The sequence below is a fragment of the Caproiciproducens puteiluti genome (assembly GCF_052442865.1).
Taxonomy (GTDB): domain Bacteria; phylum Bacillota; class Clostridia; order Oscillospirales; family Acutalibacteraceae; genus Caproiciproducens.
This window is the reverse complement of the sequence record NZ_CP194790.1, coordinates 229366-287036: the sequence shown is the minus strand read 5'-3', so window position 1 is coordinate 287036 and position 57671 is coordinate 229366. Positions and strand designations below refer to the sequence as shown.

The following is a 57671-nucleotide window of genomic DNA, read 5'->3' as shown; positions in this document are numbered from 1 at the left end:
CCTTTCCACCAAAATCACCGCCCGTTTATCAACTCCCGCAGCTCCTTTATCAAACTGTCAAGGTTGCGGTCGTACTGGGGCAGAAATGATTTTTCTAAATCGTAATTTGAATAGAGGTAGTACAAAATCGGGAATAGAGCCTGACTCAGCCGGCTGCTGCTGAGCTGACGCAGGCAACGTCCGATATCCCGGGCAAAATCGTACTCCCGCTTTACAAATTCTTTATCTTCCCGCTTAAAGTTCTGATACATCCAGTCGTTGACCAGGACCCGGCCATCGGCAAAATGGTGCGGCGCCTCGGTGCAGAGCAGATATTCAAAATCCCTGCCTTTTGTTCCGGGGCTCACAGTAAACGGATAAAGCCTGCACACGCGCGGCCGGGCTTCATACACGCTACACCCGCCATCCTTTAGAAAAATGCAGGCGTCTTCCGAACCGGCGACCTGCAGCACGAAGATCGGATATCCCTCCGCCAGCGGAACAGGCGTTGCATATCGGTCGAGCACGTCGTCCATGCCAGTGACATCATCCCCGCGCTTTTTCAAAAATTTTGCCAGCCGGAAAGCATCCAGGCTTTCCAGCATGACCTTTTGTTCCAAGTGGCGGCAGCACGCGCCGCATCTTTGGCAGTGGAACGTAACCCAGTCCTTTGTGCGGACGGGTCGGACCTGATATCCTTCAAAATTCATCTTAATCCCTCTTTTGCTTCCGATTCCGAGTCAGGCTTTCTTTCTACATTTTTCAGCAAAGCTTCATAACGCTTTCCGTTATCACAGCAGATTACCACAACGCCACGGGATTTTACGGTCTTTATCACAGTCCCACACACATTGCGAAACCCGGGGTGAAGCACTTTTTCCGTGAGGCGAACCCTATCACCCGTACTAAAAATTATCATGACATTCACTCCCTTTTAAGTTTTGCGATAAAAGGCCATGACAAGCATATCTCCTGCCATGGCCTTCCAACTCGTAGAGCTCCAGGTCCTTTCGGCACCTGTTTTACCGACTCACTTTAAGGTCTCTACGCGGCCGTTTCCAAAGCGAGCGGATTCATACCCGCCAACGGAAAAGGGCCCAGCGTCAGAGTGTAGTGGGTATGCAGCGTCTCAAAGCTGATTTGCTTTATCGTTTGTTCATGGACAGCTACTACCCTGGACGTATGGATCACCTGACCACCCGAGAACACGACGGCCCCTCTGCCTACTGTGATCGGATACAACAGCGTTCCGGTCAGATGGACATTCTTTTTTTCTTCCTTCATTCGTTACAGCCTCCAATTCAATTGTTGTTTTAAGGCATCCACCTCAATGTCAAGGATCTCTATCTTGCTTTTCATTTCAAATTGTGCGTCTTCGTGCCTAAATAGACAGTATCTTTAACACCATCTCCAGTTTATTCACAGCATAGCTCCAGTAAGGCACTATGAGCATTTTCCAGCAGCTCACGCACCTGCTTGATGGTAGTCTTTTGGCTGCGCGCAATGTCCCGCACGCCGTAGCCATTGGACTTCATTCGCACATCCATCTGTTGAAGGGAAACACGTTTGGCAAGGTCGTGCAGAAGCAGTTCGGTTTCAAATTGCTGCATCAGCGTATCCGGGGCAGAGATTGTCTGTTCCAGCGGCAGATCGCCATCGTACAGGCTGACATGAATGCTCACGATCTCCGCATTGCGCTTTTGGCAGTTCTGCGTTTTGTAGTAGTTCATCAGATCACATCTCATGCAACTCCAAGCAATGGTTGTAAAGGAAAATGACTTAAGATTGTCCTCGGCAAAATATCTTCTTACAGCCCGTAGATACCCAAAAACGACCACGTCGTAATACTCATCTTCTGGAAGATGGTTTTCATTGAGAAAAGAATAGATCAGGTTGTGATGTTTCGTTGCAAACTTCCTTTGTTCCGAAGTTAATGGCACTTCTTTTAACATTTTGATTCCTCCTAAAAAAATAGGACACCCCGGCCTGAACCGGAGTGTCCTGATGAACATGGTATACGGCGAAAGGGCCGTATCAAAAACAGTTAGGCCGGAAGATCTTCCCGGTCGCCGTCAATCTGCTGTGCAATGCTGAAATGATCGTCCGTTTCCTGGGCTGGCTGGTCATAGCCGCTGTAGTCACAACCATCGTCAAACTGGTCTTCGGTGGCGGCAGCACGCTGCTGCAAAGCCAGCTTGACCTGTTCCCTGAAGCTGTCCGCATAAGCTTTGATTTGCGCCAGTTGCTCACCGGTGAAATCGTAAAGCTTGCGGAAAGTGGCGACGCTGTAATCGTTGCTGCCGTTGTTTGCCCGTTTGAGACCGATCTGAATCACACTCCCGCAGGTCCCGCGGTGGCGCGACACAAAAGCAGCATTGAAAAATTCACGAAACGGCTTGATACTAGTGGGCGGGAGCGTTACCTGCAGCGGCATATACTCACCGTCACGGAGAAAATACAATATCCGCATGTTCTTGCAGGCTTTTCCACCCTTACCGTCCGGAGCAGTGCCAAAGCGATTGAGGGAACAGGATACGCAGGTGCCGCCAGGCTCACCAATTCCCAGCTTGCCATCTACGGAAGAGCACAGAGGGGCGGTATTCTCATCAAATTCGCTGCCTTCCGGCCAATAAGCGCAGGAGGCATGATTGTAGAGGATAACTCCTTCCAGGGCCTTCGTGTAGTCCGGATTCTCCGGATCGTCTCCCGGAATTTCAAACTGCAGGGCACCGCCGGCCGGAATTTTTACACGCTGAAAGCTGAGCTGGAGACCATCCATATCCTCGGCCAACTCCTCGTTCGAGAATTCCCCCTTGATCATCGCGGGAAGGACGAAACGGTCCGTCTCCATCATGGCGTTTTCATTCTGGTTACTCATAGCAATTCCTCCTAATAATTTAGTAAAATGGCCGATCTATCAGGCGGCCACTTGATTGATTCTGTTCCACTGCTGATGGGGCATGGTCAGAATGTTGTACCCGATTCCTTCCAGATCGGTTGCTCGGTCATAATCATCGATATCTTGGCTGTGTCGTGTTACCGCATTGGAAAGGCCATAAAGGGTTAGGTCATTCCCTTCGATGAGGTACTGCAACACGCCTTCGCTCTCATGATCGGAGATGCCGAATTCACGGCTTGCAAGCTTTACCACACCGGGCACATCCGCAGTATTGAGCCGCGCACCTGTCGCTTCCCGCATCTGATTCACAACGGTAGCAAACTTTGCTTCCTCAACAACGGCCTTTACCGTATCCTGAATTTTCAGGAAAAAAGCCCGGTCGTCGGCCTCCAGCGTCTTATCCGAGTAGAGCAGGAAATTTTCATCGTTGGAGTTGACCCTTCCCACATGGTTGCGGCGGGTCTGAGCGTCGTTTATTACCATTCCATTGCTGCAGATCAGACGAAACACCAGAGGCTGTATGCAGACCGCGCCGAGACCAGTCTCGCTGTTACTGATAATCATCCCGGCTTGCACAATGTCGCCTGGGGTGACCTCCGCTTCCAGCCGTGTGTTGACCACTTTAATGTACATCCTGCTCTCTGTAATCTGGCAGGACTCAAACCGAGCGTCCTGCATTTCTCCGATGATGGGCAGGATCGCCTCCGCTATTTCCAGATTGTCAAGCCGGCGATAGCGATTGCTGAGAAATGCCCGGGCGGATCCGTCCAGTGTTCGAAGCATCCGAGTGGAGGGTTCGCGTTGGAACCAGGCGTTGACATTCTGGGACAACAACTCCGGGTAGGATTCCAGCATCCTGTCATAATATTTGGCTGGAATGCTCAAATGCGTTCCTATCTGCCGATGGGCAGTCTGCTTGATATCCAGCGGTTCAATTCGGTCAATGCCATCATCGCCGACGACCCGCATCAGAAGCTGGTCGCCGCAGGGCTCGAAGGAAAGATTTTTGGTATTCACAATGTAATCTTCCTTCGCTTTGCTCTGGCGCATAATCTCTGCTGCCATCTGTTCAATGTTCAGGCCACTTTTCATTCGGGTTTTCTACTCCTTTCTTTCGTACATTTGACACTTCCTTACCATGACACCTCGATTCCGGATGCAGTGACGGAAGCTGCCAGCCCTTCTTTTTCAAAAACCTGTACCAGCCGGGGCCAATAGACTTTGGCCGGAAAACTTTTGAAAGATTCCTGCGAGACTTCCTGATCGTCCTCCCGGACGCAGATTTCGCCGTCCTCTTTCAGCGTCAGGCTGCTGTGTCCCCGGGAGTGCAGGTCTGCGATCAGGTCCTCCAGAACCTGGCGTCCCTGGACTTCATACCAGATCTGCGGATCAACCGGTTGCTGGTTGGGAGGCAGTTCAGCCCCGTCCACCGTACCGCTCTGTAGTTCTGAAAGCGGTACGATTTTCACCATGGTGCAACTGATATGCGCCTGCTGGTCGAGCTTGACTTCCGCGTAGTTGAAGTCTGGAATCCCAAAGACACGGATTCTACCGGTACCGCCATGCGTTGCCAGCTTTTCAGGATCTTTTTCACACCATTCCCATTTTGCGTCAGGATAAGCCGCCCGCAGATAAGCGGAAATGCGGTGATTGACATGTCGCAGAAGAATCAGGTTTATCGGATCGTTGATCTCAGGGATCTGATAAGTGTTTCCTATAATTCCTTGTTCCAGTCTCTTCTGCTTTTGCTTTCGGCGGAGCTTGTAGCGTTTTGCCTTCTTCAGATAGGGCAGGAGCAAAATACCCACTACCCAGAGTCCCCATAAGGAAATGACCCCAAGAAGAAGCCAGACCTGCCACAAACCGCGAACCAAAGCCAGAATCGCAATGACCGCGCCCAGAAGAATGGAAATACTGCCCCAAAGGGCTTTGTATTGCTTCATTTGTTTTACCGTCCTTTCTTTGAAGTTTTGCCTGAAAACAAAAAAAGAGGAACTGCACCATGTCTTCAGTGTTCTTTCTGAAAAACATGATACAGTTCCTCTTCGGGAGAGCCGGATCGCAGAATCAATCCGGCAGGGCTTCCCTGTCCCCGTCAATTTTGCCAACGTGCGGTAGGCTATCGGTGGGAGAGGGTGAAGCCACGGGGTCATCTTCGAAATTTTGTGCCGTTGAAACGGGTTTGCCAACCGGCACATAACCCCAGTTGTCCAAAGTGAGTTTCAGGCGCTTGTCCTTGGTGGTACCGTCCTTTTTGACGTAGGTTTCCAGTATTAGAGAGCCGGAAGCCCAAATCAGGCTGCCTTTTTTCACTCTTTGCCTGAGGAGATGCATGGCATCCCCGGCCCATGCCCACACCTGATAATATTGCGGGTGCCTTGTTTCACCATAGCCGATATTTTCGGCCAGATCAAACCGGACATAGGCGGTCTTGTTTGTGCTTTCCTGAAGCTCCAGGTCCGCCGTCACACGACCGATTACAAATAGCTGAGACATAACGCTCCTTTCTGCCAGATCGGCCTTGATATCTATATAAAAAAGTACCAGCAATCAACCGGACGCCAAAGGGCGCGGTTATACTACTGGCACTCATACAAACTTAACAGCGTGTGCAATGCGAACTTCTGTCGCCATACAAACCATAAGGTTTGCAATCCCAAAAGGGAAACGCACAAGAATCAATTACAAATATAGTATACAACTATATATTGCGATTGTCAAGCCGTTAAATAACAATATATAGTATCAGGTCCTTGAACAATGCAACGATTTCCCTCTATTCATAAAACGGAAATAGTCGTCCGTCACATAAAAAACAAATTCTTCCGCGTTGGGCAGCTTGTACCGAAAGGTCAGGCCGTAGAGATTGCCTGTTCCGTCAACACCCAGAGGGCCGAGCCAGCAATGCGGTGAATTTTCATTGCGGTACCAGAGGCGGATGCCGAGGTATTCTTCTTCTGTCACATATTTCTTTGCTATGATTTGGCGCACCGTTTCTTCGGAATAAAGCGGGTGTGTCAGAAAATGACGATACAGGTCGTCCGGCAAACTCAGGGCTTGCTGATAGCGCAGCGGATTGGGCGTTTTGTGCCACCATTGGGTGATCTCTTCCAGGTTCCGAAGACGGGGTCGGGCAGGGTCGGCCCGGAATTTCCGGATGAAGGCCAGCACCTCGTTTGGATCAGGCGGCACCGGTACGGGGATTTCCGTTACGCTGCCCTGAAAATATGAGAAGGCAAGCTGTGCCCTTGTGCGGTCTTCCAACAGCAGCGACGAGCGGGATAAGGGGGAAAGTATAAAATGATCCATGACAAAGTGCTGATCTTCCTTGAGGTATTGGACAATTTTGTATTGTTCGACGGTATGCGGCTTATACATAAAATTCCTCCTTCCTGTGTCCTCTGCTACGTAAACAGGGGATGGTGGCCTTTTATTCTGCAAAACATAAAACTTATTTCTCAGCTTTTTCTTTTGCCACAGAAAAGTCGTCAGAATCCTTTTCCGGATATCTCCCTATTTCCTCATATCCAAGGAAGGAATCTGTGGACAGAACCGTGTCAAAATATTCGCTTCCCAGATAGGATGGAACATTTTTTTTGAAGAAAAAGCGATACTGATACCCGATTTTGATTTTGGCTTGCTTTGCCAGCAATAAAGTATTCACGATCCCTTGGTCATCCATGACTTTGATTCGGCGGCATTTCCGCAAGGGCAGTGTAGTAATGGCAACACAGGTTCCCACCACCGTTTCATAGTCCTGACGGAAAATCGTCCGGTAAAGGAGAATGCTTCGCACCAAACTAAGTCCAAAGACCAGACTGCTTAGCATTAGCAAAACACCGTCGTCGGTAACAAGATAATAAGCAACACCAACGCCAAGGCAGCCCATTCCCACAGCTAAAGTGTATAGCCACTTGTGAACCAAGACCGGAGGAAAGTTTTTCATAGAGTCAAATCCTTTCAAAAAAGATAATCTGCTTGCGAAGATACAGATTGGCAACCGCCAGCGTTACCGGTTCTTTGCTGCGGCTGACCTGCATCAGGCTCCCAATATTGTCGCTGGTGGTGTCATCGTCATCATAAAGCGCGGCGAGTATCTTTTTTTCAGTGGACAGGTCCTGTACGCCTTGCTCTACACACTTAATGAGCTCTGCGGTAGAGAGCATTGCCTGTTTTGAAAGGCGCATGATCCGTTCCTCTTCGGCGTTTCTGCTGTCCTTTTGCAGTAGCTGCCTTGTGGAGGAAAACGAAATCCCATCCCAAAACGTCAGCTTCAGAAAAGATAACAGTCGAAGCCCAAAGCGTCCGGTGGCGGGGACAATGTAAAGATTGTTCAGGAGATCATACAGGGCTTCAAATCCAGTATTGCCCGAACCGGAGACAATCAAGCCACGAACCAACAGACGATCTATACACTCCGGGCAGGAGCGATTTTCAGAAAATCCGGTTTTTAAAAGGGATTTTTCATAAAACCGTTCAATTTCCTCTCGTTTCAGAATCCGCCAGTTTAGCGAAGCCCATATGACCATCTCCTGAATGTCCACGGAATATTCTTTTTTATGGATGATAATAACCGGGTGGGAAAGTTTATGGCCATCGGAACGTTTCTCAAAACGACCGACGGCAGTATAAAGCATTGTGTCCATGGAAAAACCTCCTTTTCTATCCTTTATGGTCGTTACTGACTTCTTTTCCAAAATTCCCGATCCAGTGCCGTGAGAAAGGACGGATTGTCGCGCAACTTCTGGGCGGCGCGCGAAATCCATGCGCCGACATGGGAAGGCTTTACACCATAATGACAGGCAATCTCTGAAACGCTCAAACCTTGGACTTTCAATTGCAGTGCTTCGATGCCCAATCGGGCAACACCCTTGTATACTCTTTTCAAAGGCTCCAATAGGGAAATGACCTCAAGATAGGAGAACGTTGCATCGAAATCATTTTCTTGGGTAGCCAGCTTTTGTCCATCCAACAGAAGCCAGCCCTGTTCGCAGGTAAGAAAGAGCATCCGCTTTTGCTTTTTGCACATAGTACGACAATAGGAGATCAGACCGTTTCGGATAACAGTTTTGGCGTAAGTCTTAAACTTGGCGACGGATGCGTCATAAGAGACTGCAGCCCGGCAAAGCCAGATACAGCCCTCCTGATACAGATCATCGTATGAAAAGCCATAGATGGTTTCGTTTACCTTAATATAATGGAAGATAACCCAGCCAACAACGGATAGATGGTCTTCAACCAGAATCCGCTGGGAGGGAGTAAGCGGAACGTCTTTTTTCATGGTGGATACCTCGTTTTGTAATAAGCAAAGTGTGAACTCATGATTCAACCCTTCTGATTGGATTCGTTCAGGCGGCCGGCCGCTGTGACCGCGCTGCCTCTGAACATACGGCAATCACCTGATCGCACATAAACTCTGAAAATTTTGCAATATGGGTCTGTTGGCTGTTCAGCCCCAGCTTTGCTTGCAGCCAGACATACGCCTGCCGCTTTTCCATTCGGCTGCTTTTCCACAGAGATTCAAGCGCTTTGTGCGCCAAAATTCTTTTATGGCGAAGATCACCATTTGCCAGCGTTCCCATCGGACTGAGGTCCTTCCTGTGAGCGCCGACATAAGCGTCACATTGAGGCCACCTGGAGCAGACATATAAATAAGATTCCTTTGACTTTGTCTCCTTGCCATATACCACACTGGCCGGGCGAAGCACCGCCTGAGCTCCGCAATAAGGACATTTTATTTGAATTCGTTTCAAAATTATCACCTCCAATACAAGCCGATTACAGTTCGTTTGCGTATTAGCAGCAATCGTCACGATCGTTTGCAGCGATACAGCACTGCATGCTTTCATTGCAGAGTTGCCAAAGCGGACATTTTTCTGTGCTTGCCGTATACCATTCCAGGTATAGGGAAAAGGCATCCTCAAAAACCTGCCGGCTTAAGGAACCGTGACACTCCTCCGGTTCAATCTTCTGCCCGGTTATTTCCTGAAGTGCACCTACAGGCACGATGAGAGGCTTTCCCTCCGCATCGGCGGCCAGGAAAAAGCCAGGACAGGGCTGCTGCCGATAAGGACAGTTGGAGCAATTGATGAACAAAGCGTTTCTCCAATTGCCTCGAACCGCCTGCAGAAAGGGATACCATTTACATTTGCTTTGACACAAGGATCTCACCTCCATTACCGCACATTTAAAAACCTAAAAACAGAAACAGAGGGGCGACTGACTTTTTCGTATCAGCCGCCCCAAAGGTTTAATTGCCAAACAAATCCGTAATTGCCTTGGTGATCTTGGGAATAATGGTGTCGTTAAAGAGCATCGTCATAGCACCCAGAAGCAGCGCACCCAAAACAACGGCAATAATAACCTTGACTCCGTCTGAGATGTAAAAATCTCCGCGCTGATTGCAAAGCGCCAGTTTGGCCTTACTGGAAAGGTTTTTGATCGTCTGTTCCATGAAATTATCCTCCTAAAAATAATTTGATATTTTAAATGCCTGCTTGAAGCGGATAGTGATAAAAGTGGTTACGCTCGATGGATCGGTCGCAGAAACTTATTTTTATTGCTCAGAGGACATTCCGGATATGCGGCCAGCTTACTCTGTTGGTATTCAAAGGTCACGAAGGGAAGGCGGCGAAATCTGCGCCGCCCCTGCCTGCGCCTATGTTCCGGCTTTTTCATAGGGCTCTCCTTATCGTTGGGGTTAGACAAAAAGAATGGCCCCGCCTGGCGATACCGGCAAGAGCCATTTCACGACGTTCCAGATCGGGGCTGAACTAAGAAAATCCGGTCGGATACAAGGTAGTCACCATCCTTTTTCAAAAGCTTATGTAAAAACGCCGGTCCGGCGTTATCCAAAGAAAGCGCCCATGGAGCCGATGACCTCGGTACTCAAAACCACGGCGTAAATGATGATGATGCAAAAAAGCATCATCATGGAGTACTTCTGGATCTGCTTCGGGCGTTTGGCGGCTTCTTTTTTCAGGTTGGATTGTTGGATTTGCCGCATGTCGAAGCAAACCATTTTGAAGTACATATGCTGGTCGTCACCGCGCAGGGTGCCGATCAATCCTCTTACCACATCAGAAAGCAGTGTGCTGCCCACTCTGGCCTCCAGATGGAGCAGCGCATTTTCGTAATTTCCGGTTCGCATGTCGGCGATGGTCTGATCCAGCTCATAGCCCAGTTCCTTTCCAGCGATGCGGCGGTATGATGTCAGAATTTTAAGTACGTCGCGGTCATTCTCCAGGTTCTGCGCAATGGTCAGCGCAAGCCGTGGAATCTCCGCCTCCAGTATCTTTTTGCGTTTTTTCACATAATCAAAAGCCGCGTAATAAGTGGAGAACCACAGCGTCACCGCCAGCCCGATTACAACCATGGCAAAGAGGGGCTGGATGAAAAACAGTGGTACGGAACAAAGGGCGGTCAGTACAGCGGTCACATAGGCTTTGAGAACATAAACCTCAGGGCTCAGATTCACACTGGCAATATTTAGGACCGATTGCAGCTTGGCCCTTTTGAGGCGGTCCAGCTTTATAAACGGCTCGAAGTAAGACGCAATGCGGGTGATATAGACCTCCAGCAACTTCTCGTTTTTCACCCCGTGTTGCTTGCGGGTCATAAGCATCGCCTTGGAGGTCTTTCCGGTGGGAACGTCCACAAAGGCGCAGCTCAGGTTATAAGCCGCCACGCCAAAGAAGGTGCAGGCCAGAATAACAAGCATGATCATTTTTTCGTCACCCCCTATACTCAATTGGCTTCGAAAGCTTCATGATCCTTGTGATGGCGAAGAGGATAATGCCAGCACAAAGTGCCAGGGCAATCTTACCCGGCGTGGAGAACATGAGCGCGTGAAACCAATCTTTGTTCAAAAAATACAATAGCGGTATATTGGCCACCACCAGGAACATCATGGTAATGGCTTCCCGGCGCGGGCCATCCATCATGGCCTCCAGCTCTGACTGCACCACCCGAATGTCGGAAAATTTCTGAATGGTTACAGGCAGCGTATTTTTCATGGTGCGGTCGGACTGGCACTGGATAAGTGTGTTACACCATTCGTGGAAAACCTGGTTGGGCACCTTCATTTTCAGAGAATTGATTGCCGAAATCAGGCTTGCGTTAATCATTTCTGCTTCGTACACAAAGCTTTCAAACCCAGATTTAACTGGCGGGTTGATGAAGGGCAGGTTCTCCTTGACCGCGCGCACCAGATCATCCGTCCTGAGGTATGAGGTCGTGATGATGGAGATTGCCGTCTCCAACTCCTCATTAAGGTGCTTTTTATAGACATTTGCAGTGGAGCGGATATACCAAACAGGCATCAATGCGAAGCCAATTCCCATAACCGGAACCATGTAGACATTGTCCAGAAGGAGGGCCAGCACGGCGCCTGCTGCAAACAGAATCAGCGAGGATTTTTTGATCAGATCAAACTTGCTTTCACGGCCTGTCGACTTTAGGAGCTGCTTGACCTCATAAGATTCCCGGTTAAAAAATCCTTTGGCCGGCGCACCGGTCAGGACTTTCAGTTCATCGCTCAGCGTAACGGATTTGCGTCTCGACAACGCCGCAAGGACATCGTTTAAACGGATACCAAACAGGGCAAAAAGCCCCAAGGAAATCAATGCAAAGCAAATCAGATAGACCCATTGCATATCAATCACCTTCCTTTATGAACGCAGCCAGTTCCTTTGCGGAGATGCCGTTATCCAATAATCGCTTTTTTAGCGTGTCGGAGATATTCAGCACTTTCTGGTGTCTCCCGACTACCTCTACGACCTCCCGCTCTTCAAAAGAGTCCTGCAGTTCTGTGATACCAAACGAGGCTGCCTCTTCTAAACGATAGGAGGGTATCGAACGGGTATGTACAGTGGTCTTAATTCGATTATCCTCCACGTTGTAGCGATAGAGGGTGCGATACTTCAGCTGGCCACCTACGAAATCCTCCCCTTCGATGATCTCAGTGATTTTTCTGGAGCAATCCTCCATCTGTCTGGTAAATACGATGACTGGATAGGCTTCTACCATGATTTGCATCAGAGTTTCATCATCGATGGCGTTGCGTATTTTCGCCAGAGTCATCATACGGCGATAAGTAGCCGAGGCACTGTTACTGTGAATGGTGGTAACCACCGTATGTCCGGTTCTGCTTGCTTCTGCGGCAGCCAACGCCTCCTTGGCGGAACGCATTTCGCCCACACCGATGACATCCGGATGCTTGCGCAGGATACGTTCCAGAAGAAAACTCTGGTCGATGTCCATACTTGGGTTTTCATGGGGACGGGTCAGCAGATGGACAACGCTGTTGATGATCTCGCCGTCCTTGTTCCGTTTGACCAGGTTAAACTCCCGGCTGCCCTCTTCAACCGTAATAAGCCTGCGATTGTTTGGCACTTTGGACAACAACCACGCCATGATGGTGGTTTTCCCAGACCCGGTGGACCCTGCGATACATATCGACACGCCATACCGAATACAGGCGGTCAGAAAATCCAGCATCTCATCGGTGGCGCTGCCGGAATTCAGCAGCTTTTCCCGACTGACGGTCTGTTGATTTACGATACGGATGCTGGCATCGATGCCTACTTCCGGGTCCACAATAGGTGTTTTATCCACTGAGATGCGGATGTTTTTATCAAGGAATCCGATGATGGAGGGCATGGTATCGTCGATGACCATCCCGCAGGCAGAAAGCATACGGCGAGTCACATCGATAGCCTGCTGGGGTGAAGTGAATTTGTCCGGGATCTTCATACTGCGGCCGCCGCTGAAAATGACCTCGATGTCGTTGTAAGCGTTGATGTTTACCTCTTCCACATCGGGCTTATAAATCCATTTTTTGAGGAAGGAGTAGCCGGCCATGTCTTCAAACAGCTTGTCACAAAGCTCGGTGGTGGTCAGCCCCTCCAGGGCATACCGGCGTTTGGTCAGATACTGCTCAATAAATTCCTTCAGCAAGGCCACCGCCTGGCCGGAATTGTCATCACCTGCCAACTCGGAAGCATGGTTGGCCGTACAGTATTGCTGCACATCCTCCAGAATCTGCTCGTAGGTAACCCCCTCGTCGCTGGCAGCGGTGAAGAAGATATCACTCAGTTTGTTCATCACACACTACCTCCATGACCTTACTGAGCGACGTCAAATACTTGGAACTGCAATAGTCAATGGCTTTGAACATTCCCCCGCAGGTAGCGCAGCGATCAATTTCCTTACTGTAAGGAAGCAGACCGTCGAAGCCGCCGATCAGATGATCCATTTCTTCTATGGCATGAAACGGCCGTGCAACGCCGGCAAAGGTCATATGACTGTCAAACCGGAACCGGGCGTCCTGTAAAAGCGGCTGGTGCGCTTTCAGATAATGAACGCCGCGCAGATCCGGTGTCAGGATGCGGATAACATGGTCGGCCACCTCGATCGCCGCCGGGGTAAACAGGTTTGTCATACTGGAACTGCAGTCCAGTATGACAAAATCCACCAGCTTTGCCGCAGCATAGATTAGTTGCTTGGCCTTTTCGTACTGTAGCTCCGGGTAGGTTAATGGGTTTTCACCGGTGGCGTAGCCCATAAGCCCGATAAAGGGATAGGCTTTCAGTACTGTCACATGGCTTGCCACCAGTGCGGTGTCAATATCAAGAGAAGAAAGCACCTGGCCCACCGAAGAGCTGGTTTCAATGATCTCTTCGGGAAGCCAGACCGGCAGCATGGGAACACTGGAGTCGGCGTTTATGATGATTGCTTTTTGCTTGGAACGTGTAAGAGCTTTCGACAGAATGCAGCAGAATACCGATTTGCCACTGCCAGAATTGCCCCATACTGCGATAATTTTGGACATAAGGTCATACCTCCTTGTGTTTGTATAAAAAATCAGGGAGGATACCCGGAATGGGCATCCTCCCTGTAAAAAGGGTTTATTCGAAGAAAAATTCCACGGAATAGGTGATGTTTGATTTGTTATACATGCAGTCGTGCGGGGTGTAATAACGAAATTGCAGCTTGGTATAAATCCCCGGCTGTAGAGTGCCGTACATATACACGCCGTTGTGACTGTAAACGCGGCCGGTGTTGCCGTCTGTCGCAGCGAAGGAGGAACCAATCGAAGCGTTGAACGACACATTCGTAAGGCGCTCCCACTGCCCTGTTAACTGGTTGTAACCACTGACCTCACCGTAATCGTAATTTGCGGTATGCCCACTGACAGCAGGGACGTTAAATGTCCATGACGTGATGGTCGCACCCTCTATGCCATTCTCAGTAATAACCGATTCAGGACCGGTCAGCATCATACCACCGCCGTGGGTAGGATCCGCAACAAAAAATACGATAGCTGCCCACGGGGATTCTGCTCCCGTGCTGTCCACAGCCTTAACCCTGACCGTGTTTTTTCCGAGTGGATAGGCGGTGCTGGTCTCCGCCAGCCTTCCTTCCCAGACATAATGGATCGCATCGCCGTCCGGATCGGTGCTGGAAGCGGTAATGGTGACCGCAGTACCCGGCGCTACACTGTTGCCGCTTGGCGTTCGCGTAATGACCGGAGTTGTTGGTGTGGAATTGGCTACGGTAAAGGTTACGGACGTCCAATCCGAAACACCGCCGTAAGCGTCCTTTGCCCGAACCTGAACCGTGTGCGTACCAAGGGCGTAGTAATCATCGCCCGCTTTGTCTTGATATTCATAGGTGATGGGATCGCTGTCCGGGTCAGTGCAGTTCACCATAAGTGTGACCAGGTATTTCCCGTTGCTCTGCTGAGCACGGTTCACATTGGCCGTAGCGGTCGGTTTGGATGGAGCGGTATTGGTCAAGAAGATTGTCTGCGTATGAGAAAACGACCTGCCAAGCTCATCTGTGATTGTGGCGGTAAGCTGGTAGCTGCCGGGGACGTCCACATGAACTGTACCGCCGGTGTTGGTCAGCGTACCCTTAAAATAGTCGGATACGGAAACGCTTTGTCCGTCCTTGACGGCAGTCCAAGTAATGGCCTTTCCGCCGAGACTGGCACCGCTGCCAGGTGCAACTTCAAAGTTTTGCCCGGCGTGAATGGTACTGGGTATAGTGAAATCGCAGTTGTAGAGCGGATAAACGCTGATCATTTCGCTGGCGCTGAACACTCTGCCCAGTGCGTCAAACATATTGGCGGTTAGGCGGTACTCGCCTGCAGATGTGAAACGGATCTTGCCGCCCTGTGCGTTAAGGGAGCCGCTTACCGCCTGATCCAAGGGTATAATCTCGCCGTTCTTCATCAGAGTCCATTCAATCGGCAGGACACCGTTGTTCCCTCTGGTTCGCACGTCGATCTGCGTATCGGTATAGCCGATAGCAGGAAGTTCAAAGGCCAGGGAGAGGACCGGCAGCACTTCTACCTTTCCGCTGTTAAATAGGAATACTCGCCCGGTTGCGTCGGTCACACGTGCCTGCAAATCATAAACACCGGCATGTATAAACCGAATAGAGCCGCCGTTGTTATCCAACTTGCCGTCGATGTAGGTATCCCAATCCTGAAAACCGTAAGTATTGTCCACATACCACACCGCCGTCAGTCCGTCCATATCGGTCAGGGTAGTATTGATCGACAGCACATCGTCCGTATGGACAGCTCCCGAAAGGTCAAATGCAATCTTTGGAACCGGATATACCTTGATCGTTTTGCTGTCCGAGAAGGTGCGGCCCGCCTTGTCCGTTACGGCGGCGGTGACAGTATATTCTCCCTTTTCGGTGAAGCTGATCGCGCCGCCCAAATTGGTCAGGGTATTGTCGGGAGTCGCTGGGATGCCGTTTTTGCTCATGCTCCAAACAACGGGCAAAGAACCGGCATTGTCGAGTTTCACGGAAGCCGTCGCCGTCTGGTCGGTATGCGCCTCTTTCGTCAGTTCCATGGAAACGGTGATCACCGGATAGACCGTGACCGGCGCGGTGTAGGTAAAGCTGCGGCCGGTGCTGTCGGTTACTGTGGCGGTCAGTTCATAATCCCCGACTGATTTAAAGCGGATCACGCCGCCGCTGTCGCTCAGTGTGCCGTCAAAGCCGTCAGCCAGCGAAAGCGCCGTTCCGTCTTTTGTCAGGCCCCATATCGCGGTCAGCCCGTCCGTATCCTTGAATGAGGTTTTTACCTCAACCTCCGTATCGGTGTGGGTCATAGACGGTAGATAGAAGCCTGTCTCGGCCACGGGATAGATTACCGTCCCGGCCTCATAGCTGTATTCGCGGCCGGTTTCGTCTACAAGAGTGGCTTTCAGGACATGGCTGCCTTTCTCCCTGAACCGGATAGAACCGCCCTCGTTGGTCAGCGTCCCCTCCAACACGTCGGAAAGCGGTACCCTCTCTCCGTCATGAAGGACTGTCCACTCGGCTTTCATATCCTGCAAATCAGACGACTGCACGGAAACCGGGACCGTCTCGTCGGTATGCGCGGTCGAGGGAAGCATAAAGGAAAAACCTGCAACAGGATAAACCTTCAATTCCGTTTGCGCGGTAAACGTCCTGCCGGATTTGTCCGTCGCTGTGGCGGTAATGGCGTAATTGCCCTGCTTCTTAAAGCGGACACTGCCGCCCAGGTTATTCAGCTTACCCTCGGTGCAGTCGGACAAACTCTCTTCCTTTCCATCCTTTACCGCGCCCCAAGCGATTTGCAGATCGCCCAGCTCCTTTGTTTCTGCGGAAAGGAGCGCAGAGGTGTCTGTGTGGGCGGTTTCGGGCGCTTGCAGGCTGATTTCCACGACCGGCAGCACCTCAACTTCCGCCGTCCCTGCAAATTCCCGGCTGGTTTCGTCATAGGCGGTAGCCTTAATGGTATATTTGCCCTTGTCCTTAATTTGGATGGAGCCGCCCACGTTGGTGAGCGTCCCCGTCACGGCATCCGACCACTTCATCTCGTTCCCATCCTTGTAAACGTGCCAGTTCAACTGCTGTGTGACATTATCGGAAAAGGTGGTGCTGACGGTGAATATCTGGTCCGTGTGGGCATATGGCTCCGTAGTTACGGTGATGCCAAACACGGGATAGATCGTAATTTTCTTCGTGAAGGTGTAGGTACTGCCTCCATAATTCTTTGCAGTGACGGTCAGCGTGTAGCTGCCCTGCTTGGTGATCGTGATTTTACCGCCGTCTTTGTCAAGGGTGCCTTTTAGAAAATCACTTTGCTTCGCGTCGCTCCCATCCTCGGTAACGGCCCATTCCAATGATTTCACATTTTGCAAAGTCGTTTTTACTTGAAATTCACTGTCGGCATAACTGTATTCCGGGATGATAATCTCCACCACGGCAGCAGGGTAGCTGTGATGGCTGCCTGACCCGCCATTATTGGAATTGCCTGGATCATCCGGTTTCGCGGGTGGGGTTGGCTGTACCGGGGTCGTGGGCGCTGGAGGTTTCTCAGGTTTCGCCGGCTCAGTAGGCTTGACTGGTTCATTGGGTTTCACTGGTCCAGTGGGTTTTACCGGTTTCGAAGGTTTGGAAGGTTGCATTGTTGGATTTGATGTAGTCTTGTCTTCAGTGGGTTTCCCCGGCTTTGTATCTACATCACCAACAGGAGTGGTATCCCCGCTGTTCTCTGGTTCTGACCCATCTTCTCCGGTATGAATACCCCACGCGTCTGAATCAGATGCTGGATTTTGACTGTTAGAATCAGACGACGAATTTTGCGTTTCCGATGTAGCTGGAGGCGGGGGCTCCAACTTTTTCAGCCGGCTGGTACAACTCACAATACCGATAACTAAAATGAGAAGGGCGACAGCAAGCAAAATTGCTATCGTCCTTTTCGACTTTTTACTCATATTTTTTCCTCCACTTTTATTGTTCAGGTTCAGGCTGTGCCGAATCAGGAGTCCCAGCGGTGGTCCCGGCCGCCGGAGGATAAAGCTCCAACAGCGACGCATCCTGTTTTTTAAGCAGCTCGGACGCCAGCTCGCTGTTATTACGGGTGATGAGCGCCACATGGCAGGTGCCGTCGTTTTCAAGACCGGTGATAACCTTTGCTTGCTCAGGGCTCGCCAACACAGTGATGGTAGCGGACTGTTGCTTTTCCTCATCTTCGGTGGGTTTCTGTGTGTTGTCCACATTGACCCCTTTGGAGTCGGTGACCGAGAGAACTTTTACAAACTGCAGCTCGGGAACATCTTCCGCCACATCAAGAAAGTGATAAATACGAATGATATCGTTCGGCTGCAGCTTATCCGAGAGCCCACTGGCGAGAGTCTTGACAGTGAGTGAAATCGCCACTTTGCCGGACGGGATGTTACTTAACTGGATGTCGGAAGTGATGGGGGTAAAGCTGACTTTGGAGGCCAGAATATAATCACCCGCCGCGAGGTCGGCTGTGGCATATTTGCCCACGACATCTTCTTTCGCACGGGCAATGTTTGTCGGCAGGTTGTAGCCGCCCACTTCCACCAGTTCCACGTCCTTATCGGTGAGTTGGGCACCCTTGAGTACCGGCTGTGAGATGCGGACAATCTCCGTCTTCCCATTGGTTTTAGAGATTGTCGTTGGAATTGCGATAAACGCAATAGTAGCTGCCAGTACAAGGCTGATAATGCCGAATACAAATCGGTTATTGAGCTTCATATCAGTTTCTCTCCTTCTATTGTTATAAATTTTAAAATGGTAACCGCGCAGCAACCAATGGCCAAAAACGGAACAAAGGGTGAGCTGAAAAAGCGGTTCCCGGTGCGGTGCTTTTCAAGTGGGCCAAACAGTATAGCCAGCAGAGCTGCAAAAAACAATGCAAGCAGGATGTTATAGGGACCGTACACAATTCCCAGCATGGCAGTCAATTTGATATCTCCGCCTCCGATTCTCCCGTTTGTTACGATCGCCTCAAACAGAAGCGTCCCGCCGCCGAACAGAATTCCTAAAACTGGCATAAGCCAGGGAGGCAGGCTCGATTCACCTTCCGCCATAAGGTTTACAGGAAGGGATAACAGCGCGAAAGGCAAAAAATAAGCGAGTGCCAAATCAGGCACTCGCTTATGCTGCATATCATATACGGCAAACGTCACAAGGAATAGAATGAGCAGGAGATAATAGATCAGCTCCCATCTATTCACGGCTCGTATAGTAGGCTAAGTACCCGACGCCTTACCATGTTGCCATGGCAGGTTTCCAGATACTCGCCCCCGAACCGTACTTACGCCTCTCGACGTATACGGCTCTCCAATTACACTCTACTTTTACTTGCCTGTAATTTTTCCAAAACAGGTATCACAAACGACTAAGGTTTTTCTGTTCATTTGAATCATTTTTTCTTCCCACTCGTTTTTGCCAGTCAGTTCTTTCAGCTTCCTGACGTGGTGAACCTTTGCATGGTTTGTCCACTGACCGCAAAGCTCGCATTTACCATTCAGCAACCGTCCGATCAAATCGCTTTGGCGATTATATTTCGTTGCGGAGTATGACTGAATTTCGTCTTTGAAGTCTAAGCTCACCGTTCGTTTCGGAAAACTGCCTTTTAGGAATGTGGCTCTCTTAACATCTCCGCTTTTTGTTACGTAGCTGACGCCAAACACACCGTTAACTGAGTGCCTGTTGATTGTTTTGCGCAAGTTTTCGCGGAATTTCATTGCAAAGGTCTGATACATGCTATATTCCATGATGTAGTAATACTTTTGCAATTTTGCCACGTTGCTCGCTAAACAATAATAGTTGTACAATCCACGTATTTCGGCGTTGTAGATGCTAAGAATTTCGATGGGTTCTTGGTTGATAAGGTCTTTTCTCACCTTGGGCTTCCAAATCTCTTTTCCGTCTTTCTGGATAATTTCCATGGCACCACACCCAACTAATTTCTTTACCCATTTGGCGTGGGGCATGAATAGGCGGACACGTCCGCTAAATGCACGGACTTTCTGCCCATTGCTCATTTTTTTGTAATCATTGCTTCTGGATACAGAGATTTCATACCCGAGGAACGATGCTTTTTCCTGTGCATGTGTAATGAGCGTCTTTTCTTCCGACATGTCGAGGTTGAGCTTGTCATTTAGAAAATTCCCAAAATCGGCTTTGATGGTTTCGGCATCCGCTTTACTTCCAATTATGCCGCAGAGGAAATCATCCGCATACCGGCAGTACAGCAGACGGCGGTAACTTGAATCCATTGGGTTTGTTGCCGGGACCTGCCTGGCCTTCGCGGTGAGCTCCTCGACCCCTGCCTTGGCCCTGCCTTTTTCTTCTGTCGTAAGGCTTTCCCATTTCGCCCGGTATTTAACTCTTAATTTCGACGCTTCGTTGGAGTACCATCGGTACTCCTTATTACTTTTGCGTTTTTTTCCGTTGTTGAACTTATTGATATATTCTTCAACGTAAGAGTCAAATTCGTTGAGATAAATGTTGGCGAGTATTGGACTGATTACAGAACCTTGCGGGGTACCGGAGTATGTCGCATTGTACTTCCAATCCTCCATGTATCCTGCCCTTAAAAATTTCCATATCAGGGAGATGAAACGCTCATCCTTTACCCGTTTTCTCAATATATTCACCAGAATACGGTGGTCGATGGTATCAAAATATCCTTTGATGTCCCCTTCAATGAACCACTTTACCCCCGTGAAATTCCTTTGGATTTGGGTCAGCGCAGTATGGCAGCTTCTATTGGGCCTAAAACCATGAGAGTTATCGGAAAAATTGTTCTCATACACACTTTCAAGGATTAACCTTACCACTTCCTGTACCAATTTATCATCGACGGAAGGAATGCCCAAGGGACGTTGTTTCCCATTGGATTTCGGAATATATACCCGTTTTGCCGGACAGGGTTGATAGCTGTCATTCCGCAGCTTGTCAATCAACCTGCGGATGCGTTCCAGTCCCATCCCATCAATTGTGGTGTTATCCGTTCCTCTCGTCATATTGCCCTCTTTGTTATAGAGGTTTCCGTATGCCAAAAGATAGAAATCTTCGTTATACAGATTTCGGTACAGGCGTTCAAACTGATAGCCTTTGTCGTTTGCTTTCTCTTGTAGAGTTTTCAATACCTCAATCGGATTTCTCAAGTGCCTCACGCACCTCTCTAATATTTTAGTATTGAAGTAATCTGCTCTGCTTCGCCATGTACAAGGTTTTTCCTTGCTCGGACTACTACCAGAGCTCCGTTGCCATATTGGATATTCAAAGACTGAATCTTATAGCAGAATATTCTGCATTCCAACTTAGGCAATCCCCATTTAGGATAGATAAAACATGGCTTATTGCGTTCTCGGATACGACTTTCGTCATTTTCTGCTTATTGCAGTTAGCCGGTTAAGGGTACTTGTGATTTCCCGACTGGCATAGGAAACCACCTTTAACCGCATAGCGTTAATGGCCATTTTCCGCTATGGCCTTCGATACAGCACCTCTGACTATCGTTCAAGCAATCCAGCTTTTATCCTTATACGCAATGTTTCGTTTCGGCATTCATTCGCCACATAATGACTTGTGGAATTATGCCTTTTACAACATCAGTCTGACTGTGGCAAAGGTGCATAAAGACAGCTTCAGTGTTTCCATCATACCGCACACGGCTTCCTTAACAACGCTATCCAGCCGCCGTGTTGGGGATTCGGTCAATTTGGAAAATGACTGTATCGGCAAATATGTGGAACGTCTGATGGGAAGAGGATCGCAAAACCGCGATATTACAGCCGGATTTCTTACAAAATACGGCTTTTAGGAGGAATCAAAAATGTTTGAATTTAGCACTATCGAAGAGGTGTTGGAAGACCTTCGCTTTGGAAAGATCATTCTGGTTACAGACGATGAGGACAGAGAAAACGAGGGTGACTTTATCTGCGCTGCTGAGCTTGCTACAACCGAAAACGTAAATTTTATGGCGGTTCATGGCAAAGGTTTGATTTGTATGCCTATGAGCGAAGCGCTTTGTCGAAAGCTGCAATTTCCCCAAATGGTCAGCGACAACAAGGATAACCACGAAACAGCGTTTACGGTATCCGTTGACCATGTGGACACCACCACCGGCATTTCGGCAGTAGAGCGGAGCATTACCGCCTTGAAATGCGTAGCGGAGGATGCCAAGCCGGAGGATTTCCGTCGCCCTGGTCATATGTTTCCGCTCCGCGCGAAAAGAAACGGTGTATTGGATCGAAACGGACACACCGAAGCCACTGTGGATTTGATGCGGCTGGCCGGGCTAAAAGAATGCGGCCTTTGCTGCGAAATCATGCGGGAGGACGGAACTATGATGCGCACATCGGAGCTGATGGAGCTAGCGCAGAAATGGGGTCTTAAAATGATTACCATAAAAGCCCTTCAGGAATACCGAAAAAGAAATGATAAGCTTGTGGAACAGGTAACTTGTACCCCTATGCCTACAAAGTACGGCGATTTTAAGGCTTACGGATACATCAGCAAGCTCAACGGAGAACATCATGTGGCGCTGGTCAAGGGTGAGATCGGTGATGGAGAGAATCTGTTATGCCGGGTTCATTCTGAATGCCTGACTGGGGATACGTTTGGCTCCACGCGTTGTGACTGCGGTCAGCAGTTTGCAGCAGCCATGACACAAATCGAAAAAGAAGGACGGGGTATTCTGCTTTACATGCGTCAGGAAGGACGGGGTATTGGGCTCATTAATAAGCTACGCGCCTATGCGCTTCAGGATCAGGGAATGGATACTTTAGAAGCGAATCTTGCCCTTGGTTTTCCTGGAGATCGGCGGGAATACTTTATCGGCGCACAGATTCTTCGTGATCTTGGTGCAAAGAAATTACGCTTGCTTACCAATAACCCTGACAAGGTTTATCAGCTTTCTGGCTTCGGTATAGAAATCACCGAGCGTGTTCCTATCCAAATGGAGGCTACTGAACACGATTTATTCTACCTGAAAACCAAGCAGAAAAAAATGGGTCACATTTTAAACTACTAAGAATAAAGGAGACTACAACCATGAAAACTTTTGAAGGAAAACTCGTATCCAAGGACATTCGGATTGGCATTGTTGCCGCTCGTTTCAATGAATTTATTACAAGCAGGCTGCTGAGCGGCGCTCTTGATGGACTGAAACGCCATGAAGTCAGCGAGGAAAGCATTGATCTTGCATGGGTTCCCGGTGCATTTGAAATTCCACTCATTGCTTCCAAAATGGCGAAAAGCGGGAAATACGATGCAGTCATCTGCCTTGGTGCCGTGATTCGCGGCAGCACCACCCACTATGACTATGTTTGCAGTGAGGTCTCTAAGGGGATTGCCCATGTATCCCTGAACAGTGATGTTCCGGTGATGTTTGGCGTGTTAACAACAGAAAATATTGAGCAGGCAATTGAACGGGCTGGCACCAAGGCCGGAAACAAGGGCTTCGACTGTGCGGTTGGTGCGATTGAAATGGTAAACCTGATTCGAAATATGCAAGGCTGATATGGCGAATCTGATTTTTGATTATGACGGCACCTTGCACGAAAGTCTGTACATCTACGCACCCGCTTTCCGTCTCGGCTATCCGCATCTTGTCAGGAAGGGGCTGATCCCCGACAAAGATTTTTCCGACACTGGAATCAGCTCTGGCTTGATTTTTCCGCAAAAGACAGTGGGGAAACTTGATACCCGGGTTGCCACAGATGGAAAGAGATTTGTGCAGGGATCATTGGCGGGAGATGATACGTTCTCGTCAGACAGCGCATGGAGATAATCAGGAGTAGTGTTGGGAAAAAATTTGGGAATCGAGAGGTAAAACGCCCGATTCCCAAATAACAACTTTTATCCTTGTCGCTCCCACATGGCTTTTCGGAATTCCAGGGGCAATATGCCCTTGGCACTGCGGAACAGCTCGGCGAAATGCCCTGCGGCGGTATAGCCCACCGCTTTTGCCACCTCTCCAACCGGCAGGTCGGTATAGGCCAACAGATGCTCCGCTTGGTCAATGCGCACCCGCTGGATGTAGTCGGCCACAGTGCAGTCAAAGTAGATTTTGAAACAGCGTTTGAGCTTGGTTGTACCCATACAGGCGATCTTTGCCAGCATCTCGATGGAAAGGGAATCGGCATAATGGTCACCGATGTAAGCTGAGAGACTCTGGAGCATAACCTGGTCCGACTCTGGGACAGGCACTGTCCTGCGTTCATTTAGCTTCCGGTGCCGTTCGAAGACCAGAGAGAGTGCCTCTGCTGCCTTGGCATCATAATAAAGAGTAGCGGGCAGGCCCTGCCCCTGATATCGCCACAGTTCCCGCAGCAGCCGGGACATTTCAGGAAAGTCAGCTGTCTCGTCCAGGCTCCGAAAGGCGTCGGCAGGACTCTGGTAGAGATCGCCGAACTGTTCCTTTAAATAGGCCTCATAATAGGCCGGGCGGTATTCGATGCCGATGGAGCGGATGGGCACGCCCCGGTGAATGAGGGCACGATAGGGATGATAGCCCCCGAGAAAGCTCTTGACCACATGACAGTTCAGCTTCCGGTAGGGCTGAAGCTCCTCCCCGGAGATAGATTCATACCAGGTCACGCTCAGGCATTCCGGGATAGACATGTCCGTCACCGTGTCCTCCCGAAACCAGAAGTCGTGGATTTTGATGTTATAGCGGTCTCCCGCTTCGTAAACCCAGTAGTATCCGCCGCCGCCATCGCCTGTTAACTGCCAGCATTCACCCTCTGCAGGAAAACCCTCCGGCACGGGACAGGGCTTGAAGTGCATTGCTTCAAACAACTTCCGGTAGTAACTGCTTTTCGTTTCTTTCATGGACGCCTCCTGTTCCAATCGGACGTTTCTTTACCACAAAAAGACCGACTCTGTTAAAAGACATTGTACCAGAAAACCGACCGATATACAATACAGTCAGGCCAAATGGAAGGAGGGATTTCCTATGAAATCCGATAAAAAGGGCCTTGCGCTGCTGCTGGAATGGGCAGGAAAAGATCGGCGGTATCTCTATGCCTCAATCGTTCTGGCTCTGCTGTCCAGCCTTAGTACCATCGTCCCCTATTTTGCATTTTATAAAATCATCGACGCCGTGGTGCTGGGAACCTGCGACCTTGCCTTCGCCTTAAAATGGGCGGTCATCGTACTCATCGCCACGGCTGTAAGAGTGTGCTGCAACCTGGCGGCCACCCTCGCCTCCCACAGGGGCGCCTACAACACCCTGTTCCGGGTGCGCTGCATGGTGACCGAACATATGGCAAAGATGCCGCTGGGCGCCTTGAATGAACGCAGCACCGGCGAGATCAAGTACGTGATGAACGAGAGCATCGAAAAGCTGGAGTTGTTTTTGGCCCATAACCTGCCGGAGCTGGTGCTCTATCTCTCCGGGCCCATCGTTATGTTTCTCTATCTGCTCACGGTAAACGCGGCGCTGGCCCTGCTCAGTATTGTGCCGATCTTCCTTGTAGCCGCAGTGATGGCCCTTATGTTTCAGCGCTTCGGCAAGTTCATGCCCGAGGTCAACGCGAGCAGCGGGAATCTGTCCAGCTCCATCCATGAGTATGTGAACGGCATGCGCCTCATCAAGGCCTATCACATGGGCGCGCAGTCCTTCAAAAAGTATTCCTCCGCCATCGAGGCGCAGCACAGGATGTGGGGCGCCATTTCCAAAGCCACCGGGCCCCTCTACGCCGCCTATGTGGTGTTGCTGGAATGCGGTATTTTATTTCTTGTTCCTCTAGGCGGGTATTTCTTCGTCCACGGTTCCATCAGCGCCGGCGTGCTGCTGCTCTTCGCCTTTGTGGGAACGCAGTATCTCACCGATATCCGTCCGTTACAGGAGCTGGGGTCCAATTTGTCCTACGTGCTCAATGGAGTCAATCAGGTGAATGAAATCCTGGAAACCCCAGTGTTCGGCGACGGCCGGTCCTTTCCAAAACGGCACGACATCGAGCTTAGGAACATGTCCTTTTCCTATACGGAGGGCGAACCGGTACTGGAGCACGTGGATCTGCACATTGCCCACGGTGAGCGGGTCGCCTTTGTGGGGGTGTCCGGCGCAGGCAAAAGCACGCTGGTGCAGCTCATTTCCCGGTTCTACGATGTATCGGAGGGCGGCATCGCCATCGGGGGTGTGGATGTAAAGGATATCGACTACGAGCAGCTTCTGCAGAACATCTCGGTGGTGTTCCAGAGCAGCTTTCTCACCCGGGGCAGCGTGTTTGAAAACATCGCCATGGGCAACCGTGCCGTCACGCTGGAGGAGGTTCGTACCGCGGCACGAGAGGCTCAGATCGACGGGTTCATCATGTCTCTGCCGGACGGATATGAAACCAAAGTGGGCAGCTACGGCACCCGCTTCTCCGGGGGACAGAAGCAGCGTATCTGCATCGCCCGGGCCATTCTCAAAAATGCGCCTATCCTCATTCTGGATGAGGCAACCAGTGCCGCCGACCCGGAAAACCAGGTGGAGATTGACCGGGCTATTGAAAATCTTTGCCAGGGGAAAACCGTCATTATTGTGGCTCACCGGCTGGGCATTGTCCAGGGCTGTGACCGCATTGCGGTGGTGGAAAAACGCGGCATCAGCCGGATCGGCAGCTTTGACGATATGCGGGAGAACAATCCCTATTTCGCGGGGGCCTGGCGGGACTACAACGCCGCCCGGAGCATCCGCTACAGCCTGAAGGGAGGAAAAGAAGCATGAACCGTAATGTTTTTAAAATGGGAGGAAAACTGAAGGCCTCTATTGCGGGCGTTGTGATCGAGGGTTTGCTCGGCGGCTGCAATTTTCTGGTGCTGTTTCAGGTGCTGCACCTGATCTTTGACCAAAGCATCGGCTTTGACGATATATTGCGGGCCACCGGCATGCTGGTGCTGCTTTTTGCGCTTCGTCTCATCCTCTATATGACGGCTTATACCGGCAGCCAGACCGGCGGCGCGGATGCAAGCCGGAATATCCGCATTGCTATTGGAGATAAGCTTAAGCGCATCCCACTGGGCCTGTTCACCAAAAACCGTACCGGCTTTTATATCAACGCCGCTACCAGCGAGGTCGGGGATTACGAGCAGATATTGACACACAAGGCTGCGGACATCACTAAATACTGCATCCTGCTGTTTATGGTGGGCCTCTATGCCTGCACCCTGTACCTGCCCATTGGACTCATCGTCCTGACATCGACGCTGCTGATTATCCCGGCCATGGCGATGTCCATCCGGCAGGTACATATCTACGGCACCCGAAAAAATCAGGCTCGGGAGGAAAATGTCAGCGCCATCACCGAGTATCTCACCGGCAGCCAGACACTGCGCTCCTATGCGCTGGTGGGTGCCAAAAACGAATCGGTAACCGCCGCCATGCGAGAATATTCCAATGTCAGTTACGAATATGAAAAGGCAATTCTACCAATCGGATTCGGTTTTGTCTTCTGCAGCTATGTGGCGTTGGCGGCGGCCATCATACTGTCGGTGCAGGGTTGGCTTTCCGGCACGCTGGAGCCGGCCGCCGTGATTTTACTGATTATGCTGCCCATCTTTGTGGCGAAGCTGAACCTGACTCTGTTTATTGACCTGACAGCCTACCGCAATTTGCTTATCTCCAAAAAGAAGATCAGCGGCATCCTTGCGGAAGAGGAGGAACCGGACGAAGATGCTTCCTTCTCCCCCAAGAGCACCGAGATTCGGTTTAAGGACGTGGACTTCTCCTATGTGGAGGGAGAGCCGGTACTGCGCGGGGCCAGCTTTACCATTCCCGCGCGCAGCCTTACCGCCATCGTGGGCGACTCCGGCGCGGGCAAATCCACCATACTCAACCTGATCTCCAAGTATTACGCGCCCCAGCGCGGGAGCGTCACCATCGGCGGCTGCAGCATTGCAAACGCTCCGTCCGAGCAGGTACTGTCGTATATCAGCTTGGTGGATCAGGATGTATTCCTCTTCAACGATACGGTCCGCAATAACATTCGCTATGCCCGGCCGGGCGCCACTGATGCGGACATTGAGGCAGACTGCCGTCTTGCCAACTGTGACGGTTTTATTCAAGCGATGGAACAGGGCTACGACACCGGGATCGGTGAAAACGGCAACCGGCTCTCGGGCGGCGAGCGCCAGCGGCTCAGCGTGGCGCGGGCCATTCTGAAGGACAGCCCCATCATTTTGCTGGATGAGGCCACCGCCTCTCTGGACATTGAAAACGAACTGCTGGTGAAGCAGGCTGTGACAAATCTGCTTGATGCCGATAAAACCGTGGTGATGATCGCCCACACCCTGCCTATTGTGAAGCACGCGGACAAGATCCTGGTATTGGACGGCGGCTGCGTGACGGAGACCGGCACCCATGATGAACTGATCGCCGCCGGCGGGAAGTATGCGGCCATGTGGGCGGCGTCTCAGACATTGAGATAGAACGGCGTGTTCCAAACGGACGCTTTTTTATCACATTTGGACGAACCCCTTCCGCCCCAATTGCGAAACCGCATCATATTTTGTATGATGGGTTTCTGGTTAGCAATGTCTAACCAAATATCTATTGCCTCTTTCCTACAGCAATTCCATTTCAGTTTGCGAGACAAAACACGTTCTTTCCCCCGCCTTCGGCGGGGGAAAGAACGCAACCTTGTTGCAAAATCGACTGAAAATGCTGTAGTTACAGGACGGGGCAATGGCAAGAGGAGGTTTCTACATGGTAAATCAAAAAGTTTCCAATCAAAAGGGACTGACGGTCAAAGACCTGGTGACTACCGGTATTTTTGCAGCTCTCATTTGGGTGACGATGCTGATCGGCGGTCTGCCCTTTGCGCCGAATCCACTGCTGACATTTTATATGCCTTTGGGCGGCGCGCTGCTGGGTGGTCCTGTCTTTCTGCTGCTGGTGGCCAAGGTGCCCAAGCGCGGCCCCATTTCCATCGTCGGCATTTTGGCCGGTCTGATTTTTTTTGCCACCGGTATGCACTGGGCCATGGATCTGGGATATGTTCTGGGCGGTCTTCTGGGCGATCTGATTGCCGGAACCAAAAAGTACCGCAGCGTGAAGCTCAACATCGTGGCGTATATCTGCCTGTGTCTGGGCGCTACCGGCTCCTACATAGCGTTTTTTGCGGATCCCACTGCGTGGAACAGCCTGATGCTCAACGGGGGCACAGCCCAAAGCTATCTGGACGCCATGAACGGCGCGGCGCAGGGATGGATGCTGCCGGTGATCCTGCTGGGTACCGTTGTGGTCGGCGCTTTCAGCGGCTTCGTGGGCAGCAAACTGCTGAAGAAGCAGTTTGAAAAGGCTGGCATTACCGCATGAGCGGTAGAATAAAAGCGGGACTGTGGTTTGATCCGAGGACAAAACTCCTTATGCTGCTTTTGACTGCACTGGGCGCCACTATGGCGCCCAGTCTTATGTATGAGCTGGGTCTGGTGGTGCTGGTGGCCTTGATGGCGCTGATGTGCGGTGAGTGGAGGAAGGCCGCACTCGGCCTTCCGGCCTACCTGCTTTTTTATCTGCTGACCCTTGCTGTCATGCGGACAGACAGTTCGTCACTTCAAACCACGCTGATGGCTTTTCTGGGCCTCTTCCATAAGGTCTATCCCTGTGGTTTTTTGGCAGGGATTATGATCTCCACAACAAAAGTCAGCGAGTTCCTCTCTGCCATGAGCCGTATCCACGCGCCGAAAAAGCTGGTAATCCCCTTCGCCGTGATGCTGCGCTATATGCCCGCCATCCGGGAGGACTGGCATTTTATCAAGGATGCCATGCAGCTGCGGGATGTGTCCCCCAACCTTGCGGGACTTCTGACCCACCCGGCCAGGACGGTAGAGTGCGTATATGTTCCCCTGATGATGGCGGCCTCCAAGGCAGCGGACGAGCTCTCCATCGCCTCGGTCACCCGGGGCATTGAAAATCCCCGCCCCCGCACCTGCCTGGTGCAAATCCGTTTTCGGGCGGCGGATGTCCTCGCCGTTGGATGCTTCGCCGCGTATCTTGCGGCAGGACTGTTTTGGAAGGAGGCGTTTTTATGATTGAATGGAAGGACGTTTCCTTCACCTACCCCGGCCAGGAATCCGATGGGTTGCAGCAGGTAAACCTCAGCATTTCCGCGGGCGAGTGCGTTCTTTTCTGCGGTCGCAGCGGCTGCGGGAAAACCACCATGCTGAGGCTGGTCAACGGCCTGATTCCGAGCTTCTTTCCCGGCGAGGGAGACGGCGCGGCGTATTTGGAAGGGCAGGACTGCTCGGAAATCCCAATGTACCGTCTGGCGGAACGTGTTGGATCGGTATTCCAGAATCCGCGAACGCAGTTTTTCAACGTAGATACCGACAGTGAGATCGCCTTCGGCATGGAAAACCAGGCACTTCCGCCGACGGAATTGGCGCGGCGGGTGGAACAGACCGCCCGAGAACTGAGCCTTGAGGCGCTGCGGGGAAGAAGTATCTTTGCCCTTTCCGGCGGGGAGAAGCAGAAAATCGCTTTTGCCTCCGTCTATGCCATGAACCCGGACATCTATTTGCTGGATGAACCCTCCTCCAATCTGGATATGGACTCCATTCGCGCGCTCAAGGAGTACTTAAAGCTCATCAAGGCCCAGGGAAAAACCATCTTGATTGCGGAACATCGGCTTTACTACCTCATGGAGCTGGTGGACAAAATCGTCTATCTGGAGCGGGGACGGATCAAAGGAATCTATACGCCAAAAGAACTGGCCGCGCTTTCACAGGGGCAACGGGCTTCCATGGGCCTGCGCGCCGTGAATCTGCAGCAGCTTCGTCCGCAAAAACGTGCGAAAAGCGCACAGGTACCGATTCTGGCGCTGAAAAATGTAAGGCTATGCTACCAGAAAAAGGCGGTGCTGGAAAACATCTGCCTGCAGGCCGCCCGCGGGGAAATCATCGCCGTGGTAGGGCACAACGGCACCGGCAAGACCACCTTTTCCCGGGCTCTCTGCGGCCTGCACAAGGGCTGCGAGGGAGAGTTTCTTTGGGACGGGAAGCCCCTCAACGCCAAGACTCGCCGAAAACGGTCTTATCTCGTTATGCAGGATGTGGGATACCAATTGTTTGCGGAAAGTGTGGAAAAGGAGTGTGTGTTCGGGATCAAAAACCCGAATGCGGCGCTGGCGGACAGGACATTGGAGGATCTGGGGCTCTCTTCTTTCCGGGAGAAGCACCCCAACACCCTGTCCGGCGGACAGAAGCAGCGCCTGGCTGTGGCGGTGAGTATGGTGTGTGGCAAGGACATTCTGGTGTTCGACGAGCCGACCAGCGGCCTCGATCACGACAGCATGACCCAGGTGGCAGCCCTGATGGAGCGGTTGGCGGAGCAGGGCGGCATCCTGTTTGTGGTGACCCACGATTATGAGCTGGTTTGCCGGGTCTGTACCCGGGTTGTCCATTTTGATGAAGGCGAAATGCCGGACGATCTGCCCGTTACAGTGGAGAACGAGAGGAAAATACGAGAACTGTTTCATCTTCAACCGTAATTATGGCGTCGGTTCTTGGGACACCAGCGATTCGCCATCATATCAGTGAGATTCGCAAGGCTTTGGTGGAGTTGAGCTGACGGGACCGCATTGAAACAGTTTGGGGCATTGGGTATAAATAGATAGGAAGGATCGGCGCTGTTGCCGATCCTTCCTATTTTATCGTTTCCTGTCGGACACTTTCCTTGTAGTCGATTTACGAAAATCTAATCTTTGACTCATGATATTTAGGGCAGCACCGCGTAACGGGAGAAAAGGACCTGCGGGAAGAACAAAAGGAGTACGATTTTCCAGATACAGAATTGTGACCGGGGCTCCGGATACCCTTTGCCTTTTCACCTGCCATCCTGTTCCGTAAGAGCGGCGGAAATGGCATCCGCTGTCGGCGGACACCCTTTCACCTGCTTTGACGCACCGTCGCAGCAGCGGCCGATGCCTAACCCCTCAAATTTTTTTCCTCTCCAACCCTGACCGATGGCGATGGGAATGCCGTGATCTCCGCCGCAAGCATATAGCGCGCGCACCAGGCCCGCGTAGCATGCCGAACAGGCCGAATCCTGCCGAATGCCGGCCGTGAGCCGCGCCACTTTTCCGCTCGGCTTCGGGTATCCGCCGCCCTGCGTAGGGTCGTTCAAACGGATCATATCTTCCTCGCGGAGCTCTGCTGTACCGGCTCCCCACTGTTCGGCAAGCTTAATATAAGGAACCTCGGAAAGAGAAAGCCCCATCAGCCGGCAGCCGTAGGCGTCCAGATGAACCGGGTCCTCCCCCAGATACATGCGTCCGGTGAAAACAGGATTTCCCCCTTCTTCAAAGTCCAGATCGCCGCAGATGCTGTCCACAATCGTAAGGGACGGCCGCAAAACGCTCGCAAGAGCGGCAATCGGTTTCATAAGCCCGTCTGCATGGAAACGCCGCTTCTCCCGATCGGGAAGACAGCCCTTACAGTTTTTCAGGGCACAGGTCATGACCGTCTGACAGTGGCCCTTCAGAACGGGCAGATTGATCAGATACCCCGCGTCCAGGGCACGGTTACAGATTTCCATCGGCCGAAACGGGGTATCCACGGTCCGAGCCTGATCACGCTTGAGGTCGTAAAAGGGAACGCCGTATTTACGGCTGATCTCTTCATACCCGGCAGCCCGGCAAGCCCGGTCGGTCCTGTCTCCGACCCAGGAGCCTTCGATAATGCTGATCTTCCGGATGCCGTGATCCTTCAGATATTCGATTGCCCCGGACAGGACGCCCGCATGGGTGGTGGCCCCGGATTCAGCGGACTTTGCCACCACCAGATTGGGTTTGAGAGCTACCTCAGCGCCCGAAGGAATTTTCTTAACGACTTCGGCCGCCTCCATAAGGGCCTTCGTCATGGAAAATGCATCGCTGCCAAAGATCTCATAGATTTTACCCATGAAATGATCATTTCCTTTCTAAAACTGTTTTGGGGACACATGGAAAGATGATTCACACGTTCTTGCCTCTTTTTAGATCGTCATGGCGATGGAGATGCCTGCCGTGACCAGCGCCGCCATGAAAAGCGGAATCATGCCGTCGAAATATCCCGCTCGGTCTCCAAGATTGTAGTACAGCACATAGCAGACGAGGCTGATCAGCGTGGCGACTCCGATCACAACGGCGAAGACGACCGCCGACTCATGCGGGAACCGGCCCGCTCCATAAAGCGTGTTGATCTCCGACAGCGCCAGCACCGCCCACCCGACGATGAGCAACAGCTCCGTCGTCACCTGCCTCTGAAAGAGCAGACCCGTGACCGCCAGCAGGACGAGATAAGCGGCGATACCGCCCCATAAAAGCAGCCCGCTTGGAAAAAGTGCTGCCTCGACGGATGCAGATCGGAGCCCTTTTACCGCCAGAACGATTGCGGCCAGTCCCGCGACAAAGGCCGGAATCAGGAGCCATCCCGTTTTCATGCCCTTAATAGCTCCGGTGGGTTTGAACGCCAGCAGCCACCAGGCCAGATAAAATGCACAGCAGATGATCAGGAGAATATTGCCCCAAAAAATCTGCCTTTCAGAAAAATCCAGATTACGAATCGCCAAATCTTGTCACCCCTTTGTTTTTCAGAGCTATCTGCTCCGGGAACACCCCAATTTTATTTCTATTTTACCATTCCTTTGCGTATAAGAAAAGACAAAGTACCTTTTTCAGATATACTTTGTCTTCAGACCAAACGGAGGCCATCTGGCCAATTCATGCGGCACGAAACGTCATTTATAAACGCAATCAAAAGAAAAATTTATTACACGACCCCTTGTTATATTCGTTTATTTATGTTAAAATAAGCACAAAGTAATGACATACGATGTCCTACATAATATTTGCTTTTTGAATTCGAATAGCGACGATTGAACGGAATGTCGCCTATTCGGTGAAATAAAACAACGAGGTGTGAACTATGTTTGAAGTTGTGGCCGAGAATCAAAAACCTTTAGCTGAACAGGTGGCCGATCAAATTATTCAGTTAATCGTCAGTCAAAATCTTATATACGGCCAAAAGCTGCCAAATGAATTTGAACTTGCAGACAGCCTGAAGGTTGGGCGGGGAACTGTGAGAGAAGCCGTTAAACTGCTGGTTTCACGTAATGTGCTTGAAATCCGCAGGGGTAAAGGGACGTTCGTTTCACAGGAGCCGGGTATTATAAAAGACCCGCTGGGGCTTGCTTTCTTTAGGGATAAATACAAACTGGCACTTGATTTGATGGAAATCCGATATATATTCGAACCTCAAATTGCGGCGTTAGCCGCGGACAGAGCTACAAAAGCAGATATTGCCGAGATGAATCGACTGTGTGTTGAAATTGAGGATCTCGTGAAAGCCGGCGAGAATTACACGAAAACAGACGTGGAATTGCACACCCGCATCGCGCAAAGTACGCGGAATCTCGTCATGCCCAACCTTATTCCGATCATTAATAATGGTATTGTGCTGTTTAATGTTTTCCCCTATCAGGTAGAACGGATGGATGCTTTACAGATTCATCATGAAATTATTGATGCGATCGAGGCACGCGATGCAGCGAGGGCAAGCAATGCGATGATAAGGCATCTGGCCTACAACAGAAGGAATCTGCAGGGGCTTAAAAACGTATATGAAAAAGAACAGGTCGCTGACCAGCCGATTGTAGAAAAATAGAATGTAAAAAGGCCTCTGTCATTTACAGTGTATTGTAAATGACAGAGGCCTTTTTTTGTATCTGGCCGAGGATAGAACTTTTATAAAATTAGCACAAAAGCGGCGAGGATATTTTATTAGACAATTATTTATATATGAGTTGACAATAATTGTGTAAAGTGATAATATAAACTCAAAATTAATACGACGTCACACGTCTTACGCTAAGTATTTCAGAAGCTGCATTGTGCTTTATTCCGTAAAGCAAACAAGACAGCAGATGAGGTATGGATCGTTTCAATGGGATAAGAACAGGACTGCCGATTGTTTTATTAAAAGCAGTCGCACCTGCCTTGAATACATATAAAATAGTTGCTTTCTTTTTTCAGTGTTGTTTACGGTTATATTCTGGTTTGCCATTGTCACCATGATCGTTTTCTCAATGAGGAATTCCTGAGTATCTCAAACCTAAACTTTTTGCTTGGCCTATGATTGGCATAGGCTTGACAATTTAAGTTTATAAAGACCTAAAAAAAGAAAGAAGGAAAAATTAAAATGAAGACACGCAGACTCATCGCATTCACAATGGCAATAGCAATGACTGCACTGGCCGGATGCTCTACCACTGCGCCAACTCAGACCCAAGCTCCGGCTTCGGCAAGCTCGGAAGCCGCTCCCCAGGCCTCGACCGGCAATGCCAGCGCCGGATTTGATGGATCCGTTACTTTTGGTGTGGTCGCTCCTATAACCGGTACCAACAAGATGGTAGGTGAGTACGTAGTAAACGGTGCAAAGCTTGCCTTGAAGGACATCAATGCTGCCGGCGGCATTAACGGCAAAGAGCTGAAACTGGTCTTCGAGGATGAGGTCGACAATCAGCAGGCTTCCGTAAATGCAATGGTCAAGATCATGAACTATCCTGATGTTGTTTCTTTCTTTGGTTCTACTTATTCCGCTAATTGTATTGCAGCTTCTCCTAACGTTCTTGAAAAGAAAATCCCAATGTTTGCAGGCGGTTCTTCCGCAAACATCCCCAAAAAGGGCAATCCGTATGTGTGGCAGGATCGTATGACCGATGACCAGTCGGGTGTCCTTCTTGCAAAGGCCGCGACGGAAAATCTTAAAATCAAGAACCCCGCCATTCTCTATTCTACCGAGAGCTTCGGAACCGGCCTGAGGGATCAGACAATCAATGCGTTGAAAGCATTAGGGATCGTAGTTCCGGAAAAAAACCAATATGGATTTGTTAATGACGAGAAAAACTTTGCCCCGATGATCAGTCAAATTCAGAACTCCGATGTCGATGGTTTGATTGCAATCGGGAATCAGATGCCTGCCGCTGTTATCTGCCAGCAAATTGACGCCGCCGGCCTGACTATTCCGATGATCGGATCGTCTTCCTGGGCTTCCGCTGTCTGCCGCCAGAATGCGGGCGCTTCCGCCAATGGATGGTACGCTGTCGCTGACTGGACTGTCGAAGTCTCCACCGATGAAGGCAAAACATTTGCCAAGGAATATAAAGACACTTACAATGCAGACTCCGACATGCCGGCTGTAGCGGTATATGATTCCATCATGCTCTTCAAAAAGGCTTGTGAAATCGCAAAGACCACCGCAGACAAGGAAGCCATTAATAACGCCCTTAAGGAAATCAAGGATTACAAAGGAGCTATGTCTACCTACACGTACTCTGAAAATCATTGCTTCAGCACCAGCCAGTTCTTAACTGTCAACAAAGATGGTCTTGCTACGATGGTCGGCACAGTTAAAACCAGATAGCATTTTCAAAACCGACTTTTAGTTGATGAAAACGACGAATAAGACGTAAACAACCGCACGAGGACATATCCCAAAATGATGAACTTATTTTGGGATATGCTTCTTCAGAAAATGGTTGGCAGTTATTTCCACGTTTTTTAGAAAGAAGATAGAAAGGGTAATGAAACAATTTCGCTTTTCATTATACGAGGTGGAGCAATGAATATAAACACCATAGTGTCCTTGGCGGTAAATGGAATCTCCATGGGGATGATTTATGCTCTGATGGCAATGGGATTAATTCTCTTAATCAGGGCGATCGGCGTAATGAATTTTGCACAGGGCGACCTGCTGATGTTCGGCGCGTTTATCACTTGCTGGCTTACTGTAGACCTGAAGCTGCCGCTCTGGGCAATGATTCCGCTATCGATTGCATGCTTTGTAGTTGTCGGAATTATCTTTATGTTCACAGCTTACTGGCCCCTCAGAAATGCATCATACCCAGCGGCGACCGTTATCTCAACGATGGGAGCGGCAATGGCCCTTAAAGAAATTGCGACGCTGATATGGGGAAGCCTGCCGCGTTCCATGCCGCCGCTTATGAAAAATCCGGCAACCGGCAAGGCGGCCGTTTTAAAAATAGGGTCCATTACCATTCAGTGGCAGTTTATACTCACAATTATTGTGGGATCCGTTTTTATCTATCTTGTATTTGTTCTGTTTGACAAGCTTTATGCCGGACGAATGATGCAGGCAGCCGCGCAGGACAAGTATGCGGCGGAACTACTTGGAATCCCTACCATTCTAACGACTATGGCGACCTATGTCATTGTTGTCGCTCTGGCATCCACAGGCGGATATATGATTGCCCCGATTTTTATGGTCAGCAATACGCTTGGCACGTTACAGCTCCGCGCGTTCGCCGGTGTCGTAATCGGCGGATTCGGAAATATAAAGGGAGCAATCCTCGGTTCATTATTAATTGGTGTGGTTGAAGCTTTCAGTACCATTCAGTTTTCACAGTACAAAGACGCTGTTGTTTTCCTTGTTCTGATTGTATTTCTATTAGTCAGGCCTCAGGGATTGTTCGGCGAAAAAATTGCAGATAAGGCGTGAGAAGAAAAATGAAAAAAATGAAATCTTACATAAAGCCATCTTCATTTCTTATTTTCATTGCGTTGGCAATATTCGTAGCGCTGGTTCCCGCGGTAAATCAAGGTTATTCGATGATGATTTTAAATCTGGGCTTAATTTATTCCATTGCTACCTACGGGCTTTCCGTAATGCTCGGCTTGGGCGGACAGCTTTCTTTCGCGGCGGTCTCCTTTATGGGCCTTGGGGCTTATTTCACGGCAAACCTGTGCTCAGGACGCTTGGGCTTCTGGGTCGATACCTCTCTTACGCTCTTACTCGTTCTGATTATATCTACAGTGGTGGCATTTCTCATTGGAATGATCCTTTTCCGTCTAAGCGGTACCTATTTTACCTTCGGTACGATCGGCCTGGTACAGGTCACATGGTCATTCTACCTTAGTTACAAGCCTTTATTCGGCGGGCCTGACGGGATCTCAAACGTTGCCACGCTTAGAATTTTTGGCTGGTCGCCCGTGGACTATAACCAATGGTTCTATGTTCTGGTAGTGATTGTGCTGATTGTGGCAATTCTGGTGGAACGCATACGGCGCTCCCAGCTTGGACGTTCGCTTTCAGCGATCCGCGACAATGAGATCGCGGCACAGACGCTGGGAATTAATGTTTACATGACCAAAGTGATTGCCTTTACCATTGCAGGAGTGCTTGCGGCACTGGCAGGTTCTCTTTATGCGATGCACAGTCAATTTGTATCTTCCGATATGTTTACCTTTGAACGCGCGACTTCATACATCATCATGGCAATGCTGGGCGGCGTTAACAACACATTCGGCGTTTTTGTCGGCTCGGTGCTTGTCACAATGCTTCCGGAGTGGCTCAGAGGAATGCAGAGGTACCTGCAGCTGATTTATGGTGTGGGGGTCATCTTGTTAATGGTGTTCATGCCGATGGGACTTGCCGGTCTGGCCGGAAATTTCGGCAAAAGCATCAAGCGAAAACTCCGTTCGGCTGCTGTAAAGAAGGCCCCGGCAGAAAAGGAGGATGCAAAGCAATGAATCCAATTTTAAGATTAGATAAAGTGTGCAAACGGTTCGGCGGCGTCATAGCTGCGGATGATGTGACCTTTTCCGTAATGCCCGGCGAAATTCACGGACTAATAGGACCTAACGGCGCAGGAAAAAGTACGCTGATGAATCTCATAAGCGGAATATACATTCCCGACAGCGGCTCAATCTTTCTGGATGAAAAGGATATCTCCAATGTTTCCTCTCATATGCGTGCCCGCATGGGTATTGGGCGCACCTTTCAAACGCCGCGCTTTTTGCAGCGCTCGAGCATCAGGGATAATCTGCTTTTGGGCACCGATCTTGCCAATCAAATGGGCTACCTGAAAAGCTATTTCGGAAAAAAAGGTTCCAACTTCGAAGAAGAACTTGACAGATTGATGAAATATCTGGACTTCACTTTTGATTGGGACGAGGATATCAATGGGCTTGCCTATGGGCAGAGAAAGCAATTGGAAATTGTGCGTTCCATGCTCACGCACCCGAAGATCATGTTGGTTGACGAGCCCGCCGCCGGTCTGAACAACAAAGAAATCGACGACGTTATGGCGCTTCTTAACTTCGCCGCCAAGGAGTTTGGTATCGGCGTTCTATTGATCGAGCATTCGATGGATATGATTATGAATATCTGTGAGGATATTGTCGTTATTTGTTTCGGGAAAGTAATCGCAATGGGCGGACCCTCGAAAATTTCGTGTGACGAGGCTGTTATAGAAGCTTACTTGGGGAGGGATCTGGATGCTTCAAATTCGTGATTTACATGCTTATTATGGGCCTATTGAAGCACTTAAAGGCATTGATATAACGGTTAAGGAAGGAAAGATTACCTGTTTGATTGGCAGCAACGGTGCAGGAAAAACCACACTCCTCAAATCGATTTCCGGCATGATCAAACGCACAGGCTCGATCGTCGTGAAGGGAGATGGAGAAATTATCGATAAAAATTCCCGTTATATCGCCAATCACAGAATCATCCATGTTCCGGAGGGGCGGCATATATTTCCCGGTCTTTCAGTAAAAAACAACCTGGAAGTCGGCACTATCAACTGGCATGGATTCTTCGGAAGGCAATCCTACGCAAACGAGCTGGAAGAAGTTTATTCTCTTTTTCCACGCTTGAAGGAGCGCGAAAACCAGCTTGGCTGGAGCCTTTCGGGCGGCGAGCAGCAGATGCTTGCAATCGGACGGGCGATGATGGCCAAACCAAAGATACTGATGCTCGACGAGCCGTCGATGGGGCTTGCCCCCATTGTTATTTCCGAATTGTTCGAAAAAATCGTGCAAATCAACCAACAGGGTATGACCATTCTGCTTGTGGAGCAGAACGCACGTCTCGCGCTGCAGGTATCCGATTTTACATATATCATTGACAGCGGAAAGGGAATCCTCAGCGGGCCCTCTTCTGACCTGAAGAATGATTCCCGGGTCATTGAGGCGTATCTTGGGAAAGCAGTTCAAAAATGCGATTGATCTTATTCCTGTGGAGAATTTTTAAATATTTGATAATAAAAGGAGTGAACGGCACCTGCCGAAAGGTGCGAATGTTATGAAAGCTTTAGTAAAATACGCAGCCGGTCCCGGAAATATGGAAATCAGGGATATCCCTGAGCCGAAGGCCGAAGAAGGACAAATTAAAATTAAGGTTTTAGAGGCCGGAATCTGTGGCTCTGATTTGCACATCTACCATAGTGATATTGCAATCCCGGTGAATCCTCCCGTGGTTACGGGGCATGAATTTTCGGGAGTCATTGCTGAAATAGGCGAAGGAGTTAGCGGATTTTCTGTAGGAGACCGTGTCGTTTCAGAGACTGCCTACGATTTTTGCGGGGTTTGCGATTATTGCCGTGAAGGATATTATAACCTATGTGTGGAACGCAAAACGCTCGGCTACTGGTACAATGGTATTTTCGCCAGCTATACGGTAGTGCCTGCCGCACGTGTGCTGAAAATTCCGGACAATGTTTCCGATACCTCCGCTGCAATGGCGGAGCCTCTTGCGTGCGTCTGCCACGCGGTCTATGATCTGTGCAGAATTGTCCCGGGTGACCTGGTGCTGGTCTCCGGTCCCGGCGCAATAGGGATGATGGCAATGCAGGTGGCGAAAGCGCATGGCGCTACGGTTATTATCAGCGGGACCAATGTTGATATTCCCCGTCTTGAGCTGGCAAAGAAGCTGGGAGCGGATTATACCGTTAATTTGCATACCGAAAACCTGGAAGAAGTTATTAATAAGCTGTCCAACAACTACGGCGTCGATGTTGTGCTGGAATGTTCGGGTGCTGCTCCCGCTATCAATTCCGGACTGAATTTGATCAAAAAACGCGGTTATTTCACTCAAATCGGACTGGCAGGAAAGAAGATTGAGTTTGATATTGAGAAGATCAATTACAAGGAACTGCATTTTTCCGGATCTTTAGGTTCCCGCAACTACAACTGGAGAAGAGCGTTAAAGCTTTTGGCCGACGGACAGGTGAATCTTGAACCTTTGGCGGATACAAAGCTTCCGCTGACCGAATGGGAGACCGCATTTGAGCGGTTTGAAAAGAAGGAAGGCTGTAAGTTCTTTCTGCTCCCCATAGAGGAATGATATTTTTCATCTCCATGAATAAAAGCACCGGAATAATATGCCGATATGGCAGGCTTCATAAACAAAAAAAGAGGAGATTTTCATATGAGTTTATCCACAGCCAAAAAGGGCGAGATGAATGCGCTATGCCTTAAATTCCGCACGGATCTGATAGAATTGCTTCATTCCATCCAGACCGGCCATCCGGGAGGTTCGCTGTCTGTGTGTGAAATACTGACTGCACTTTATTTTGAAAAGGCGAAGGTCGACCCGAAAAATCCACAGTGGCCGGAAAGAGACCGCATTGTGCTCACCAAAGGACATGCTGCGCCAATGCTCTACCGAGTTTTGGCCGAAAAAGGTTTTTTCCCTGTCGAAGAGATGAAAACCCTTCGACAGCTCAACTCCCATCTGCAGGGCCATCCCTGCGCGCTGGAGACTCCCGGAGTCGAGCTTTCCACCGGGCCGCTTGGAATCGGGCTGGCTGCGGCAGTCGGCATGTGCGTTGGACTGAAGCTTTCCAATATTGACGCCACCGTTTACGCCATTATGGGAGACGGAGAATTGGATGAGGGAACTGTCTGGGAGGCATGCATGAGTGCGGCCAAATTTAAGACCGACAACCTGGTTGCTATTCTCGACTACAATCATGTCCAGCTCGACGGCACTTCGGATGAAATTATGCCGATGGGCGATGTAAACGCGAAATTTGCTTCTTTTGGATTTGAAGTGTTCAACTGTGACGGACACGATGTCGACGCCATCTGTGAAGCGATTGATAAAGCAAAAACTGTTAAAGGAAAACCGTCCGTCATCATTGCCGAAACCATAAAAGGAAAAGGAATTTCCTTTATGGAAGGAAAAAACGCTTGGCACGGCAGGGCAATTAATGACGAAGAATACAAATTGGCAATGGCTGAATTGAGAGGTGACAAATAATGGGAAGAGCAATTAGGGACGTATACGGGGACTCACTCCTCAACTACGGAAAAGAAAACAAGGATGTTGTCGTCCTCGACGCTGACGTGTCCAGTTCGACAAAGTCCGGTGTCTTTGGAAAAGCATTTCCCAATCGCTTTTTTAACGTTGGAATCGCTGAGTCAAACATGGTCGGTATGGCAGCGGGTCTTTCTACAATCGGGAAAATTCCCTTTGTGAATACATTTGCCGTGTTTCTTACCTCTATCGGCTTGATTGGTGCAAGATCGTTCGGCTCTTATTCCAAACTGAATATTAAATTTATGGGTGCCTACGGCGGATTATCAGATGCCTTCGACGGACCGAGCCACCACTCGCTTGAAGATGTCGCGATCATGCGCTCTCTGCCAAACTTTCAGGTGTTTGTAGCAACGGATGAATATCAGACGGACTGGCTGGTTAAAAACGCCATTGAAGTAAATGCCCCAATGTATATCAGATTGTCCAGAGATGCCACTCCTACCGTTTATTCTGCCGATACAAAATTTGAAACGGGAAAAGGCATGGTTTTGCGCGAAGGTACGGACGCCACGATTATTGCCTGTGGCGTTATGGTCGGTCAGGCAGTCGCCGCCGCTGAAGAACTTGCCAAAAAAGGCGTTCAAGTAGGCGTTGTGGATATGTTCAGTATCAAGCCTATCGATAAGGAACTGATTCTGGAGTCAGCGAAGAAAACAGGCGCAATTATTACTGCGGAAGAGCATACCGTCATCGGCGGGCTTGGCGGCGCGGTTGCGGAAGTGCTGACAGCCGGCGGCGCTAAAGTAGCGCAGGAGTTTGTCGGTGTACGGGATTGTCACGCAGAGTGTGGACCTTATTCGGGACTCCTTAAAAAATATGGCCTTGATGTGGCTGACGTTGTAGCGGCCGTTGAAAAGGCAATTGCAAGAAAGTGAGTATATCTCTATGAAAAAAGCAATATTTACCGCACCCTTCAAGATTGGATTTCAGGAAACGGAGATTCCGTCAATCAGCGATGATGAAGTATTACTGAAAGTAATCAGTATTGGCATATGCGGTTCGGATATCCAGATGTATCACGGCAGACACAAGTACATGACTTATCCGGTTGTTCCGGGGCATGAGGTTGGTTCAGTGATTGTCAAGGTCGGAGCAAATGTGACCGGCTTTCAGGTGGGAGAACGCGTTTCGGTCGAACCGCAAATCACCTGCGGCCATTGCTATCCCTGCTCAATAGGACGGTTCAACGTTTGTGAAAATTTGAAGGTCAAAGGGGTCCACGCCGATGGCTTTGCCGCAGAATATGCTGCAATTGAACCCCGTTTCCTTCACCACTGCCCGGAAAACATGGACTTTGACCTGATCACCCTTGTGGAACCGCTTGCTGTTGGAGTCGGATCTGTTAAACGCTCCCATTACGAAGGTGCCAATATCGCCATTATCGGAGCAGGCACCATCGGTAATCTGGTCGCTCAGTCCGCGCAGGCGCTGGGGGCCGGCAGTGTACTTGTGACCGACTTTGTAGACGGCAGGCTGGATTTTGCAAAAGCGTGCGGCATTCAGCACTGCGCTAACACCAGGGATATTGGTTTAAAGCAAGCGATTGAAAATACATTCGGAGAAAGAAAAGCGGACGTCATTATAGACTGTGCCGCTACAAGAGGCTCCTTTATGTCTGCCATGGAAGCGAGCCGACCCAGCTCGGAGATTGTAATTACGGGAAATTACAAGGAGCCAATGGAACTGGAAGTACCCCGTATTCAGCGCAGAGAAGTTTCTGTCATCGGCCATATGATGTATGTCCGTGAGGATTTCGCCGACGCAATCCGGTTCCTTTCCGAAGGAAAGGTTAAGACGGCCGGCTTCATTTCCCAGCGCTTCCCGTTTGACGACTTTGATAAGGCGTTTGCATTCATTGATGAGCATCCAAACGATGTCATGAAAGCAGTCGTCAATATTGGTACTTATTAATTTTATACCGGCCGGATAAAGCTGATCTTGCCGCGGCAGGCAATTCAGAAAAATGCCGGTATTCTCAAATATTTTTTAAAAGGAGTGTAGTATAATGAAAGATTCAATCAGCAAATATTTCAAAGTGGGATTAATTCATTTTATGGCTTATCCGGCGACCATGCGCGGGGAAGGCCCCATTGTGGAAACAATGAAAAAGATTGCTTTGGATGACTATTTTGACGCTGTGGAAGTTACAACCATAAACAGCGATGAAACCCGCGCGCAGGTTCGGGATATGCTGGCCGTTTCCCACATGACCGTTTGCTACGGGGCACAGCCAAGGCTCATGGGAGCCGGGCTTAATTCCTGCCATCTGGACGAAAATGAAAGAAAGAAAGCAGAAGACATGCTCCTTAAATCCGTTGACGAGGCGGAATATCTGGGCGCGAAAGGAATCGCATTCCTTGCCGGCAAATGGGAAGAAGCAACGAAGGAAGAGTCTTATGCTCAATTGCTCAAAACGACGAAAAATGTTTGTGATTACGCCAAAACAAAAGGAATGAACGTGGAAATTGAAGTTTTTGACTTTGATTTTGACAAGGCTTCTTTGATTGGTCCCGCGCCGCTGGCCGCGCGTTTTGCGGCCGACATGCGCGAATACACCAATAATTTCGGCCTTCTGGTTGACCTCTCCCACTTTCCGCAGACGTATGAAACCAGCGGGTTTGTATTCCGTACTCTTCGCCCCTACATCACACATCTCCATATCGGCAGCGCGGTCATGGGCGAAAAGTCCAACGCGGCCTACGGCGATACACATCCCCGTTTTGGATTCCCCAACGGCTGCAACGATATACCGGAGGTTCTGGACTTTTTGCGCGTCGCGAAGAATGAAGGGTTTTTCAACTCCGAAAACCCGATGGTTCTGTCTTTCGAAGTAAAGCCATGGGGAAATGAAGATCCGGACATTGTTGTCGCAAACGCAAAGCGTGTGCTGAACCGCGCATGGGCGTTGCTGGAAGACTGATGAATGGTGTATAAAGAAAGGAATCTGCAATGAAAATAGTGATTTTGGACGGCTACACGGAGAATCCCGGCGATTTAAGCTGGGAGGGATTTGAAAAATTAGGGCAGGTAACGGTATACGACCGCACACCTGCCGATGAGATCGTGGAACGCATTGGAGACGCGGAGATCGTCATCACGAATAAAACGCCGATCAGCGCGGAAACACTTCAGGCTTGCCGCGGCATAAAATATGTGGGTGTTTTGGCGACAGGCTACAATGTGGTGGATGTTACAGCCGCAAAGCAGAAGGGGATTGTCGTTTCCAATATTCCGACTTACGGAACGGCTGCCGTGGCTCAGTTCGCCATTGCGCTTTTGCTGGAAGTCTGCCATCATATCGGTGAACATTCCGCCGCCGTTCTGCGCGGTGACTGGACCTTAAATCAGGACTGGTGTTTTTGGAATTACCCGCTGATTGAACTGGCCGGCAAAACAATGGGCATCATCGGATTTGGAAAGATCGGACAGGCAACGGCAAAAATCGCACAGGCGCTTGGAATGAAAGTTGTTGCGTATGACGAGTATCGGAACCCGGCGCTGGAGGGTGAAACCTGCCAATACGTCACTCTGGATGAACTGCTTGCGCAGTCCGATACCATTTCACTGCATTGTCCGCTGTTTCCATCCACACAGGGGATCATTAATAAGGACAGCATCGCTAAGATGAAGGACGGCGTCATCATCGTCAACAACTCGCGCGGTCCGCTGATTGTAGAGCAGGACCTGGCCGACGCGCTCAACAGCGGAAAAGTTGCCGGCGCGGGATGTGACGTTGTTTCCACCGAGCCGATTCAGGCGGACAACCCGCTTTTGAAAGCAAAAAATGCTATCCTGACTCCTCATATTTCATGGGCTCCAAAAGAAAGCCGCCAGCGCCTGATGGATATTGCGGTTCAGGACTTGAAAGCATTCCTCGACGGGAATCCAATTAATGTTGTAAACAAATAAACCTGACTATCCCCGAAAACATCGGAAGCGAAATTATTTGACAGTAAGCCCGTCATCAAATTTTGCGCCCGATCGTTTTCTGCCTGTTCCGTGGAACGTAAATTTATTAAATTTACGTTCCATTGGCATTTACAATCAGTACCGTTAAACTATTTCTTTCTCAAAGGTTCGGATTTTCGAGAAGCATAAAGAAGGACAAAAGGAGTGTTCGCCTGTGGAAAAAGTTGTTTTAATCCCGGATTCATTTAAGGGAACCATGAGCTCCATGGAAATCTGCGAGATCATGAAAAATCAAATAAAAACCCATTATCCTCGGTCGGAAGTAATTTCGATCCCCGTCGCAGACGGCGGAGAGGGCAGCGTGGACGCGTTCTTAACTGCGATGGGAGGCCGCAAGGTTTTTACTCAGGTGAAAGGGCCCTATATGGAGGATATGCAGGCTTTTTATGGAGTGATCGGTTCCGGTACCGCTGTGGTGGAGCTGGCGGCCTGTGCGGGACTGCCGCTTGTCGACGACGATAAGCACCCGGACAAAACCACTACCTATGGAGTAGGGCAGCTGATGGAGCATGCCGCGATTCATGGCTGTAATAAGATCATCGTGGGGATCGGGGGAAGCTGTACCAATGACCTCGGAACCGGGGCCGCGGCTGCGGCCGGTATAAAATTCTATGACAAAGAGGGAAATTTATTTGTCCCAACCGGCGGAACTCTCTGCGAGATTGACCGGATCGATGTGTCCGGACTCAACCCTGCGCTCAGGAATGTTGAAATCGTGGGAATGTGCGACATTGATAATCCACTGTACGGTGAAAATGGTGCCGCCTGTGTATTTGCCCCGCAAAAGGGAGCGGATGAAAACCTCGTGAAAACTCTGGATAAAGGTCTGAGAAGCGCTTCCCGCGTAATACGGGAACAATTGGGTATTGATATTGCGCAAATTGCCGGCGCCGGCGCCGCGGGCGGAATGGGCGGCGGGCTGATTGCCTTTTTTGGCGCTGAGCTGCAAATGGGAATTGAAACGATCCTCAATACGGTCGGATTCGACAGTCTGGCGGCAAACGCGGATTTGATCATCAGCGGCGAGGGGAAAATGGACACCCAGAGTCTGAGAGGAAAAGTGGTCATCGGTGTCGCGCGGCATGCAAAGAGCCTGGGAGTTCCCCTTGTGGCCGTTGTGGGAGATATCGGCGACGGCATTGAGCAGGCTTATCAGGAGGGGGTTTCGGGAGTGTTCAGTATCAACCGTGTTGCTGTGGATTTCAAGGAGGCCAAACAGCGAAGCAAAAGCGATTTAGCACTCACTATCGATAATCTGATGCAGTTTTTGATTCGGCTGGGGCAGTGAAAAGGATTCTTTTATAGCATTCGTTTGAGTTTTGATATTTTTTACATAAGTCAGTTACCTTATCATTATTTAATCACATTTTGAAAATAGCAAACACATCGAAAGGCGGGGACGCAAAGCCACGGGTCTAATGTTTATGAAGACAGCCGGGTTACCATGCTGTGTGGCCGTGGTACAATATTGTACCACGGCTTTATTATAGAATATTTGCTGAAAGTTCAGAGAATTATGGCCAGTAAGTATAGCTAAATAAAGGTTTATAAGAATGGAAAAATTTTTGAAATCGTTCAAAAATATTTAAAAGGGGTATCTGTATGTTAAAAAATATGAAAATTGGCAAAAAATTAATTGCTACTTTTATTTTGGTTGCATTCATTTCAAGTATTGGCAGCGTGGTAGGATTTTTCATGCTGCAAAACATGGATTCGGGTTATGGCAATGCTTTGATCAAATATGGATTTGCTCAGGGTGATGTGGGGCGCCTGAGTGCGGAATTCAATAACAGCCGATCCATTTTACAAGAAATGATCATTGCAGCCGATCAGCAGACAATCCAAAGCGCGGTTGATAATTTGGATAAATCAGGAGCGGCCATTGATCAGGATTTAGCGGAAATTCAAAAAACATTGGTGGGCGTAATCGAAACCGGACATTATAATATGATTCAGGAAAATCTGGAAGCATATAAAGATTTGAAATCCCGTGTCGTCGAACTTGCTTTAGAGAATAACGACGAGCAGGCAAACAGGCTGTTGGTTACTGAGGGTGCGCCTATATTTGATAATTTAACAACTTCAATCAACACACTGTTTAGTGAAAAAACAAGCAAGGGAGATCAAATATCCGCGGATCTTACCGCGCAGAGAAATACAACCACAGTATCCATGCTCGCCATTCTTGTAATTACTCTTGTGCTTTCCCTTATCATCGCCTTAGCAATTTCACGCAGCATCAGCAGACCTGTAAAAGATATGGTTGAGGCCGCCCGGAAAATGGCGAAGGGCGATTTACAAGTGCAGGTCAGCGTGAATTCGAGGGATGAAATCGGACAACTGAGCGCAGCTTTTACGGAATCCATTGCATCGATAAGGTCATACATAGCCGACATAACAAACGTCCTCGGCGAGATCGAACGTGGTAACCTTACGGTGCTTCCCGCATTGGATTACAATGGCGATTATGCGGATCTGAAAGATTCCTGCCTTGGCATTTTGGCATCATTTAATGATACCCTGGGCCAGATCAATCAGGCCTCGGAGCAGGTTTCAAGCGGCGCCAGTCAAATTTCCGATAGTTCCCAGGCGTTGGCGCAGGGTGCAACCGAACAGGCTAGCTCGGTGGAAGAGCTTGCCGCATCAATCTCAGAAATATCCGCTCAGGTTCAGCAAAATGCGGCACACGCCACCGATGCAAGCAGAAATGTAAACAATGTCCGCGCCGAAATAGAGATCAGCAATCGGCACATGGGAGAAATGGTAGGCGCCATGTCTCAAATCAGCGAGTCATCCGGCCAGATCGGGAAAATCATTAAAACGATTGAAGACATTGCTTTCCAGACAAATATTCTTGCATTGAATGCGGCGGTCGAAGCGGCAAGGGCAGGTGCGGCAGGCAAGGGCTTTGCCGTTGTAGCGGATGAGGTAAGAAATTTGGCCAGTAAGAGTGCCGAGGCCGCAAAAAACACGACCGATTTGATTGAGAATTCCATGAAACAGGTGAAGAATGGCACAAGAATTGCAAATGAAACCGCGAACTCTCTTCTTCTTGTCGTGGATAATACAAAAGAGGTTGCGGATATCGTTGATCAAATATCAAGAGCGTCAAAGCAGCAGGCAGATTCTATCGGACAGATAACATTAGGTGTAGAACAAATTTCCTCTGTAGTACAGACAAACTCTGCAACCGCTGAAGAAAGTGCCGCAGCAAGCGAAGAGCTTTCCGGACAGGCCCAGACAATGAAGGAACTGGTTGGAAAGTTCAAATTGAACAAAATGGCCCTCTAATGAAGACACGGAGCATGGCTGTCTGCCATGCTCCGTTAATACAGGTTGTTTCTTCTTGATTAGATTACTCCGGATCATCCAGCGTACGGATTACCTTCAGCATCTTGATGATTCTATGGGCTCTCTTGTTCATGAATTCCTGAATGTCGATATCATCATAATCATAACAGCCTTTTTTTGTCTTAATGCCCAAGCGGCCTTCTTTGATCAGCTTTTCTCCAAGACGGTCGCCATCGGTATCATTGCACAGGGTTTTGAAAACGTCCCGCGAAACACTAGTGGTCAAATCCCATCCCACCACATCGTGGAGGGACAGCGGCCCCTCAAAGGAATATCTGGTTCCACTGGTGTAACGAATCGCGCGCTCCACGTCCGCAGCGGTTGTCCATCCCTGCGTGATCATGTAAGCGATTTCTCTGGAAAGCACATTGTCAAGCCGGTTTACAATGAAGCCCGGAATGTATTTTTTTATGACGGCGGGCTCCTTTCCCACGGAGGTCAGCACGTCGCAAACCGTTTTTACATTTTCAGAAGATGTTTTCGGCCCCATAACGACTTCCACCAACGGCATAACATACGGTGGATTGAAGAAATGTGTAATCATCAGACGCTCCGGGTGGCTGATCTGTGCGATTTCAAAAATGTTAGATGCTGAGGTATTGCTGCAAAAAATGCAGTCCGGCGCACAAAGTTTATCCAGCTTATCGAAAATCTCTCTCTTAATATCGACATTTTCAAATACACCTTCAATGACCAGGTTCACTTTCGGGGCTATTTTTTCGAGATCTTCCTCATAAAAAACGAACTTCTCGGTATTCCGAATTTCTTCAGGCGAAACGATGCCCTCTTCAGCATAATACGCCATGTCTGCCTGAATGGTCTGCTTTGCCTTTTGCAGCTGCTCCGGGAAAGCGTCATAAAGAGTGATGTCGATTTCCTTCGCGGCAAACACCTCGGCAATTCCGCGTCCCATGGTTCCTGCGCCAACCATCAGAATATTCCACTTGTTCAATGCAATCCCACCCTTTAAAAAATATTGACGGGAACAAATTCCCGCTGTTAATACTACTGATTCATCATAATGCGTCCGACGGTACCGCCCGTTACTTCGAGAACGGCCCCGCTTACATAGGACGACTGATCGGTTGCCAGAAATTCCACCGCATTCGCGCAATCCGTTGTCGTACCAAAACGTCCCATTGCAATATTGCGGGTGAACTTGTCTTCCCCAACGCTCTTATAGCCCGCAACCAGCCGCGCGGTCGAAATGAATCCGGGCGCGACCACGTTGCAGGTAATATTGTAAGGACCAAGCTCCTGAGCAAGCAGTTTGGTATACTGGATAATAGCGGCCTTTGATGAAGCATAGTGCGCATAGCTCCCATCACTGTTGGCTGTAAGTCCGCCCACGGAGGCTACGGTAACAATTTTACCGTACTTGTTCTTTTTCATCATTGGGGCAACGGCATTACAGGAATAAACGGTTCCAAAGAAGTTCCTTGCGACCACGGCATGAAACTGGTCCCAGTTTAGCTGGGATGCCTTGTTTCCGTCCATAGGGCCCATTCCGCCGCCGGCATTACATACAAGGATGGAGATATCTCCCAGCTTCCCGGCAAGCTCTTCAACCGCCGCAAAGACCTGCTCCCTGTCGCTGATATCCGCTGTTGCACCTTCGGATTTTACGCCCAGTGCACGGATTTCGTCCATAACGGTATCCGCTGTCAGCAAATCCTCCTCTGCCTTGTACTCCTGAAAGCTCTTCAAATTGATGTCGATAATACCGACATCCGCTCCCAAAGAAGCAAGCCGCAGTGCATATTCCCTGCCGAGTCCCCTGGCCGCGCCTGTTACAATTGCATTTTTCCCCGTTAAAATACCCATTTGATGTTCTCCTTTCATTGAATACAGATCATATGTCCTGCCGGAAAAATCAAAATGGCCTGTCTGATCGTTGGATTTTGCACCGGACTTCGCGAAATGTCATTGTTTGGCCTGGCACAGAATTCACCGAATGGTCCAAACATCCCGATCCTTTCAGCAAGGACTAATCGATAATCCCTTTTCCCTTCAATGCCTGGATCTCATCCGGACTATAATCCAGCAGCTGGGAAAGCACCCTCTCCGTGTCCTGACCCAACGCCGGCGCGCCGCGCCAGACCGCACCGGGTGTCTCTGACATTTTGGGGACGAAGCCGAAAGCCTCAATATTCTTGTCAAGCGTCTGATCCGTATAGGTGATCCAGTCGCCTCTTTCTCTCCAGTGCGACTGTACATAAACGTCTCCGGCATCCCTTACCACAGCGGCGCCGATCTTGTTCTCGATGCAGATCTCCAGCGCCTCGTCGGCGGTATGCTCCATAAAGAATTTCTGGAAAGTGGCATCCAGTTCCTTTCCCAGAGGACTGGCCACGGCTTCGGCGCTTCCGCCGGCTTTTTCATAGCTGTACTTTTCCGTATCTATTCCGAATCCTTTGAGAACCTTGTTGTAGGCGGTTTTTCCATAAGAGCCCAGGTTGATATATTTACCGTCCTTTGTCGGGAAAATGCCGCCCGGCTGATAAGTGGTCTGCTTGATTCCCTGCCTTTGTTTAAGCGTTTTCATCTCCGTCCAAAGCGGGAAGTTGTCGTCCATCACCCTCATCCAGCCTTCCGTCAGGCAGACGTCGATGCTTTGCCCTTTTCCGGTCTTCTGAACATTCATATAAGCCATTAAGATGCCGTTGACGGCAAACAGTCCGTTCAGATAATCGCCGATATACTGCTGGGCATAATACGGCTCGCGGTCCGGCCAGCCCTGAAGCAGCCCCCAGCCCGATTCGGCCTGTCCAAGCGGATCGTATCCCGGCCTGTTGATGTGCTTCTGCTCTCCGCCGAAGCCGGCGGTCCCGAACCCGCTGATATGGCAAATAACCAGCTTGGGATTCACCTGTAACAGCAGCTCATCACTGATGCCAAGCTTATCAATCCATACCATGTTTTCAATCCAAATGTCCGAGTTTTTAATCAGGGACAGAAAAATCTCCCGGCACTCGGGAACATTCAGATTGGTTTCAAGCAGGAAGCTGAGCTTGTTCCTCGCATTCTGCATCCACGATCCGCTGATGGATTTATCCCCGCTGGTGATCTGCGGCTTCTGATGTCTGGCCGGATCGCCTCCGACCTTCGGACGCTCCAGCGCAATTACCTCCGCGCCAAAGTCGCTCATCATCGTCGCGGCAAAGGGCGCCGCTACAACGGTTCCGTTCAGCAGAACCCTTATCCCGCTGAGAGGCCCAAAGCTCGGAATCAGGTACGGTGCTGGTTTACGCTCGATTTTTTCCCATCGGTCCACGATTAAACTCCTCCTATCAAAGTAACGCTGTACTGCCGAAATGGCAGCACACTGCGTATGTTAATTACACCGTCTCTAAAAATTCATGCCTTAGGAGCAGGTTGTTCCCATATCTGCCACAATATAGGTGCCGGTAATAATCCCGGAAAAATCGGAGGCCAGGAACAATACGATGGCCGCGACCTCTTCGACCGTGCCCCATCTCTTCAGAGGAATCTTGCTGAACATTTTTTCCTGATACTTGGGATTGTCCAGAAATTCGGCATTCAGCGCTGTTTTCACGTAACCGGGGCAGACAGAGTTTACCGTGATGTTGTATTTCCCGAATTCAATCGCCATCCCTTTGGTCAGATTCAAAACAGCCGCTTTCGAAGCACCGTATGTAGAAATGTTTTTGGTCCCCACCAATCCGCCGATCGAAGCCATATTGATGATTCGTCCCCCGTTTCCCTGCCTGATCATTTCTCTTGCAGCAGCGGCGGAGCCAAAAAATACGCTTCTCAGGTTGGAATCCATCACCGTATTGTACTCGGCCTCACTCATTTCCAGCATCGGCTTTGTAATGGCCACGCCAGCGTTATTGACCATAATATCCAGCTTCCCGTATTTCTCTATGGTCATGGCAACCAGATTATCAACTTCCTCCTTATGCTGAACGTCCGTTTTGATTCCGACAGCATCGCCTCCCGCGGCGATGACTTCCTGCGCCACCTTATCGCAGTCCTCCTGATGTCTGCTGGTAATCACGACCTTGGCGCCGTAATATGCCAAAGTCCTCACCACGCCATAACCGAGCCCTTTGGTTCCTCCGGTTACGATTGCGACCTTATCCGTAAGATCGTAATTCGGCATTGCAAACGGCAAACTTGCATCTTGGGTCATCTGACTTCCTCCTTCATTATTTTTTAGACCTTGGGCAAACAGGCAGAATATTGAGTGGACGCATCACTTCGTAACAAACGAAGTGATGCGTTTCCTGAATCTGCACAAATTACTTTGTTTCCGGCTTTCCCTTCGATACCGAAGCGTCAAACTTTGCCAGCATGGCACGCGGTGTGGCTGTGTGCAAGCTGCGCTCATAGCGTGGACATTCCTCATAGCCAGGCAGCCCCGCCAGATACTTTGCGATTTTTTTCAGCTCTTCCAGATCATAACGGCTCATGAGTGTGATTGTCTCCATAAGAGGCGACCCGCCGCCGTGAACGCCGGCAACTGCCTGAGCGGCCTCGTAAGAATCGCACAGCTTATTCTCCATCATGCGCATAACGCGATGGGTATCCTCCGCACTGTACGCCGGATTCCGGCGGATATACTTATTGCACAGCTCTGCGGTCTCCGGATCAAAGAAGCTCTCCTCTGTCGGCAGGGAAGCGCATACGCCGCCCGTCAAATCCGCCAGCGTCTCATACTCGTGATACATGTTGTGTCCGGCCAAGCGGCGTCCGGCATTAGTCAAGATCTCATCAGGCACCCACTGGCCGGACGGGAATTCAACCGCGTGGTACGCCGCCGCCTCACCTGCCGCAAACACCAGCTCCGCCGTCTGAATGATGTCACAGATTTTTTCACGGACATGGGACTCCTTGGCAATATCGTTGACATCCGCGACCAAAGCGGCCTGAGACGCGATCACCTCAGAAACTGCGGTCTTGCATCCCGTGTAGGAATGGCGGTGATAATGCGCGAACATCAGCGCCAGATATCCGGCATAACGGGCTACGTTCTCGCTGTCGCGTCCGCACATAAACACGCGGTCGTAGGGAACAAAGCAGTCGTCGAAGATCGTCAGGCTTTCCACATCGCCGATGTGAGCGTAAGGCGCGTCCAAGTGCGTCCGCTTATGATGCAGCCCCGGAAGCGCCATCAGCTTAACGCCGTCCCAGTCGCCGGGCAGTGCGAAAGCCACCGCATAATCACTGTCCTCCTGACTCATAAACTTGGTGGGGTTGACGATGATCTCATCTACATAAGGCGCATTGGAATTGCATATTTTGGCGCCGCGGACGATGATGCCCTTGCAGGGCTTCCCGTCCACACCGATGCCGTCCACGTCCGACTCTACAACATGGACAAAGGAATCCGGATCCGGCTGCATGTGCGCGCGCTTATATTTCGAATTACGGGAACCCTTCACATCGGTTTGGGCGCAGTTGCAAATCAAATCGAACTTCTGACAATACTCAAGATACTTGAGTAAGCGCTTGTGATACTCGGTTCCGCACGCTTCATCACAGTCGTAAGTGACGGAATACAATGCGTTCAATGCGTCCGATCCCATGCAGCGCTGCATGCATCCGCCCACATGCTGACAGATCAGGCGGGTCATCAGCTGCTTTTTGAGAAGATCCTCCACGCTGCGGTGAATATTCGTGGCGCGATTGATGGTCTCGCCTGTGATATGGGAAGTAGTCACACATACGTCCGCATAACGAGGATCATTTGCGACATCATAGCACTGCTTCATAACGTATGTACCGCCTTTGATCCAGTCGGCCAAATCACGCTCCGCTCCCTGTTTTCCATTGGAACGGTCCACACATTTCCCATTGAGATATACATTCGGTTTCATTCTCAGCAAACGCTCTTTGTACTGTTCATAAGTTCCAACTGCCATAATTTTCAACCCTTTCCCTTCATCGAATTCATAAATTGAATCGTCTCTCCAAGCAGAGAGAACGGATGGCCAGTCAGTCACTTTGCTGTTCCGATTCTGATGGAAAAGTATGTAATCAAAATCTTATCCGACACAGCAAACTTTCTGGCTTCCGATTTAATATTAATGCTTACCAAATCATTCGTCAACAGGTAAAATAATTTTTGGTCATTTGTAATAAAATGCTATATGACCAGTTGTATATTAAAGAGATTTTCGAATCAATTTTTCTTTTGCTATTGCTATAATATGCGAAAAGTTTTATGTTTATATTAAAATATCAAGAATATATCGATAATATTTTAGGCAATATATAAAAAATCTTAGTTTATAAATTAACAGTTCATTTGATATAATCGATAGAGTGATATATTATTTTATGGCCCAAATCAGATGCTTTGACCAAGCCTCGCGTTCCATGGCCAGAACAAGAAAAAACGCCACCCGTATTCCATCAGGTGAGCGACAGGGCCATCACAAAAAAGGAGATCTGCAAGATGGATAAAGAGCTCCGCAAAGATATGGAAGCCGTCCTGAATTTATTTGTCCGGCCACAGCTGGCGTCCCATGGCGGAAACGTCGAGGTTCTGGATTTGGATGAAGACGGCATCCTCTGGATCGAGATGCAGGGCGAGTGTTCCGGGTGCCCCTCGGCGGATGATACCGTAAAAAATCTTCTCGAAAAGGAGCTTATGCGCCGCATTGCTCAGATCAAAGGTGTGGAAATTGATTCCGGCATCAGCGACGAAATTTTTGCTGAAGCCATGAAGCTGATGACAGCCCATCCCAAGCCAAATACGGACGATGTCGGTCCGTAATGCGCTGTTCACAGCATACGGCAGAAACTTTATTTCAGCCTCAGCGAACATAAGCGGTATTTTCATCGTATTCGGCATCGGTATCAGCAAATAAAAAAACAGCAGACCAATATCATCAGAAAATGATATCAGTCTGCTTTCTATATTCATGAAATCGGGTAAAAGTGAAAGAATGGATTCGATGCATTCCCTGATTCGGACGCCCGCCCGAACCCGAAGAAATCCCCTTCTATGCTCTAATCTTTTCCATTTATGTACACCATTCCCAAGGGCCGGCCCGTTTCCGGCGCGCGATATCCCGCTGTCACTCTGTTGGATGCCTCAGTGAGCGTATCATCTGCAGGCAAAAATCCATCAGATACTGCTGGGCCTGCCTTGAAGTCAGCTGAACGTCTGCTTTGTCGTCACCAGACCCTCCGTTCAGCTTAATCAGCTCCTGTTGGACATTTGGACCGACAAACGGGTAACATATGATACAGTTGCCCAAGGTCTGACTGAATACGATTGCCTTTGACATTGAAATATCCGCATATTCAGTAAGAAGCCGGGCCATAGGATATATAACATTCTCAAGGATGCTCTCGTTTAATGGGTCGGCAAGCCCGTCGGGCAAGGATTGTCCGTTGAGAGAAAAGCTGATCGCATAACGGTTGTGCGGATCAAACGCAATTTCCAGCTGCGTGTGCAAGTATTGCTGAAGGTATCCGAAGCATGTTTCAGGAGTCAGGGTGCCCTGAGTGACACATTCCTCCACTGAGTTGGCAATCGGTGTGTAATAGAGCTCATGATACTTCAGAATATCCTGTATCACGGCTGCACAGAGATTCTCTTTCGTTACGAAATAAAAGGAAATTGCGGACTGGCTGCAGTGTGCCTCCTGGGCAATCATTCTGGTTGTAACATAGTCGTATGTTTTTGTACCAAAGAGCTTCTTCGCTGCGCCTATAATTCGGATACGGGTTTTTTCACCTTTTGTACTTTTCATTCTTTCAATCCCATCATAAGTGAAAATAGACGGCTCCAAAGGAGCCGGCATGCCAAGAGGAGCAAACTGCAAAAGCACGCACCAAGCGGAAAGGGCGGAAAGCAAGACGATGCGTGGAAATAGACCGCTTTTTGTGCGCTTTTTTCTTGGCTATACTTTAAAGAATAAACGAAAATGAGTGTCATTGCAAGCCCAAAATTTATTTTTTCATTTGTTCGAACAATTAATTGCAATATAAAAGCGATATGAATCGTCGATGATTCTTTTCGGACTGCCAGAAATGATCTGAAAGGATAGAAAAGCTTTGAATTTCCTAACTACAACTGAAGAAAAAGGCAAAAATTTTATCAATAATTTCTCTAAAAAGAAAAAATAATGTTATAGATCAGAAGGCAAAAACGTATTTTATTATTTCCTATGACATGAATTAATATAGAACATTTGACCTATGTTAAGAAATCAGGTATAAAGAACTATTAGATACAGCCGAACTCTCGGCAATTGCACATCGACCGATGTCGATTCTGCTATAATCAAAGCCTCAGACAGCCCCGGACCGGTTGAACCGGTATCCGTTTCCGAAGGCGGGAGCCATAGAAAAAATGCATAGCAAAGCTACCGATCCCCTCATTCAGACAGATGTCCTGTTAGGAAAACGGTTAATCAGTTACAGCATGGCTGTCCGATGGCCTCCGGCGCAGATAAAAAAGGGCGAAGACGCTGCACAAACCGCCCCAACGAGGGGACCGGTCTGTTTCAGAACCCGCCTCAGCCCTTAACCATCCGCTTACAGACGCCTGCTCCGTTCATCAGTGCCCTTATTTACAGCATAC

The 57671-nt window shown here is 49.7% G+C and carries 54 protein-coding genes and 1 riboswitch; of the genes, 24 read left to right on the top strand and 30 right to left on the bottom strand.

Going from position 1 to position 57671, the window contains the following annotated elements; translation table 11 throughout:
- Positions 1-14 precede the first annotated feature (14 nt).
- The 21 genes from ACRQU7_RS01365 to ACRQU7_RS01265 all read right to left on the bottom strand — a co-directional run bounded on the left by ACRQU7_RS01365 (position 15) and on the right by ACRQU7_RS01265 (position 20856).
- Positions 15-689, bottom strand: a complete 675-nt coding sequence (locus tag ACRQU7_RS01365) for a YkgJ family cysteine cluster protein (protein ID WP_444643156.1) — start codon at positions 687-689, stop codon at positions 15-17.
- Positions 690-1023: 334 nt separating this feature from the next.
- On the bottom strand, positions 1024-1263 hold the full coding sequence (locus ACRQU7_RS01360) for a hypothetical protein (RefSeq protein WP_326975330.1): 240 nt from the start codon (positions 1261-1263) through the stop codon (positions 1024-1026).
- A gap of 131 nt (positions 1264-1394) precedes the next feature.
- Positions 1395-1931 (bottom strand): sigma-70 family RNA polymerase sigma factor, encoded by a 537-nt coding sequence (locus tag ACRQU7_RS01355; RefSeq protein ID WP_444643154.1) that lies wholly within the window; start codon positions 1929-1931, stop codon positions 1395-1397.
- Positions 1932-2023: 92 nt separating this feature from the next.
- Complete coding sequence (locus tag ACRQU7_RS01350; RefSeq protein WP_326975332.1) at positions 2024-2857, bottom strand: hypothetical protein; 834 nt, start codon at positions 2855-2857, stop codon at positions 2024-2026.
- 39 nt (positions 2858-2896) lie between these two features.
- Positions 2897-3970, bottom strand: a complete 1074-nt coding sequence (locus ACRQU7_RS01345) for a DUF932 domain-containing protein (protein ID WP_326975333.1) — start codon at positions 3968-3970, stop codon at positions 2897-2899.
- 41 nt (positions 3971-4011) lie between these two features.
- Positions 4012-4821 carry a hypothetical protein gene (locus ACRQU7_RS01340; RefSeq protein ID WP_326975334.1) on the bottom strand — a complete coding sequence of 270 codons (810 nt, stop codon included), beginning with the start codon at positions 4819-4821 and terminating at the stop codon, positions 4012-4014.
- Between the two features lie 124 nt (positions 4822-4945).
- Positions 4946-5374, bottom strand: a complete 429-nt coding sequence (locus ACRQU7_RS01335; RefSeq protein WP_326975335.1) for a single-stranded DNA-binding protein — start codon at positions 5372-5374, stop codon at positions 4946-4948.
- Positions 5375-5623: 249 nt separating this feature from the next.
- Positions 5624-6256, bottom strand: a complete 633-nt coding sequence (locus tag ACRQU7_RS01330; protein WP_326975336.1) for a hypothetical protein — start codon at positions 6254-6256, stop codon at positions 5624-5626.
- 73 nt (positions 6257-6329) lie between these two features.
- Entirely contained in the window at positions 6330-6824 is a 495-nt protein-coding gene (locus ACRQU7_RS01325; protein ID WP_444643150.1) for a hypothetical protein, read from the bottom strand.
- Between the two features lie 4 nt (positions 6825-6828).
- Positions 6829-7524 (bottom strand): hypothetical protein, encoded by a 696-nt coding sequence (locus ACRQU7_RS01320; protein WP_444643148.1) that lies wholly within the window; start codon positions 7522-7524, stop codon positions 6829-6831.
- A gap of 32 nt (positions 7525-7556) precedes the next feature.
- On the bottom strand, positions 7557-8159 hold the full coding sequence (locus ACRQU7_RS01315; protein ID WP_326975339.1) for a sigma-70 family RNA polymerase sigma factor: 603 nt from the start codon (positions 8157-8159) through the stop codon (positions 7557-7559).
- A 67-nt stretch (positions 8160-8226) separates the two neighbouring features.
- Positions 8227-8796, bottom strand: a complete 570-nt coding sequence (locus ACRQU7_RS01310; protein WP_444643146.1) for a zinc-finger-containing protein — start codon at positions 8794-8796, stop codon at positions 8227-8229.
- 332 nt (positions 8797-9128) lie between these two features.
- Positions 9129-9332, bottom strand: coding sequence for a DUF6133 family protein (locus ACRQU7_RS01305; protein ID WP_444643144.1), 204 nt, complete (start codon positions 9330-9332; stop codon positions 9129-9131).
- Between the two features lie 393 nt (positions 9333-9725).
- Positions 9726-10604 carry a hypothetical protein gene (locus ACRQU7_RS01300; RefSeq protein WP_444643142.1) on the bottom strand — a complete coding sequence of 293 codons (879 nt, stop codon included), beginning with the start codon at positions 10602-10604 and terminating at the stop codon, positions 9726-9728.
- Between the two features lie 7 nt (positions 10605-10611).
- Positions 10612-11532: a type II secretion system F family protein gene (locus ACRQU7_RS01295; RefSeq protein ID WP_444643140.1), complete on the bottom strand. Its 921-nt coding sequence runs from the start codon at positions 11530-11532 to the stop codon at positions 10612-10614.
- 1 nt (position 11533) lies between these two features.
- The gene (locus tag ACRQU7_RS01290) at positions 11534-12982 is read right to left on the bottom strand and encodes an ATPase, T2SS/T4P/T4SS family (protein ID WP_444645650.1); all 1449 of its coding nucleotides are present in this window, start codon (positions 12980-12982) and stop codon (positions 11534-11536) included.
- A complete protein-coding gene (locus tag ACRQU7_RS01285) occupies positions 12966-13709 on the bottom strand; it encodes a hypothetical protein (RefSeq protein ID WP_444643138.1) in 744 nt (247 codons plus the stop codon). Before ACRQU7_RS01285 ends, ACRQU7_RS01290 begins: the two co-directional genes overlap by 17 nt.
- Before the next feature lie 76 nt (positions 13710-13785).
- Complete coding sequence (locus ACRQU7_RS01280) at positions 13786-17127, bottom strand: S-layer homology domain-containing protein (RefSeq protein WP_444643136.1); 3342 nt, start codon at positions 17125-17127, stop codon at positions 13786-13788.
- A 532-nt stretch (positions 17128-17659) separates the two neighbouring features.
- Positions 17660-18433, bottom strand: a complete 774-nt coding sequence (gene cpaB, locus ACRQU7_RS01275) for a Flp pilus assembly protein CpaB (protein ID WP_444643134.1) — start codon at positions 18431-18433, stop codon at positions 17660-17662.
- Positions 18430-18915: a prepilin peptidase gene (locus ACRQU7_RS01270; RefSeq protein WP_444643132.1), complete on the bottom strand. Its 486-nt coding sequence runs from the start codon at positions 18913-18915 to the stop codon at positions 18430-18432. The genes cpaB and ACRQU7_RS01270 overlap by 4 nt, the downstream gene beginning before the upstream one ends.
- Positions 18916-19038: 123 nt before the next feature.
- Positions 19039-20856 (bottom strand): reverse transcriptase domain-containing protein, encoded by a 1818-nt coding sequence (locus ACRQU7_RS01265; RefSeq protein WP_444643130.1) that lies wholly within the window; start codon positions 20854-20856, stop codon positions 19039-19041.
- A gap of 323 nt (positions 20857-21179) precedes the next feature.
- Between ACRQU7_RS01265 and ACRQU7_RS01260 the strand changes: the two genes are divergently transcribed.
- The 4 genes from ACRQU7_RS01260 to ACRQU7_RS01245 are packed head-to-tail and all read left to right on the top strand — an operon-like array spanning position 21180 to position 23486.
- Positions 21180-21515, top strand: a complete 336-nt coding sequence (locus tag ACRQU7_RS01260; protein WP_444643128.1) for a hypothetical protein — start codon at positions 21180-21182, stop codon at positions 21513-21515.
- 12 nt (positions 21516-21527) lie between these two features.
- The gene (locus tag ACRQU7_RS01255; protein ID WP_444643126.1) at positions 21528-22727 is read left to right on the top strand and encodes a bifunctional 3,4-dihydroxy-2-butanone-4-phosphate synthase/GTP cyclohydrolase II; all 1200 of its coding nucleotides are present in this window, start codon (positions 21528-21530) and stop codon (positions 22725-22727) included.
- A 20-nt stretch (positions 22728-22747) separates the two neighbouring features.
- Entirely contained in the window at positions 22748-23215 is a 468-nt protein-coding gene (ribH, locus tag ACRQU7_RS01250; RefSeq protein WP_444643124.1) for a 6,7-dimethyl-8-ribityllumazine synthase, read from the top strand.
- A gap of 1 nt (position 23216) precedes the next feature.
- A complete protein-coding gene (locus tag ACRQU7_RS01245; RefSeq protein WP_444643122.1) occupies positions 23217-23486 on the top strand; it encodes a hypothetical protein in 270 nt (89 codons plus the stop codon).
- Positions 23487-23554: 68 nt separating this feature from the next.
- On the opposite strand, the gene ACRQU7_RS01240 is transcribed toward ACRQU7_RS01245, so the two are convergent.
- Positions 23555-24529: a helix-turn-helix domain-containing protein gene (locus ACRQU7_RS01240; protein WP_444643120.1), complete on the bottom strand. Its 975-nt coding sequence runs from the start codon at positions 24527-24529 to the stop codon at positions 23555-23557.
- A 124-nt stretch (positions 24530-24653) separates the two neighbouring features.
- Here ACRQU7_RS01240 and ACRQU7_RS01235 point away from each other — a divergent pair, with 124 nt between their 5' ends.
- From ACRQU7_RS01235 to ACRQU7_RS01215, 5 genes are all read left to right on the top strand, one after another.
- A complete protein-coding gene (locus ACRQU7_RS01235) occupies positions 24654-26414 on the top strand; it encodes an ABC transporter ATP-binding protein (RefSeq protein ID WP_444643118.1) in 1761 nt (586 codons plus the stop codon).
- Positions 26411-28114 (top strand): ABC transporter ATP-binding protein, encoded by a 1704-nt coding sequence (locus tag ACRQU7_RS01230; RefSeq protein WP_444643116.1) that lies wholly within the window; start codon positions 26411-26413, stop codon positions 28112-28114. Before ACRQU7_RS01235 ends, ACRQU7_RS01230 begins: the two co-directional genes overlap by 4 nt.
- A gap of 277 nt (positions 28115-28391) precedes the next feature.
- Positions 28392-29003 carry an MptD family putative ECF transporter S component gene (locus ACRQU7_RS01225; protein WP_444643114.1) on the top strand — a complete coding sequence of 204 codons (612 nt, stop codon included), beginning with the start codon at positions 28392-28394 and terminating at the stop codon, positions 29001-29003.
- Positions 29000-29719 (top strand): energy-coupling factor transporter transmembrane component T, encoded by a 720-nt coding sequence (locus tag ACRQU7_RS01220; protein ID WP_444643112.1) that lies wholly within the window; start codon positions 29000-29002, stop codon positions 29717-29719. Before ACRQU7_RS01225 ends, ACRQU7_RS01220 begins: the two co-directional genes overlap by 4 nt.
- On the top strand, positions 29716-31176 hold the full coding sequence (locus ACRQU7_RS01215) for an ABC transporter ATP-binding protein (RefSeq protein ID WP_444643110.1): 1461 nt from the start codon (positions 29716-29718) through the stop codon (positions 31174-31176). Before ACRQU7_RS01220 ends, ACRQU7_RS01215 begins: the two co-directional genes overlap by 4 nt.
- A gap of 335 nt (positions 31177-31511) precedes the next feature.
- Here the strand turns inward: ACRQU7_RS01215 and ACRQU7_RS01210 are convergent, their stop codons facing one another.
- Positions 31512-32588, bottom strand: coding sequence for a DUF362 domain-containing protein (locus tag ACRQU7_RS01210; protein ID WP_444643108.1), 1077 nt, complete (start codon positions 32586-32588; stop codon positions 31512-31514).
- 72 nt (positions 32589-32660) lie between these two features.
- Positions 32661-33236 (bottom strand): hypothetical protein, encoded by a 576-nt coding sequence (locus tag ACRQU7_RS01205; protein ID WP_444643106.1) that lies wholly within the window; start codon positions 33234-33236, stop codon positions 32661-32663.
- A 356-nt stretch (positions 33237-33592) separates the two neighbouring features.
- On the opposite strand from ACRQU7_RS01205, the gene ACRQU7_RS01200 reads away from it, so the two are divergent.
- The 14 genes from ACRQU7_RS01200 to ACRQU7_RS01135 all read left to right on the top strand — a co-directional run bounded on the left by ACRQU7_RS01200 (position 33593) and on the right by ACRQU7_RS01135 (position 49048).
- Positions 33593-34330: a FadR/GntR family transcriptional regulator gene (locus ACRQU7_RS01200; protein WP_444643104.1), complete on the top strand. Its 738-nt coding sequence runs from the start codon at positions 33593-33595 to the stop codon at positions 34328-34330.
- Between the two features lie 534 nt (positions 34331-34864).
- Positions 34865-36088, top strand: a complete 1224-nt coding sequence (locus ACRQU7_RS01195) for an ABC transporter substrate-binding protein (RefSeq protein ID WP_444643102.1) — start codon at positions 34865-34867, stop codon at positions 36086-36088.
- Between the two features lie 198 nt (positions 36089-36286).
- Positions 36287-37183 carry a branched-chain amino acid ABC transporter permease gene (locus ACRQU7_RS01190; protein ID WP_444643100.1) on the top strand — a complete coding sequence of 299 codons (897 nt, stop codon included), beginning with the start codon at positions 36287-36289 and terminating at the stop codon, positions 37181-37183.
- A 110-nt stretch (positions 37184-37293) separates the two neighbouring features.
- Positions 37294-38214, top strand: coding sequence for a branched-chain amino acid ABC transporter permease (locus ACRQU7_RS01185; RefSeq protein WP_444643098.1), 921 nt, complete (start codon positions 37294-37296; stop codon positions 38212-38214).
- Positions 38211-38978: an ABC transporter ATP-binding protein gene (locus ACRQU7_RS01180; protein WP_444643096.1), complete on the top strand. Its 768-nt coding sequence runs from the start codon at positions 38211-38213 to the stop codon at positions 38976-38978. The genes ACRQU7_RS01185 and ACRQU7_RS01180 overlap by 4 nt, the downstream gene beginning before the upstream one ends.
- Positions 38962-39693: an ABC transporter ATP-binding protein gene (locus ACRQU7_RS01175; RefSeq protein WP_038322145.1), complete on the top strand. Its 732-nt coding sequence runs from the start codon at positions 38962-38964 to the stop codon at positions 39691-39693. The genes ACRQU7_RS01180 and ACRQU7_RS01175 overlap by 17 nt, the downstream gene beginning before the upstream one ends.
- Positions 39694-39769: 76 nt before the next feature.
- On the top strand, positions 39770-40810 hold the full coding sequence (locus ACRQU7_RS01170; RefSeq protein ID WP_444643093.1) for a zinc-dependent alcohol dehydrogenase: 1041 nt from the start codon (positions 39770-39772) through the stop codon (positions 40808-40810).
- Positions 40811-40894: 84 nt separating this feature from the next.
- Entirely contained in the window at positions 40895-41728 is an 834-nt protein-coding gene (locus ACRQU7_RS01165) for a transketolase (RefSeq protein ID WP_444643091.1), read from the top strand.
- Positions 41728-42663, top strand: a complete 936-nt coding sequence (locus tag ACRQU7_RS01160; RefSeq protein ID WP_444643089.1) for a transketolase family protein — start codon at positions 41728-41730, stop codon at positions 42661-42663. The genes ACRQU7_RS01165 and ACRQU7_RS01160 overlap by 1 nt, the downstream gene beginning before the upstream one ends.
- A gap of 10 nt (positions 42664-42673) precedes the next feature.
- Positions 42674-43699 (top strand): zinc-dependent alcohol dehydrogenase, encoded by a 1026-nt coding sequence (locus tag ACRQU7_RS01155; RefSeq protein WP_444643087.1) that lies wholly within the window; start codon positions 42674-42676, stop codon positions 43697-43699.
- A gap of 94 nt (positions 43700-43793) precedes the next feature.
- Positions 43794-44708, top strand: coding sequence for a sugar phosphate isomerase/epimerase family protein (locus ACRQU7_RS01150; RefSeq protein WP_444643085.1), 915 nt, complete (start codon positions 43794-43796; stop codon positions 44706-44708).
- A 29-nt stretch (positions 44709-44737) separates the two neighbouring features.
- Entirely contained in the window at positions 44738-45697 is a 960-nt protein-coding gene (locus tag ACRQU7_RS01145) for a D-2-hydroxyacid dehydrogenase (protein WP_444643083.1), read from the top strand.
- A 214-nt stretch (positions 45698-45911) separates the two neighbouring features.
- Positions 45912-47045, top strand: coding sequence for a glycerate kinase family protein (locus ACRQU7_RS01140; protein WP_444643081.1), 1134 nt, complete (start codon positions 45912-45914; stop codon positions 47043-47045).
- A gap of 78 nt (positions 47046-47123) precedes the next feature.
- A riboswitch (cyclic di-GMP riboswitch) is annotated at positions 47124-47204 on the top strand.
- Between the two features lie 155 nt (positions 47205-47359).
- Positions 47360-49048: a methyl-accepting chemotaxis protein gene (locus ACRQU7_RS01135; protein WP_444643079.1), complete on the top strand. Its 1689-nt coding sequence runs from the start codon at positions 47360-47362 to the stop codon at positions 49046-49048.
- Positions 49049-49112: 64 nt separating this feature from the next.
- Here the strand turns inward: ACRQU7_RS01135 and ACRQU7_RS01130 are convergent, their stop codons facing one another.
- From ACRQU7_RS01130 to ACRQU7_RS01110, 5 genes are all read right to left on the bottom strand, one after another.
- Complete coding sequence (locus ACRQU7_RS01130) at positions 49113-50060, bottom strand: 3-hydroxyacyl-CoA dehydrogenase family protein (protein WP_444643077.1); 948 nt, start codon at positions 50058-50060, stop codon at positions 49113-49115.
- A gap of 53 nt (positions 50061-50113) precedes the next feature.
- Positions 50114-50932: an SDR family NAD(P)-dependent oxidoreductase gene (locus ACRQU7_RS01125; RefSeq protein ID WP_444643075.1), complete on the bottom strand. Its 819-nt coding sequence runs from the start codon at positions 50930-50932 to the stop codon at positions 50114-50116.
- A 163-nt stretch (positions 50933-51095) separates the two neighbouring features.
- Complete coding sequence (locus tag ACRQU7_RS01120; RefSeq protein WP_038322155.1) at positions 51096-52382, bottom strand: CoA transferase; 1287 nt, start codon at positions 52380-52382, stop codon at positions 51096-51098.
- 90 nt (positions 52383-52472) lie between these two features.
- Positions 52473-53264, bottom strand: a complete 792-nt coding sequence (locus ACRQU7_RS01115; protein ID WP_444643072.1) for an SDR family NAD(P)-dependent oxidoreductase — start codon at positions 53262-53264, stop codon at positions 52473-52475.
- A 109-nt stretch (positions 53265-53373) separates the two neighbouring features.
- Positions 53374-54996 (bottom strand): 4-hydroxyphenylacetate 3-hydroxylase N-terminal domain-containing protein, encoded by a 1623-nt coding sequence (locus tag ACRQU7_RS01110; protein WP_444643070.1) that lies wholly within the window; start codon positions 54994-54996, stop codon positions 53374-53376.
- A 536-nt stretch (positions 54997-55532) separates the two neighbouring features.
- Here ACRQU7_RS01110 and ACRQU7_RS01105 point away from each other — a divergent pair.
- Positions 55533-55853 carry a NifU family protein gene (locus tag ACRQU7_RS01105; RefSeq protein WP_042081214.1) on the top strand — a complete coding sequence of 107 codons (321 nt, stop codon included), beginning with the start codon at positions 55533-55535 and terminating at the stop codon, positions 55851-55853.
- Between the two features lie 304 nt (positions 55854-56157).
- Here ACRQU7_RS01105 and ACRQU7_RS01100 read toward each other — a convergent pair whose 3' ends face one another.
- Positions 56158-56838: a TetR/AcrR family transcriptional regulator gene (locus tag ACRQU7_RS01100; protein ID WP_170949863.1), complete on the bottom strand. Its 681-nt coding sequence runs from the start codon at positions 56836-56838 to the stop codon at positions 56158-56160.
- Positions 56839-57671: the final 833 nt, after the last annotated feature.

Coding starts and splice junctions, on each gene's coding strand:
- ACRQU7_RS01365 (WP_444643156.1), bottom strand. CDS start 689: ATGAATTTTGAAGGATATCAGGTCCGACCCGTCCGCACAAAGGACTGG.
- ACRQU7_RS01360 (WP_326975330.1), bottom strand. CDS start 1,263: ATGAAGGAAGAAAAAAAGAATGTCCATCTGACCGGAACGCTGTTGTAT.
- ACRQU7_RS01355 (WP_444643154.1), bottom strand. CDS start 1,931: ATGTTAAAAGAAGTGCCATTAACTTCGGAACAAAGGAAGTTTGCAACG.
- ACRQU7_RS01350 (WP_326975332.1), bottom strand. CDS start 2,857: ATGAGTAACCAGAATGAAAACGCCATGATGGAGACGGACCGTTTCGTC.
- ACRQU7_RS01345 (WP_326975333.1), bottom strand. CDS start 3,970: ATGAAAAGTGGCCTGAACATTGAACAGATGGCAGCAGAGATTATGCGC.
- ACRQU7_RS01340 (WP_326975334.1), bottom strand. CDS start 4,821: ATGAAGCAATACAAAGCCCTTTGGGGCAGTATTTCCATTCTTCTGGGC.
- ACRQU7_RS01335 (WP_326975335.1), bottom strand. CDS start 5,374: ATGTCTCAGCTATTTGTAATCGGTCGTGTGACGGCGGACCTGGAGCTT.
- ACRQU7_RS01330 (WP_326975336.1), bottom strand. CDS start 6,256: ATGTATAAGCCGCATACCGTCGAACAATACAAAATTGTCCAATACCTC.
- ACRQU7_RS01325 (WP_444643150.1), bottom strand. CDS start 6,824: ATGAAAAACTTTCCTCCGGTCTTGGTTCACAAGTGGCTATACACTTTA.
- ACRQU7_RS01320 (WP_444643148.1), bottom strand. CDS start 7,524: ATGGACACAATGCTTTATACTGCCGTCGGTCGTTTTGAGAAACGTTCC.
- ACRQU7_RS01315 (WP_326975339.1), bottom strand. CDS start 8,159: ATGAAAAAAGACGTTCCGCTTACTCCCTCCCAGCGGATTCTGGTTGAA.
- ACRQU7_RS01310 (WP_444643146.1), bottom strand. CDS start 8,796: ATGCCTTTTCCCTATACCTGGAATGGTATACGGCAAGCACAGAAAAAT.
- ACRQU7_RS01305 (WP_444643144.1), bottom strand. CDS start 9,332: ATGGAACAGACGATCAAAAACCTTTCCAGTAAGGCCAAACTGGCGCTT.
- ACRQU7_RS01300 (WP_444643142.1), bottom strand. CDS start 10,604: ATGATCATGCTTGTTATTCTGGCCTGCACCTTCTTTGGCGTGGCGGCT.
- ACRQU7_RS01295 (WP_444643140.1), bottom strand. CDS start 11,532: ATGCAATGGGTCTATCTGATTTGCTTTGCATTGATTTCCTTGGGGCTT.
- ACRQU7_RS01290 (WP_444645650.1), bottom strand. CDS start 12,982: ATGAACAAACTGAGTGATATCTTCTTCACCGCTGCCAGCGACGAGGGG.
- ACRQU7_RS01285 (WP_444643138.1), bottom strand. CDS start 13,709: ATGTCCAAAATTATCGCAGTATGGGGCAATTCTGGCAGTGGCAAATCG.
- cpaB (WP_444643134.1), bottom strand. CDS start 18,433: ATGAAGCTCAATAACCGATTTGTATTCGGCATTATCAGCCTTGTACTG.
- ACRQU7_RS01260 (WP_444643128.1), top strand. CDS start 21,180: ATGGCCTTCGATACAGCACCTCTGACTATCGTTCAAGCAATCCAGCTT.
- ACRQU7_RS01255 (WP_444643126.1), top strand. CDS start 21,528: ATGTTTGAATTTAGCACTATCGAAGAGGTGTTGGAAGACCTTCGCTTT.
- ribH (WP_444643124.1), top strand. CDS start 22,748: ATGAAAACTTTTGAAGGAAAACTCGTATCCAAGGACATTCGGATTGGC.
- ACRQU7_RS01245 (WP_444643122.1), top strand. CDS start 23,217: ATGGCGAATCTGATTTTTGATTATGACGGCACCTTGCACGAAAGTCTG.
- ACRQU7_RS01240 (WP_444643120.1), bottom strand. CDS start 24,529: ATGAAAGAAACGAAAAGCAGTTACTACCGGAAGTTGTTTGAAGCAATG.
- ACRQU7_RS01235 (WP_444643118.1), top strand. CDS start 24,654: ATGAAATCCGATAAAAAGGGCCTTGCGCTGCTGCTGGAATGGGCAGGA.
- ACRQU7_RS01230 (WP_444643116.1), top strand. CDS start 26,411: ATGAACCGTAATGTTTTTAAAATGGGAGGAAAACTGAAGGCCTCTATT.
- ACRQU7_RS01225 (WP_444643114.1), top strand. CDS start 28,392: ATGGTAAATCAAAAAGTTTCCAATCAAAAGGGACTGACGGTCAAAGAC.
- ACRQU7_RS01220 (WP_444643112.1), top strand. CDS start 29,000: ATGAGCGGTAGAATAAAAGCGGGACTGTGGTTTGATCCGAGGACAAAA.
- ACRQU7_RS01215 (WP_444643110.1), top strand. CDS start 29,716: ATGATTGAATGGAAGGACGTTTCCTTCACCTACCCCGGCCAGGAATCC.
- ACRQU7_RS01210 (WP_444643108.1), bottom strand. CDS start 32,588: ATGGGTAAAATCTATGAGATCTTTGGCAGCGATGCATTTTCCATGACG.
- ACRQU7_RS01200 (WP_444643104.1), top strand. CDS start 33,593: ATGTTTGAAGTTGTGGCCGAGAATCAAAAACCTTTAGCTGAACAGGTG.
- ACRQU7_RS01195 (WP_444643102.1), top strand. CDS start 34,865: ATGAAGACACGCAGACTCATCGCATTCACAATGGCAATAGCAATGACT.
- ACRQU7_RS01190 (WP_444643100.1), top strand. CDS start 36,287: ATGAATATAAACACCATAGTGTCCTTGGCGGTAAATGGAATCTCCATG.
- ACRQU7_RS01185 (WP_444643098.1), top strand. CDS start 37,294: ATGATGATTTTAAATCTGGGCTTAATTTATTCCATTGCTACCTACGGG.
- ACRQU7_RS01180 (WP_444643096.1), top strand. CDS start 38,211: ATGAATCCAATTTTAAGATTAGATAAAGTGTGCAAACGGTTCGGCGGC.
- ACRQU7_RS01175 (WP_038322145.1), top strand. CDS start 38,962: ATGCTTCAAATTCGTGATTTACATGCTTATTATGGGCCTATTGAAGCA.
- ACRQU7_RS01170 (WP_444643093.1), top strand. CDS start 39,770: ATGAAAGCTTTAGTAAAATACGCAGCCGGTCCCGGAAATATGGAAATC.
- ACRQU7_RS01165 (WP_444643091.1), top strand. CDS start 40,895: ATGAGTTTATCCACAGCCAAAAAGGGCGAGATGAATGCGCTATGCCTT.
- ACRQU7_RS01160 (WP_444643089.1), top strand. CDS start 41,728: ATGGGAAGAGCAATTAGGGACGTATACGGGGACTCACTCCTCAACTAC.
- ACRQU7_RS01155 (WP_444643087.1), top strand. CDS start 42,674: ATGAAAAAAGCAATATTTACCGCACCCTTCAAGATTGGATTTCAGGAA.
- ACRQU7_RS01150 (WP_444643085.1), top strand. CDS start 43,794: ATGAAAGATTCAATCAGCAAATATTTCAAAGTGGGATTAATTCATTTT.
- ACRQU7_RS01145 (WP_444643083.1), top strand. CDS start 44,738: ATGAAAATAGTGATTTTGGACGGCTACACGGAGAATCCCGGCGATTTA.
- ACRQU7_RS01135 (WP_444643079.1), top strand. CDS start 47,360: ATGTTAAAAAATATGAAAATTGGCAAAAAATTAATTGCTACTTTTATT.
- ACRQU7_RS01125 (WP_444643075.1), bottom strand. CDS start 50,932: ATGGGTATTTTAACGGGGAAAAATGCAATTGTAACAGGCGCGGCCAGG.
- ACRQU7_RS01115 (WP_444643072.1), bottom strand. CDS start 53,264: ATGACCCAAGATGCAAGTTTGCCGTTTGCAATGCCGAATTACGATCTT.
- ACRQU7_RS01110 (WP_444643070.1), bottom strand. CDS start 54,996: ATGGCAGTTGGAACTTATGAACAGTACAAAGAGCGTTTGCTGAGAATG.
- ACRQU7_RS01105 (WP_042081214.1), top strand. CDS start 55,533: ATGGATAAAGAGCTCCGCAAAGATATGGAAGCCGTCCTGAATTTATTT.
- ACRQU7_RS01100 (WP_170949863.1), bottom strand. CDS start 56,838: ATGAAAAGTACAAAAGGTGAAAAAACCCGTATCCGAATTATAGGCGCA.